The sequence below is a fragment of the candidate division KSB1 bacterium genome (genome assembly GCA_034506255.1).
GTDB lineage: Bacteria > Zhuqueibacterota > Zhuqueibacteria > Zhuqueibacterales > Zhuqueibacteraceae > Coneutiohabitans > Coneutiohabitans thermophilus.
The window spans coordinates 115,343-173,013 of record JAPDPX010000009.1 but is presented as its reverse complement, the minus strand read 5'-3'; the positions used below and the strand labels follow the sequence as shown (position 1 = coordinate 173,013).

Annotated in this window: 42 protein-coding genes (2 of these 42 running past the window's edge); 13 read left to right on the top strand and 29 right to left on the bottom strand. The window is 60.1% G+C overall.

What is annotated here, in order from left to right; genetic code table 11:
- The 3 genes from ONB52_18525 to ONB52_18515 form a co-directional block, all read right to left on the bottom strand.
- Positions 1–2,049, bottom strand: partial view of a DUF2723 domain-containing protein gene (locus ONB52_18525; GenBank protein MDZ7418129.1) — the 5' portion only. Its footprint begins 768 nt before the window's first position; 2,049 of the gene's 2,817 nt are visible here — the first part of the coding sequence; the start codon lies at positions 2,047–2,049; its stop codon lies beyond the left edge, outside the window.
- A gap of 107 nt (positions 2,050–2,156) precedes the next feature.
- Entirely contained in the window at positions 2,157–4,292 is a 2,136-nt protein-coding gene (gene recG, locus ONB52_18520; protein ID MDZ7418128.1) for an ATP-dependent DNA helicase RecG, read from the bottom strand.
- A 152-nt stretch (positions 4,293–4,444) separates the two neighbouring features.
- Positions 4,445–5,806, bottom strand: coding sequence for a DUF4139 domain-containing protein (locus tag ONB52_18515; protein ID MDZ7418127.1), 1,362 nt, complete (start codon positions 5,804–5,806; stop codon positions 4,445–4,447).
- A gap of 422 nt (positions 5,807–6,228) precedes the next feature.
- Here ONB52_18515 and ONB52_18510 point away from each other — a divergent pair, with 422 nt between their 5' ends.
- The gene (locus tag ONB52_18510) at positions 6,229–6,471 is read left to right on the top strand and encodes a GlsB/YeaQ/YmgE family stress response membrane protein (GenBank protein MDZ7418126.1); all 243 of its coding nucleotides are present in this window, start codon (positions 6,229–6,231) and stop codon (positions 6,469–6,471) included.
- Positions 6,472–6,967: 496 nt separating this feature from the next.
- On the opposite strand, the gene ONB52_18505 is transcribed toward ONB52_18510, so the two are convergent.
- The 12 genes from ONB52_18505 to ONB52_18450 all read right to left on the bottom strand — a co-directional run bounded on the left by ONB52_18505 (position 6,968) and on the right by ONB52_18450 (position 22,727).
- The gene (locus tag ONB52_18505) at positions 6,968–8,179 is read right to left on the bottom strand and encodes a molybdopterin molybdotransferase MoeA (protein ID MDZ7418125.1); all 1,212 of its coding nucleotides are present in this window, start codon (positions 8,177–8,179) and stop codon (positions 6,968–6,970) included.
- 315 nt (positions 8,180–8,494) lie between these two features.
- Entirely contained in the window at positions 8,495–9,295 is an 801-nt protein-coding gene (locus ONB52_18500) for an SPOR domain-containing protein (protein MDZ7418124.1), read from the bottom strand.
- 80 nt (positions 9,296–9,375) lie between these two features.
- The gene (gene rpsA, locus ONB52_18495; GenBank protein MDZ7418123.1) at positions 9,376–11,322 is read right to left on the bottom strand and encodes a 30S ribosomal protein S1; all 1,947 of its coding nucleotides are present in this window, start codon (positions 11,320–11,322) and stop codon (positions 9,376–9,378) included.
- 134 nt (positions 11,323–11,456) lie between these two features.
- On the bottom strand, positions 11,457–12,077 hold the full coding sequence (locus tag ONB52_18490) for a 1-acyl-sn-glycerol-3-phosphate acyltransferase (GenBank protein ID MDZ7418122.1): 621 nt from the start codon (positions 12,075–12,077) through the stop codon (positions 11,457–11,459).
- A 1,080-nt stretch (positions 12,078–13,157) separates the two neighbouring features.
- Positions 13,158–13,886, bottom strand: a complete 729-nt coding sequence (gene cmk, locus ONB52_18485) for a (d)CMP kinase (GenBank protein MDZ7418121.1) — start codon at positions 13,884–13,886, stop codon at positions 13,158–13,160.
- A gap of 112 nt (positions 13,887–13,998) precedes the next feature.
- On the bottom strand, positions 13,999–15,720 hold the full coding sequence (locus ONB52_18480; protein MDZ7418120.1) for a short-chain dehydrogenase: 1,722 nt from the start codon (positions 15,718–15,720) through the stop codon (positions 13,999–14,001).
- On the bottom strand, positions 15,704–16,471 hold the full coding sequence (locus ONB52_18475) for an rRNA pseudouridine synthase (GenBank protein ID MDZ7418119.1): 768 nt from the start codon (positions 16,469–16,471) through the stop codon (positions 15,704–15,706). Before ONB52_18475 ends, ONB52_18480 begins: the two co-directional genes overlap by 17 nt.
- Positions 16,472–16,546: 75 nt before the next feature.
- Positions 16,547–18,709 carry an SMC-Scp complex subunit ScpB gene (scpB, locus tag ONB52_18470; GenBank protein ID MDZ7418118.1) on the bottom strand — a complete coding sequence of 721 codons (2,163 nt, stop codon included), beginning with the start codon at positions 18,707–18,709 and terminating at the stop codon, positions 16,547–16,549.
- Positions 18,709–19,425 (bottom strand): segregation/condensation protein A, encoded by a 717-nt coding sequence (locus tag ONB52_18465; GenBank protein MDZ7418117.1) that lies wholly within the window; start codon positions 19,423–19,425, stop codon positions 18,709–18,711. Before ONB52_18465 ends, scpB begins: the two co-directional genes overlap by 1 nt.
- A 36-nt stretch (positions 19,426–19,461) precedes the next feature.
- A complete protein-coding gene (gene trpS, locus ONB52_18460; GenBank protein ID MDZ7418116.1) occupies positions 19,462–20,475 on the bottom strand; it encodes a tryptophan--tRNA ligase in 1,014 nt (337 codons plus the stop codon).
- 313 nt (positions 20,476–20,788) lie between these two features.
- Complete coding sequence (locus ONB52_18455; GenBank protein ID MDZ7418115.1) at positions 20,789–21,301, bottom strand: HNH endonuclease; 513 nt, start codon at positions 21,299–21,301, stop codon at positions 20,789–20,791.
- Positions 21,302–21,491: 190 nt separating this feature from the next.
- Complete coding sequence (locus tag ONB52_18450; protein MDZ7418114.1) at positions 21,492–22,727, bottom strand: PQQ-dependent sugar dehydrogenase; 1,236 nt, start codon at positions 22,725–22,727, stop codon at positions 21,492–21,494.
- 79 nt (positions 22,728–22,806) lie between these two features.
- On the opposite strand from ONB52_18450, the gene ONB52_18445 reads away from it, so the two are divergent.
- Positions 22,807–23,016, top strand: a complete 210-nt coding sequence (locus ONB52_18445; protein ID MDZ7418113.1) for a CPXCG motif-containing cysteine-rich protein — start codon at positions 22,807–22,809, stop codon at positions 23,014–23,016.
- Positions 23,017–23,571: 555 nt separating this feature from the next.
- On the opposite strand, the gene ONB52_18440 is transcribed toward ONB52_18445, so the two are convergent.
- The 6 genes from ONB52_18440 to ONB52_18415 form a co-directional block, all read right to left on the bottom strand.
- Positions 23,572–26,553, bottom strand: coding sequence for a DPP IV N-terminal domain-containing protein (locus tag ONB52_18440; GenBank protein ID MDZ7418112.1), 2,982 nt, complete (start codon positions 26,551–26,553; stop codon positions 23,572–23,574).
- A gap of 309 nt (positions 26,554–26,862) precedes the next feature.
- A complete protein-coding gene (locus ONB52_18435; GenBank protein ID MDZ7418111.1) occupies positions 26,863–27,726 on the bottom strand; it encodes an AgmX/PglI C-terminal domain-containing protein in 864 nt (287 codons plus the stop codon).
- 203 nt (positions 27,727–27,929) lie between these two features.
- Positions 27,930–28,793, bottom strand: coding sequence for a hypothetical protein (locus tag ONB52_18430; GenBank protein MDZ7418110.1), 864 nt, complete (start codon positions 28,791–28,793; stop codon positions 27,930–27,932).
- An 818-nt stretch (positions 28,794–29,611) separates the two neighbouring features.
- Entirely contained in the window at positions 29,612–30,364 is a 753-nt protein-coding gene (locus tag ONB52_18425; protein MDZ7418109.1) for a hypothetical protein, read from the bottom strand.
- Between the two features lie 338 nt (positions 30,365–30,702).
- Positions 30,703–31,407 carry a DUF5683 domain-containing protein gene (locus ONB52_18420; protein ID MDZ7418108.1) on the bottom strand — a complete coding sequence of 235 codons (705 nt, stop codon included), beginning with the start codon at positions 31,405–31,407 and terminating at the stop codon, positions 30,703–30,705.
- A gap of 283 nt (positions 31,408–31,690) precedes the next feature.
- Complete coding sequence (locus tag ONB52_18415) at positions 31,691–33,451, bottom strand: GWxTD domain-containing protein (protein ID MDZ7418107.1); 1,761 nt, start codon at positions 33,449–33,451, stop codon at positions 31,691–31,693.
- A 96-nt stretch (positions 33,452–33,547) separates the two neighbouring features.
- On the opposite strand from ONB52_18415, the gene ONB52_18410 reads away from it, so the two are divergent.
- Positions 33,548–33,697: a hypothetical protein gene (locus ONB52_18410; GenBank protein MDZ7418106.1), complete on the top strand. Its 150-nt coding sequence runs from the start codon at positions 33,548–33,550 to the stop codon at positions 33,695–33,697.
- 1,183 nt (positions 33,698–34,880) lie between these two features.
- Here the strand turns inward: ONB52_18410 and ONB52_18405 are convergent.
- From ONB52_18405 to ONB52_18370, 8 genes are all read right to left on the bottom strand, one after another.
- Positions 34,881–35,717, bottom strand: a complete 837-nt coding sequence (locus ONB52_18405; GenBank protein ID MDZ7418105.1) for a tetratricopeptide repeat protein — start codon at positions 35,715–35,717, stop codon at positions 34,881–34,883.
- A 25-nt stretch (positions 35,718–35,742) separates the two neighbouring features.
- Positions 35,743–36,228 (bottom strand): sigma-70 family RNA polymerase sigma factor, encoded by a 486-nt coding sequence (locus ONB52_18400; protein ID MDZ7418104.1) that lies wholly within the window; start codon positions 36,226–36,228, stop codon positions 35,743–35,745.
- Between the two features lie 1,294 nt (positions 36,229–37,522).
- Positions 37,523–40,741: a CHAT domain-containing protein gene (locus ONB52_18395; protein MDZ7418103.1), complete on the bottom strand. Its 3,219-nt coding sequence runs from the start codon at positions 40,739–40,741 to the stop codon at positions 37,523–37,525.
- 228 nt (positions 40,742–40,969) lie between these two features.
- Entirely contained in the window at positions 40,970–42,022 is a 1,053-nt protein-coding gene (locus ONB52_18390; protein ID MDZ7418102.1) for a 2-oxoacid:ferredoxin oxidoreductase subunit beta, read from the bottom strand.
- 1 nt (position 42,023) lies between these two features.
- The gene (locus ONB52_18385; protein ID MDZ7418101.1) at positions 42,024–43,805 is read right to left on the bottom strand and encodes a 2-oxoacid:acceptor oxidoreductase subunit alpha; all 1,782 of its coding nucleotides are present in this window, start codon (positions 43,803–43,805) and stop codon (positions 42,024–42,026) included.
- Between the two features lie 145 nt (positions 43,806–43,950).
- Complete coding sequence (locus tag ONB52_18380; GenBank protein ID MDZ7418100.1) at positions 43,951–44,829, bottom strand: DUF72 domain-containing protein; 879 nt, start codon at positions 44,827–44,829, stop codon at positions 43,951–43,953.
- A gap of 120 nt (positions 44,830–44,949) precedes the next feature.
- Entirely contained in the window at positions 44,950–45,582 is a 633-nt protein-coding gene (locus ONB52_18375; GenBank protein ID MDZ7418099.1) for a molybdenum cofactor guanylyltransferase, read from the bottom strand.
- A 23-nt stretch (positions 45,583–45,605) separates the two neighbouring features.
- Positions 45,606–46,235, bottom strand: a complete 630-nt coding sequence (locus ONB52_18370; protein ID MDZ7418098.1) for a hypothetical protein — start codon at positions 46,233–46,235, stop codon at positions 45,606–45,608.
- A 1,495-nt stretch (positions 46,236–47,730) separates the two neighbouring features.
- On the opposite strand from ONB52_18370, the gene amrB reads away from it, so the two are divergent.
- The 10 genes from amrB to sufD form a co-directional block, all read left to right on the top strand.
- Positions 47,731–48,609, top strand: a complete 879-nt coding sequence (gene amrB / locus ONB52_18365) for an AmmeMemoRadiSam system protein B (protein ID MDZ7418097.1) — start codon at positions 47,731–47,733, stop codon at positions 48,607–48,609.
- Between the two features lie 35 nt (positions 48,610–48,644).
- Positions 48,645–49,199: an AmmeMemoRadiSam system protein A gene (gene amrA / locus ONB52_18360; protein ID MDZ7418096.1), complete on the top strand. Its 555-nt coding sequence runs from the start codon at positions 48,645–48,647 to the stop codon at positions 49,197–49,199.
- A gap of 69 nt (positions 49,200–49,268) precedes the next feature.
- Entirely contained in the window at positions 49,269–50,558 is a 1,290-nt protein-coding gene (gene dgt / locus ONB52_18355; GenBank protein MDZ7418095.1) for a dNTP triphosphohydrolase, read from the top strand.
- A 15-nt stretch (positions 50,559–50,573) separates the two neighbouring features.
- A complete protein-coding gene (locus ONB52_18350) occupies positions 50,574–51,428 on the top strand; it encodes an ATP-binding cassette domain-containing protein (GenBank protein ID MDZ7418094.1) in 855 nt (284 codons plus the stop codon).
- Positions 51,429–51,695: 267 nt separating this feature from the next.
- Positions 51,696–53,126: an IgA Peptidase M64 gene (locus tag ONB52_18345; protein MDZ7418093.1), complete on the top strand. Its 1,431-nt coding sequence runs from the start codon at positions 51,696–51,698 to the stop codon at positions 53,124–53,126.
- A 323-nt stretch (positions 53,127–53,449) separates the two neighbouring features.
- Positions 53,450–53,902, top strand: a complete 453-nt coding sequence (locus tag ONB52_18340; GenBank protein MDZ7418092.1) for an Rrf2 family transcriptional regulator — start codon at positions 53,450–53,452, stop codon at positions 53,900–53,902.
- Between the two features lie 45 nt (positions 53,903–53,947).
- Positions 53,948–54,280, top strand: coding sequence for an iron-sulfur cluster insertion protein ErpA (erpA, locus tag ONB52_18335; GenBank protein ID MDZ7418091.1), 333 nt, complete (start codon positions 53,948–53,950; stop codon positions 54,278–54,280).
- Between the two features lie 103 nt (positions 54,281–54,383).
- The gene (gene sufB, locus ONB52_18330; protein MDZ7418090.1) at positions 54,384–55,829 is read left to right on the top strand and encodes a Fe-S cluster assembly protein SufB; all 1,446 of its coding nucleotides are present in this window, start codon (positions 54,384–54,386) and stop codon (positions 55,827–55,829) included.
- Between the two features lie 179 nt (positions 55,830–56,008).
- Positions 56,009–56,773, top strand: coding sequence for a Fe-S cluster assembly ATPase SufC (sufC, locus tag ONB52_18325; GenBank protein MDZ7418089.1), 765 nt, complete (start codon positions 56,009–56,011; stop codon positions 56,771–56,773).
- An 85-nt stretch (positions 56,774–56,858) separates the two neighbouring features.
- Positions 56,859–57,671: the 5' portion of a Fe-S cluster assembly protein SufD gene (gene sufD / locus ONB52_18320; GenBank protein ID MDZ7418088.1), read on the top strand. 531 nt of this gene lie beyond the right edge of the window; 813 of the gene's 1,344 nt are visible here — the first part of the coding sequence; it begins with the start codon at positions 56,859–56,861; its stop codon lies off the right edge, out of view.

The following is a 57,671-nucleotide window of genomic DNA, read 5'->3' as shown; positions in this document are numbered from 1 at the left end:
ATTGTCCTCCAGAATCCGCAGAATCATGATGTCCTGCACCCGGATGGCGAGGTTTTCGTAAGTGGGCTTCACTTCCAGGCGCATCACGGGGGTCTCTTCCCGGGTGACGTTGGCATCGAGCCGGAGGGCTTCCTGGTAATACTGTTCGTAGATTTCCCCGGGCACGGAGATCGTCACCGTCTTGGTTTTCCACTCGATTGGACGCAGCGCGGCGATGCTGGCGTCCGACATGTAAATCGGCACCTTGGGCTCATCATCGCGGAGCTGCTTGATGTACCAGTCGGTGTTGAGCAGGCTCAGATTGACCACGCGCACGTCCCTGCGGATGTTGTGGACGTATTGCAGGAACCACAGGGGAAAGGTGTCGTTGTCGCCGTTGGTGAAGATGATGGCATTCGGCGCACAGGAGGCGAGGATGTTGTAGGAGTAATCGAAGGCCACATAGTCGCCCTTGCGATTGTGTTCGCGGAAATTGGAAAACCAATCGACACCGGGCAGGATGGAGAACAGCATATTGCCGGGCACCAGCGTGATCAGCAAACCCGCCACCCCGGCGGCCAGGGGGCTGTGCAGCGCGGGCCGGCCGGCCACCGCGCCGGCCGCCGTTGTCTTTTTGCCCTGCAGCAGGTTGTGGGCGTAATCCACCAGCGCGGCCACGCCGATGCCGATCCACAGCGCAAAGGCGAAGAAAGAACCGGTGTAGGCATAGTCCCGCTCCCGCGGTTGGGGGTCATCCTGGTTCAAATAGATCACGATCGCCAGGCCGGTCATGAGGAACAAAGTCAGGATCGGCAGGGCACGGCGCCAATCCTTGTAGAAGTGATAAACCATGCCGAACAGGCCCACCAAAAACGGGATGCCCCACAGGCCGCGCAGCGAGAAGACCTCCACAATCCGGCCCTGTTGATCGAGCGTCGTGCCTTTGCCGATGAATTGCCAGTTGAAATAGCGGATGTACATCTGCTTGATTTGGTACTCCCAGAAAGGCGCCCGTCGCGGCGTGAGATGCACCTCGCCATACTGCTCACGCCGGAGATAACTGACCAGGCGCTCGGCAGTGTCGGGGTTGTTTTCGTCAATGGCCGGATCCAGCGTCGAGCGGATGAAAATCGCGGAGTAGGTGGAGTAACCGATAATGATGAGCAGCACCGACATTGCCGCCATGCCCAACAGACGCTGACGGTTGACCCCTGCCATCGTCACGGCCACCACCAGGGCCGCCAGCACCAGCACCAGTGCGATGACCCCGCCTTGCTCCATGAGCCAGGGCAGGCCCTGCACCAGGCCGTTGTTGATGCCGTAATACATCGTCAAACCGCCGGCGCCGGCCACCGCCAGCATGCGCAGCAGCTCGCCGAAGGCGTCCGCTTTTCGGCCGGTGCGTTGATAGCGCTGGTTGAAGAAGATCATCGCAATGGTGGGCAGGGCGAGCAAATTAAGCAGGTGAACCCCGATGGCCAGCCCGAGCAGATAGAAGATCAGCAGAATGTAGCGGTCGGAGGGGGCGGTTTCCGCTTCATCCTGCCATTTCAAAATGAGCCAGATGACGATGGCGGTGAAGAACATCGAGCCGGCGTAGACTTCCGCCTCCACGGAATTGAACCACTGGCTGTCGGAGAAGGCAAAGCCGAGTGCGCCCACCACGCCGGCGGCATAGAGCGTGATTTTCTCCGCCAGGCTCTCCGGCTCGCGCTTCCAAAAGAGCAGGATGAGGCGCACGATGATGAGATAGGTGAGCATCGCGGTGAAGGCACTGAAGATCGGCGAGATCATATTCACGCGCAGCGCGATGTTGTCGGTGAGCACGCCCGGAATCTGGGCGGGATCCAGACTGGAGTCAACCCCGAACGGCAGCATCGAAAAAACCCGGCCGAGCAGCACGTAAAGCGGCGCACCCGGCGGGTGGGGAATGCCGAGGATGTAGGAGCACGCGATGAACTCGCCGCAATCCCAAAACGGGGTGGTGGGTGCCACCGTCATGGCATAGACGATGAATGAAATGGCAAACACCAGGCTGGCCATCAGGGCGTTCAATTTGCGATGGGGCATTGCAGACTATCTCCTGTTTCCAAAGGTGTCAGAGGTGAAGCACATGCGCGGTGCGGCAATGGCGGCTTCAATCTATCCGTTGACCTGCTCAATGTCAATGTTTGATTTCAGCCGATGTGCAGCGCGGCCAACTGTTCGCGATAATGGCGGAGCAAATGAGCGCGCAACGCGCCATGTTCCGGCCGTTGCAATTGCGGGTCCTGTTTGGCCAGCGCGAAAGCCTCCTCGCGGGCGGCGACCAGCAGGCGGCCATCGGTGATGGGATTGGCAATTTTCAGCCCGGGCAGGCCGTGCTGCCGGGTGCCGAAAAACTCGCCCGGGCCGCGCATTTCCAGATCGGCCTCGGCAATGCGAAAGCCGTCGGTGGTGTCTACCAGCGTTTGCAGCCGTTTGCGCGTCTCTTCGTTCACCGGCTCGTCGGCAATCAGGATGCAATAAGACTGCCGGGGGCCGCGGCCCACGCGGCCGCGCAATTGATGCAGTTGGCTCAGGCCGAAGCGCTCGGCATGTTCAATCACCATCACCGTGGCATTGGGCACATCGACACCGACCTCGATAACCGTGGTTGCCACCAGCACCTTGTGCACTCCCGTCTTGAAGGCCGCCATCACCGCTTCCTTCTCGGCCGCCTTCATGCGGCCATGCAGCAGGGCGGGATGGAGATCGCGAAAGATGCCCTGCCGCAGGGCCTCGTAGCTCTCCCTGGCCGCGGCGAGATCGCTTTTCTCCGTCTCCTCCACCAGCGGAAAAACCACATAGGCCTGCGAATCGTTCAGCACCTCGCGCCGCACGAATTCATAAATCTGCTGCCGCTTGCGCGAGGAACGCCAGGCCGTGCGCACCGGCCGGCGGCCGGCAGGCAACTGGTCGATGATCGATACCTCGAGATCACCGTAAAGCGTCATCGCCAGCGAGCGCGGAATCGGGGTCGCGGTCATCACCAGCACATCCGGCTGTTCGCCCTTCTCGCGCAACGCGGCGCGTTGCAGCACACCGAAGCGGTGCTGTTCATCCACCACCACCAAACCCAGGCGGTGAAACTGCACCCCGCCCTGAATCAGCGCATGCGTGCCGATCACGATGGCCGCCTCGCCGCCCGCGATCATCTCCAATATCCGTTCGCGCTCGCTTTTTTTCCGGCCGCCCACCAGCAGCACGACGTTTACGCCGAGCTGTTCGAGAAGGTGATGGCTGGTGAGATAATGCTGTTCCGCGAGGATTTCCGTGGGGGCCATCAGCGCGGCTTGATAGCCGTTCTCCACCGCCATCAGCATGGCGAGGAGCGCCACCACGGTTTTGCCGGAGCCGACATCGCCCTGCAGCAGACGGTGCATGGGCCGCGGCGCCTTCATATCAGCACGGATTTCGCGCAGCACCCGGCGCTGCGCCTCCGTCAGCTGGAAGGGCAGTTTCTCCACCAATTGCCGCGTGCGTTCGCCCACGGCCGTGAAACTGATGCCCGGTTGCGCCGTGGTGAGCGCGGCCTTGCGACAGGCGAGATAAAGCTCGAGAAAAAACAGTTCATCGAACTTCAGGCGGTGGCGGCCGGCGGCCAGGGCCTGCTCGCTTTCCGGGAAATGAATCTGCACCACCGCCTCGGCGAGCGGCAGCAGGCGGTGACGGCTGCGCAGCTCGGCGGGCAGCGGGTCAACCAGGGTGTGGGCAAAATCATCGACCGCCACGCGCAGCAACCGGCGAAACCCGCGGCTGTCCAGCCCAACCCTGCCCAACGCTTCCGAGGAACGATAAAGCGGGATGATCTTGCCGGTGTGCAGGAAGCGCGCCTCGCCCTCCTCGCCGAGCTTGTCAAAATCCGGGTGGATCATGGCGTAGCCGTCAAAGAACGTGACCTTGCCGTGAAAGGCGACGTTTTCCCCCCGGCTGAAAATCTTCGGCCAGAGATTGGCACGGTTGAACCACACACACTTCATGAAGCCGGTGCCGTCCGCCAGCGTCAGCTCGAAGCGCGGCCGGCGCCCGCCATAGAGGATTTGGCCGGACATGACCTTGCCGACCACCGTGGCTGCCACACCCTCGCGCAAATCACGGCATTGCAGAATGGTGGAACGGTCGAGATAGCGCCGCGGCAAATAAAACAAAAGATCGGCGATCGTTTTGATGCCGATCTTCTCCAGCTCGCGGCTGCGGGTTTCGCCCAAGCCGCGCAAGTAGCGCACGGGCGTGGTGGTTGCCTCCCGGCCTGCACTGGTCAGGGCCGGGGGTGCAATCGTGCTGCGATTCATGGGATCACTGATCCGCTCATCTCTGCGGCGTGCGGGCATGCCTCACCTGGCCACCGGGGCGTCTGGCGATATTCCGGCACGGCGCGGTCGTTGCCTCACAAGACCCGGCGCAGAGGCCGGACGGGAAGATTCCATCCGGCGGACAGGGGGAACTACCAGGTGCGAAAGCAGGTGTAGGTAACTTCCGCCCGGCCGCGCGCCGGCACCGCCAGCGTCCATTCTGCCGTGGTGGCATCCTTCTTGGTGTGTGCCGCGCTCTCGCGGCGGATGGTCCAGTCGCCATGGAAATGCTCGAGCACATTCACCGTCACGGCTTCATCCTTGTGGTTGCGGATTTCGATCTTGACTTCGCTCTCCTCGGCGCGGTCGCCGACTTTGCGCGTGCTCAGCACGGTGCGCTCACCGACGAGATCGAAGGCATCACCGACCTTCAGCCGCACTTCTTCATCCCGTGGCGTATGATCGATGAAATCCTCCCCCACCAAAACTTGCGCTCCGCCTTCGGGCTTGTACAGGCGAAACTTGCCGGCCGGCAACGCCAGCCCCAGACCGTTTTGCTGGCTGTTCTTGAAACGCAGCGTGACTTTGACCTTCCTGGGATCCCGCGAGCCATCGTAGGTGTACTCCTTCTTCACCGGCGTCTGACAGGCAGGAATCAGCTCGATTTGCTTCACCTGACGGTCTTTGAGCGTGGCCGCGCGTCCCAGGGTGTAGAGATGATATTCGAAAAACTCCTTCTCCTCGAAACCGGCGCCGGCCGCCGCCATCATTTCCATGGTCCGCATTTGCCTGGGCAGCGGCCGCGGCACCTCGGCACGATGAATCGAGCCGGCCACCAGCAGCAACTGCGCCTCCGGAAAGGTTGCACCGCAATTGTTTTCAATCGACACCCAGCCCGTCAGGCTCAGGCGGGCGTCATTTTCATGCAGCACGCCGACATATTCGGCATGCCAGGCCAGGCCGGTGGTAAGATAGGAGACTTCGACGCGCTGCCGGGCCGGGCCGTCGTTGGCAACCAGCCACACCAGCGTCGGCCGCGTGATCAAGCCCTCAGGCAGTTTCGGCAAATCCGTGGCCACGATCTCGCTGCTGTTGAGAATTTTGATCGTGCCGTCTTCCGCCTGCAGCACGAGGTTGCCGGCCGCATTCAGCAGCGTGCCGCTGACCGTGCCGCCCTGCCGGGTGCTGAGTTGCACCTTTTGATCCAGGTAGCGCTGCAGAATGCGATCGGCACTCACCAGATCATATTCGAAATTCTGTTCCAGCACGCGCACCGCGGTGGGATGCGACAGCGATTTGAAATGCACGGAAGTGGGGTCGATTTGTGCGGCGACGTCACGAAACGAGCAGACCCCGGCGGGCTTGGGCAGCTCGATCTCGCGCATCTCATGCACCAGCGCGAGATTCTCATTATAGATCGTGACGCGGACATTGCTCTTTTGGGCTTGCACGGCGGTCACACTCAAAATGAAGGTCAACAGCGCGCCAGCGGCGGTGAGTTTTTCGCGGTTCATGGTATTGTTCCGTTCCCGTGGATTCATGCGCCTCAATCCGAGGCAGTCAGTGACTTTTCCGGCTTGGGCCGGGCTGATAACCGTCCGGATGGAAATGACGCGATTGCCTCTTCCGCGCAACCGGTGTCACCGCCTGCCAGGAATCCGCAGCCGGTGCTGATCCGGACTGTTGAGAGTACGGCGAAACTGCCGCTTTATTCCACCCGGCTCGAAAAATGCGCCTTGTACCTCCGGTGCCCACCAGGCAAGCGCTCACCGCGAATGCCGGGCAATATACGCATCGAGGCGCTGAGAGTCAAGCCAGCGGCCGTCCGGCGGCGGACCGTGTGCCGCAATGCCGGACTTGACTTTGCCGGATCGGCTGTGCAATATGTGCCGTACAATTCCAACATTTCCTCACTCACGCAACCGGAGGCAGAGAGATGAGCACACTCTGGTTTTTGTTGATTGGTCTGGCAGCAGGCTGGCTGGCGGGAAGGATCATGAAAGGCAGAGGGCTCGGTATCGTCGGCAATCTGGTGGTCGGCGTCATCGGCGCGCTGCTGGGCGGTTTCATCTTCGACGTACTCAGCATTGAAGCCTATGGCCTGATCGGCTCGCTGGTGATGGCAGTGGTGGGCGCCATTGTGCTGCTCTGGCTCATCGGCGTGGTCAAAAAGGCCTGATGCGCCCTGCGGCTCGCGGCAAGAAATGGCCACGGCACTGCCGTGGCTTTTTTTTCACGCCCGTGCCTTCCTGCGGGCTTCAACTTCCTGTCACTCATATCCTGAAACCGAACTGGCATCAGATCAGAAGCGGTGTATGTCGTGACGGCACAAAGGGCTTTGAGGCAACGACCAGGCCGCGGCCGGAGCATTCGCGAAAGCGTTCCCAATTGCGGACAGACACACTACCTGAATTTTGCACCCAGATTGGCTTTCTTCACGAGAAACGCCGCTTAGATCGCCACGGCCAACCACCTAAGGGGTGGTGCATAAAAAATTTTGCGGGCGAACGTGCTGTCAGCTCCGGCAGGAGTGAACTGTTTTTAGTAAAGCTGCATATCGCATTTCCCAAAACTTCGTCAGGAGCCCATGGCTACAAACAGTTCACTCCTAACGGAGTTTTGTGAACACGCCATTTCTCCCGGGCAACAGCAAGCCAGCATGCAAAATTCAGGCACTAACAAGAAAAAAACTCCGGGCGCAACATGACTCTCACCGTCTCGCCGGCGTGCAGCTCCACCACCTCCCGCGGGCAGATCAAATAGCAATTGCTCTGCGCATAGGTGACCTGATCGCCGCTGCCTTTTGAAGCGAGCGGGCGCACACGAAACTGCCGGCCATCATACCAGGCCGTGGCCGGCGCATAATACTCCCGCTGCGACCGGTTGATGATCGGCGCTTCCAGTTGCGCCGCGACGATTTGATTCGAGTAGACTGAAAAACCCATGAGCTTGCGGATTGCCGGCCGCACCAGCAACTCGAACGTGGTGGCCGCCGAGACGGGATTGCCGGGCAGTCCAAAAACCAACTTGTCTCCGCAGGTGGCAAACACCACGGGCTTGCCCGGCTTGACCGCGACTTTGTTGAAATGGATTTGCAGCCCCAACTCCTGGAACACGTCCTCCACCAAATCCAGATCGCCCATCGACACACCGCCGGTGAGCACCACCACCTCGCACGCCAGTCCGCGCTGCAGCAACTCCCGAATCTGCTGCTGCTGGTCGCGCGCCATCCCCCACAGCCTGGCAGTGGCGCCCAGCCGGGCAACCTGCGCCGCCAGTGCAAAGCTGTTGGAGTTGCGAATTTGGCCGAGTTTCGGCGTTTGATCGATTTCGACCAGCTCGTCACCCGTGGCAATAATGGCCACCGCAGGCCGCCGATATACCCGCACCCGGCTCTTTCCCACCGCAGCCAGCAGGCCGATAACCGCGGGTGAAACGAAGCTGCCAGCTCTGGCAACAACCTGGCCGGCGGCCGCCTCACTTCCTTGCGGCGAGACATTATGGCCCGGGGGCACCGCCTCCAAAACTTCGACACGATCACCGGCAGCCGGGCGGGTCTTTTCAATCATCTGCACACTGTCCGCGCCTGCTGGCAACGGCGCGCCGGTCATGATCTTGGCAGCCTGGCCTTGCTGAATTTGAAAATCAGGAAAAGTACCGGCGGGGATAAAACCCACGACCTGCAACTGCACCGGTGCCGGCGCGACATCCGCGGCGCGCAGCGCATAACCATCCATGCTGCTGCGGGCAAACGGCGGCTGGTCGCGATCGGAGATAATCTCTTCGGCCAGCACGCGGCCGGCGGCTTGCAGTAAGTCGACCGTCTCGGCCGGCAACCGGCCGGTGTTTTGCATGACCAGCTCAACGGCTTGTTGAAGGGGGATCATGGCGCAGCCTGCAGTCGCAATTAGATTCTCAAGGCGAAGGACGCCGGGATAAAAAGATGAAACGTCGCGTCCTTCGGGTTTTGCCGTGAAATACTTATGGTTTTCCATGCCCGGGCAAAAGCCAAACGGGACATGGCGCCCGCGAGCCGGCAGGGTTTTTCCCTGCGGCCCGGCGGCTTCACGTTTAAAAAATCTTCGTGACGATGCGGTCGCTCAGCGCCGGGGTGATCGTTTCGCGCGCTGTTTTTCGTTACTCGCCATGTTCACCTCGGCTGGTCAGACGCTCGAGGTGTGCGGGCGCGGCCAAGCGGGCCGTCAATTCTCCTTCTGCACCACACTGCCCTTCAGGTTGTGCCTGCGGTGGAGGCGCTCGGCCAACTCGCGTGCCTGCTCGCGCGTGCGAAATTCCCCCACCCGGACAACATAGTACTTGGTGTTGCCCTCCCACTTCTCGCTGACCGAGGCCCTGTATCCCGCCTGGCGCAAACGCTTCTGCTGTGCCACGGCATTGGATTTTTGCACGAAGGCGCCGGTCTGCACGGTGTAGGAGATTTTGGCCGGGGGCTTTGCCTGGCGGACGGGCGGCAGTTCAGCGAGATCCTGGCGCGCCAGGGTCGCCAGTTTGCTCTGCGGATATTGCTGCAGGAAGGCGGTCAACTCCTGCTGCGCCGCGGCATTTTCCCCCAAAATGGCGAGGGCTTTGGCGGCGTGATAGGCGGCCGGTGCCGCCAACTCCGAGGCGGGAAACAATCGCACCACTTCCCAATAGGCCTCGCGCGCCCGGCGGTAATTGCCGCGGGCAAAGTAATATTGTCCGATCTGATAGCGCGCGCGGCCGGCATACTCCGAGGTCGAAAACCTGCGGGCGACTTCCTGAAAAAGGGTGAGCGCGGTTTCGCCGTTCTCTTCGAGCAGCGCGCAATAATAGGCCGCCACCGCGGAGGCGGGATTCTGGCGGCAGGCCGTCTTCACCCTGGCACGGGCGGCGCTCAGCTCGTTGGCGGCCAGCATCGCCTTGATTTCTTCCTCGGAGATTTGGCTGCGCAAGGGGGCGGGAAACAACAGGGCGGCAACAAGAAGGCTGGCACATGAAAGCCCGCAGCGGAATCTTGGCATCTGCCCCTCCTCGAGCAACAGCGGGTACTCCCCAGCGGGGGGAGGGCTGCTCCACCCCGCTGGTTTGCATGACTTGCGACTTAATTGCCGGCAGATGGATTCGGCTGCTCCGCCGCCACGGTCCCGCCCGGGGTCATCGCGGCGTCAAACGCCGCTTTTTCCTCCTCGGAGACGACCTCGACGCGCGGCTTCTCTGCCGGCGTCTCCTGGCTTTCCGCCTTGCGGCCACGTTTGCCTTTGCGCCTGCCGCCTTCGCTCTCCGGCTGGTCCTTGGCGAGACGCTCGGAGAGGATGATCTTCTTGTTGTCCTTGTTGAATTCGATCACCACCAGCTCCAGCGTGTCACCCACGGCATAACCGTCCGCGGGCTTGGTCAGGTTGGGTTTGGCCAGATGCGAGAGCGGCACGAAGCCGTCAACTTCCGCCGGCAGCTCGACGATGACACCCTTGTCGATCATGCGCACGATCTTGCCGGTGGTGCGGGTGTGCACGCCGTAGTCCTTCTCGAACACCTCCCACGGGTTTTCTTTCGTCTGCTTGTAGCCCAGCGAGATGCGGCGGTTGGCCTTGTCCACATTCAACACCACCACCTCGACCTCATCGCCCTTCTTCACCACTTCACCGGGATGGCGGATCTTCTTGGTCCAGGAGAGATCGGAGATGTGCACCAAACCGTCGATGCCTTCCTCCAATTCCACGAAGGCGCCAAAGTTGGTGAGATTGCGCACGACGCCGCGCTGGTGCGAGCCCAGCGGATACTTCTGTTCAATGTCATCCCAGGGATCGGGCTCGAGTTGCTTCAAGCCGAGCGAGATCTTGCGCTCCTCCAGGTCGACATTCAGGACTTTGGCATCCACCATTTCGCCCACTGATACGATCTTGCTGGGATGGCGGATGTGCTGCGTCCAGCTCATCTCGGAGATGTGGATCAAGCCCTCGACGCCGCGCTCCAGTTCCACGAAGGCGCCGTAGTCGGAGATGCTGACGACTTTGCCGCGCACCACCGAGCCGACCGGATATTTCTTGTCGACATCCACCCAGGGATGCGGCTGCAATTGCTTGAGGCCGAGCGAGATGCGGTCCTTGGCCTCGTTGAAGTCCAGCACCTGCACCTTGATCTTTTGATCCAGGGAGACAATTTCGGAGGGATGGCTGACGCGGCCCCACGACAGGTCGTTGATGTGCAACAGGCCATCGACGCCACCGAGGTCGATGAACACTCCGAAGTCGGTGATGTTCTTCACCGTGCCCTCCAACACCTGGCCCTTGGCGAGATTCTCCAGGATGCGGGCGCGCTGTTCCGACATGGCTTCTTCCACCAGCACGCGATGGGAGACCACGATGTTCTTGCGCAGTTCGTTGACCTTGACCACGCGAAAGTCCATCACCTGCCCGATGTAGGCGTCAAAATCGCGGATCGGCTTCAGATCGATCTGCGAGCCGGGCAGGAAGGCGTCGATGCCCATGAGATCGACCACGATGCCGCCCTTGATGCGGCGGGTGCAGCGGCCCTGCAGAATCTCACCCTTTTCATACGCCGCCAGCACGCGCTCCCACACCCGCATGAAATCGGCCTTCTTTTTGGAGAGCACCAGTTGGCCGTCCTGGTCTTCGACATTGTCGAGAAACACTTCGATATCATCGCCGATTTTCAAGCTCTTCGGATCCGCAAACTCTTCGATCGGAATGACCCCCTCACTTTTGAAGCCGATGTCAACGGCGACCTCCCGGTTGTTGATGGCGAGGATTTTGCCGGTGACGAGCTGGCCCTCGACGAATTCCGACAGGGTGTCTTCGTAAAGGCGCTCGAAATTTTTCTTTTCTTCTTCGGAATACTCGACCGTCTCTTGCAAGTCTTTCTTCGCGACAACTTTGGTGGTGGGATCGTAGCTCATGCCGATACCCTTTGCCAGCGACGCAGTTTGGTGAGCAGCAGCAAGCGTGGCCTCGTCAGCGGCCGCACTGCTTTGCGGCGCGCCTTCGGATTTACCCGCCACGCTCCAGTGAATTACAGAGAGTGTGAACATGTCAAGGATGAACCTCCTTTTGGGAATGAGGGCGCTGCGCAGATGTGTCTCACCCGCGCAGAAAAACAGTCTTTCTTTCACATTCGCCCGGCAGCAGGGCCGGTTGCCATTGGCACGAGCCTGATCCCCGCATATCACTCCTGGCAGGAAGCCGCCAGTTGGGCGATGCGGGCATTTACCGCTGCTGTCACGGCGAGGTAAACCTCCTTGTCGGCGCGGCCATTGTCGAGAAAATTGGCCACCGCCAGTCTTTCCCCGAAGACCACCTTCACGCGGGGACGACGCCAGCCGAAGCCGCGGCGTTTTTGCAAGCCATCCAGGTGCACCGGCAGGATGTCGGTGTGATTTCGCACCGCCAACATCCCCACCCCGGCTTTGGGCGCGCCCAGCCGGCCGGAGCGCACACGCGTGCCCTCGGGGAAAACCAGCACAGCTTCCTCCGCCGCCAGCAGCGCCGACACCCGTCGCACCGTTGACAAACTGGTGCCGGTGCGGTCGGTGGGGATGGCGTTGTAAAAACGAATCAACGGCCCCAGCAGCGGGATGCGAAACAATTCCTTCTTGGCCATGAAATGGACCACGCGCGGAATCAAACAGCCGACCAGCGGCGGATCGTAACCCGAGATGTGGTTTGCCGCGATCAGCAGGCGGCCATGCCGCGGAATGTTCGCCCGTCCTCGCACCTCCAGGCGAAAGAGCGCAGAGAAATAGATCCGCAGCAAAAGCTGGGATAATCGGAAAATCAACCGCTGCACGATTCGCTTGCCGTGTGATCGGTTTTGGTCAGCGAGACACAGTTGCCGGGATGGCGGTCTGCCTTTCTCCCCGCTGCAGGCCTCCCGCACGCGGTATCACCTGCCCCTCCTTGTGATCCGCCCTGCCGCTTCCGCATGTCCCGCCGCAGCCATCTTGTGAAAGCCCCGACGACGTGCTCCACCCGGCACTGCCTCGCTGCCGGGTGTTTTGCAAGACTTGTTTGAATGACATGCCGAGGAGACAGGGATACCCTTCAGCTTTCCAGGCACCAGTGTTCTGCTGGCTTGAAATGTCCGGCCACCAACAATGTCCTCCTGGAACAGTCCTGTAAAGCTTTGCGCACGGTCCCGGGTGTTGACCAGGAAAATGCCGTCACGCAGGCTTCCCGCCTGCCGGCAGACAAGATGATGATCTCTGCGCTGAGTCCCCACAGGTAACTTGGCATTGCGCGGTGGAGCACCCGCTTCTGACCCGCTGGCACAGCCGGGGAGGGCGGCGTTGGCAGCAGACCATCAAAACCGTCCCACGAAAATGAAATCCCGCGGAAAAAGCTCTTTCGGGAAAATACTTCGCCCATGAAAGTGAAGTCCCACAAAAAAGCTTTTTCGTGGGAGTGTGCTTTCGCGGGAAAAGGAAGGCGGCGGTTTTTCCGCACTTGCCACGAAAATACCTGCCGGCAGACAAGAGGTCTGCGCGACGGTCTCTACACAAATGCTTTTTTAGTAGCGCCTTCAGGGGCGGTGCCTGAAGGCACGACTATCAAAGTTCATTTTCATCCCGATGGGTGCCCACACGGGCAGGACACCTCAACACGAAAACACTGCAGCACAAACTTGCAGCCGGGGGACAGGAAATCTGGGCTGCATGTTACAATGGGTCTGCCTGCGCAAAGAGGATTCCCCCGGCATGGCAGTCGGGGGCACTTGATACAAATCGTGCAATACCAGAAGACACTAGTGCACTGTTACGTTGATTTTTGTAGCCCCGACCCGTGTGGGTGGCTGCTGAAGGAGAAAAAATTCATCTTTGAACAGCCGCCCACGAGGGGCGGGGACTACAGCATTCACGTTTACAGTGCATCAGGCCAGTTTGCGGTGCAGCGCGTCGATGATGAAATCGACCTGCTGTTCGAGCGTCAGGTTGGTCGTGTCGAGAATGATGGCATCTTCGGCCGGCCTGAGCGGCGCCACCGCGCGCTGCGAGTCTTTTTGGTCACGAATTTCGATCTCGCGCCGCAGCGTTTGAAAATCCTTGTGCAGCCCTTTGGCCGCCAGCTCGCGCTGGCGCCGGCGCGTGCGTTCGTCCAGCGAGGCGCTCATGAAGATTTTGAGATCGGCATCCGGGAAAACCACGGTGCCGATGTCACGGCCTTCCATCACCACCCCGCCCTTGCGGCCGATTTCGCGCTGTCGCTTCACCATCAGCTCGCGCACACCGGGATTGCCGGAGATGGGCGCGATGTTGTTGGTGACATGCGGCTCGCGAATGCGCGTGGTCACGTCCCGGCCATCGAGATAGACGCGATCGCCGTCGGGATCGCTCTTGATCGTGATGTGCGTGCGTTGGGCCACCGCCACCACTGCGTCCTGTTGCTCGGGCGGAATTTTTGCCTCCAAAATTTTCAAGGTCAAGGCGCGGTAAAAAGCGCCGGTGTCCAAATAGGTGAAGCCCAGACGCCGCGCCAGCAGCCGGGCGGTGGTGCTTTTGCCCGAGCCGGCCGGCCCGTCGATGGCAATGATTGGACGCCGCTCACGCGTGGTGAGGTGCACGGCAGGTATCACTTGTTCCTGCGACGTGATTTCGATCATGGTTCGCGCTACCCTGTTGTCAATCCATCCAAAACTTCCGTGTCACGCATCCCAAGTGGCAGAAACAGCGTCCCTGGTTCTCAGCCCGAAAAACTCGAGGCTCTGGCGGTGCTCATTCTTTCATGCGCGCGCCTTTTTCCTCGGTGGAGAAAATCCATCCCACCAGCTTGCCGATGTCGATGCCGTCCTCCTCCTGCCAGTAGCGGCGGTTGCGCATGTAGCGCGAGCTGGTATCGCGCTCGGGAATGGCCCGGATCTCCTCTTCTATCTTTTCCATGCGGCTTTGCCACAAACGCATGTTGGCGGCGCGCAGGTCCACCCAGCCATCGTGGGCCCATTGTTCGAGATGGTCGGGCGTGAGCGCCAGCACGTTGGAGCCGCGAAACGGCGGGATCTTGATTTCGGGTCCCCGCAGCAGGCGGCGGCCGTCGGACAGCAAAATGGGTATGCCGATGGAAATGATCTCGGCACGCAGCCGGGCATTGCGCAGAAGCTCCGCTTCAAGCCGCGCCGCCATTTCCTCCGGCTGCTGTGCCCGCACCGCCGCCATCGTGCGAAAGACCAGCTTGAGCAGATGCGCTTCAAAGAGCAGTTTGGAGAGTCGAGGCGGTCCGAGCAGCTCGAAAGCCACGCTGTCGACCTTGTGCGCCGCCGCCAGCTCCTTCATCTGCTGCAGCACCGCCGCGCGCATCACGCCGGCGCGGTAAGTCGGCCCCATGACGGAATTGTCCAGGGCATTGATGATGTCATGGCCGGTGTTGCCGCCCTTCACCTCATAGAGAATGTTGCGCGCGATTTCCTCGGGCGTGACCAATTCCATCTGTCCGGAATCGGAAATCGCGGTGAATTCTCCCAGCGAAAAAATGCCGTTCTCGCCGGTGTCCACGAAAACCGACTGCAGCACCTCGCCGTCGAGCGCCTGCCAGGGGGCACTGCCGGCGGCCCCGTCCTGCAGCACCAGTTTGTCATCAAGTGTCACCGCCGCCTGCGGCGGGCAATCATAAAGCGGAATCGGCCGGCCCTGCCGCAGCACCGGACCGTAGGCGATGCGTTTCCAGGCGATGGCCGCGGTGGGCTTGATCTCCTTGGTGATCGGCGCATCGGGGGTGCGGGCCATGAGGAAGAGCAGCATGGTGTGTGCACCCGCAATCGACGACTTGCTCAGCAGCACACGCGACGGTTTCTCTTCCGAGTGGGTGTAGGGAATGTTCAAACCCATGCCGCCGGTGCCGCTGGTCCCAACTTTGACGTAGACTTCCGTCCGCGCCCGCCGCATGGCTTCATACAAAATTTGCACGTGCCGGATCAACTGCGGCACGTAAAGCGTGCACAGCAGCTTCTCGACTTCGGCAACCAGCGCCGCCGGAGAGGCCTGCTGCTGTTTGACCTGCGCCAAATGCCCGCGGATGCGGTAATAACTCGCAAACACGTCCTGGTAGGCCACCGCCGTCGCCGAATTCACGCAATCAACAATCAGGTTGGGCCGGTACTGCTGAATGATTTGAAACAACAACGAGTGCTGCAGAATGGCCTCGTTCAATTCATCCAGCACGTCCTCGATCAGCATCGCGCGCAGTGTCTCATCCTGCAGGATTTCCTGGCGGGATTTGCCCTGCAGGGTATCGCGCACGAAAATATTACCCCACGCCGGCGTGATCCGGCAGGGGCCGGCATACTCCTCACGCAGTTGCAGCACTGCGTCCCGCGCCTCAGCTTCGGTCAGCGAGGCCACAATCAGCTCTTTCGGATGTTCACTCAGCGCCTGGCGGCAGACCGCCATCCCCACCAGACCCCATCCCCCGAGTACCAAAACCGTCTTATTTTGAATTTCCATCGCGCACACCCATCGCCTGGTTCAGCAGCCGCACTTCCCTGGATTCAAGATACCGCCAAGCCCCCTCCCGTAGATTGCCCAGCCGCAAGGGTCCGATTTGAATGCGCTGCAGCCGCTGCACGCTGCAGCCGACCGCCGCGAACATCTTCCGCACCTGGCGATTACGGCCTTCCAGGATGGTGATCTCGCACAAGCGACGGTCATGCGGCCTGGGGAAGCGCAGCTCACCTGCCACCGGCCGGCGGGAGTCATCGATGCGCACGCCGCGCGCCAGCATTTTGGCAGCGCGTTCCGACAGTTCTTCCCGCAACGCGACACGGTAGACCTTGGGCACTTTGAAGCGCGGATGGGTGAGACGGTAAGAAAGATCGCCGTCATTGGTCAACAGCAGCAACCCTTCACTGTCACGATCCAACCGCCCCACCGGAAACACGCGCACCGGTGTCTTCACGAGATGAAAGACTGTCGGCCGGCCCTGCTCGTCCCGCGCGGTGGTGAGATAGCCCGCCGGTTTGTTGAGCATAATGTAGGTCGATGCCCGGCTGGGTCGCAGGGTTTCCCCGCGCGCCTGCACCAGGTCGCGGCTGGCATCCACCTGACGGCCCAGCTCCGTCACCGTTTTGCCGTTGACCTTGACCCAACCCGCTGCAATCCAGCGGTCCGCTTCGCGGCGGGAACACAACCCGCTCTGCGCCAGATAACGGTTCAGGCGAATAAGGCTGGACGATTCAGAAGCGACGGAGGGTTTCATGCTCAAACGTCACGGGGCGCAGCGATTCCCAGCAAGCATGCGACGATAAGACACTGGCGAAGCAGATGCTGTCAGTTAAACTTGCGGCCGCCTGCGCCAGCCGAAGCGGGTCAACGTGGTTTTCAGCCAATCCACGGCTTTGCGCCAAAGGCGAAGCAAGCCGTGGTTGGCCTCATTCGCTGCCGCTGTCACGAGTGCTGTGCCTGCCCCGAGCTGCGCCGGGGCTGGCACGAAAAAAGCGGGCGCCACCGTCGCTGCTTGTGCTTCGCCCGCGATGCCGGCCGGCGCGTTGCGTTCGGGTTCTGTTTGCGGCGCACTGGCATCGCTGCCGGGCGCGGCGGCATTCGCTGCGCCCTGGTCGGGCGACGGCATTTTTTCATGTCCTGCTTCCCCGGCAAAACTCGCATGCGCGGCGGCCGGGGGCTGCGGGTCCGGCGGTAGGGTGCCCGCCGCTGTCATGTCATCAGCAAAAATTTCCTCGAAAAGGGTATCGGGCAAAGCGGACTGCGGCGCCGCCTCATCGTTTTTCGGATCAGGCGGCAGCAGTGGGGACTGCAACAATTCAAGCTCGGCACGATCGGTGGCATTCTCCGGCAGGCGGCGTTCCCTCTCTTCTTCCATCGCACGCCACGCGGCAACGGCATCATCTGCGGCGGGCTTCAACTCTGCCGTCCTGCCCTCGCTCAACGATTCTTCCCCCCACCAGCCATCAATCTCGGCAGCCGGCTCTGCGGCCTGTGCGTGCTGCTCTGCCTCCGTCGCCAGGGAAAGCAAATTGAAGTCGCCGGCAGAGGCGGTGGACTCAGGTTCGTCCTTGTCCATGCCGGCGAGCGCCGCCAGCATGATTTCGCCGGTGCTTTGCAGATCCGCGTTCCCCTCCGGCGCCGGCGATTCCCCCGTGCTGTTCTCCTGGTCGATCAGCCTGCCGTCGAGCAACGCAAACTCGCGGGTGGTGCCCAAATCCTGTTCACTCGCGAAGCGCGAAAGCAGCGTCTCCGCGGCCCGGTTGAGCGGGTCGGTGGCCGTAAAGTCCGGCTCGCGAATGTTGAATTCCATCGCGGCCAGCTCGGTGGTGTCGGTTCCCACTTCGTTCTCAGGCGCCGGCTGCGACAATTCCGGCAACAACGTAGCCGGTTCTTGTTCAGTAAGATGCGCCAGGGCTTCAAACTCATCTTCATTGGAGGCGGCCTCGAGGCCGGGCGTGGATGCCGTGGCCCCGGTTTGGGCGGTGATTTCCGGCGCATCGGCAAACAGGCCATAAAAGCCGACACCTTCCTCCGATTCGGTGGTGCCGGCAATAACGGGCTCGGGCAGAGTGTCGATGAGATCACGGGGCTTCGCCGCTGCCGGTTCCTCCAACAATTCACTCACGGCCACGGCTGCCACGGCCGGCGCTGCCCAGGCCATCGTGTTCGCGCTCGTCGCGCCAGCGTGGGGTGCCGTGGTTTCATCACTCGGGCCCGCAACCGGTGGCACGGCCTCCACGATATTGGTTTTGGTGGGATGGGCGGGAGCCGGCACATTTTCCGGGGTCACCCTTTCCTGCGAGTCGGCCGTATGCGCCGGGGGCAGCGCTTCGGCAGCGGAAAGGGACTGGCCGGCCGCAGGCTCGCCCTCGCGACCGCCCTCGCCCTCAAAACTGATCGGCAGGCTCAGTTGCTTGTCGGTTTCCGCGAGCAACTGTGCCACTTCATCGGGCAGCCCCTCCTTGCTGAACAGCTCTTCGATTTCGCGCGGCTTGGGCAATTCCGAGAGGTCATTGATGCCGAAATACTTGAGAAATTCCGGCGTCGTGCCATAGAGCAGAGGTCGGCCCACGCCTTCGGAGCGGCCGACGATGGTGACGAGTTTGCGCTCCATCAGCGAGCCGACCACGGCATCGGAATTGACGCCGCGGATCTGGGCAATGTCCACCCGGCTGATCGGCTGCTTGAAGGCGATGATGGCGAGCGTTTCCATGCTCGCCTGTGACAGGCGATACTTTTGCCGGCCGAAGAACAGTTTCTTGATCCAGGGGTTGAATTCCGGCTTGGTGGAAATGTGATAGCCGCCGCCCACTTTGCGGATGAAGAAGGCGCGCCCGCTGGCGGCATAGTCTTGATTCAGCGCGGTAACGACCTCCGCGAGGGTGGCGGCATCCACGTCTTCCAGTGTTTCCTGCAGGCGCTCGACGGTCACCGGCGAGTCCGCCGCGAACACCAGGGCTTCGACGATGGGCTTGAGTTCGTTGAGAGTCATCAAATCCTTTTGAGCCAGATTTCTCCGAACGGCGTTGATTGCGTGGCGGTCACCAGGCCGCGCTGGATCATCTCGAGCAGGGCGATGAAAGTGATGATCATGTAGATTTTGCTGGGCAGTTTTTCCAGCAGGCTCATGAAGAGCAACTGTTGATGCACCGCCAGCTCCTGCAAGACATAATCGATTTGCTCCTCGATGGTCACGGGAATGTGCTCGACAGTGTGCGGGGTTTCGCGCGGCACGCGCAGCAGCACGTTCTTGAAGGCCGCGATCAGATCGAAGAGCGAGACCTCGACGGCATGTTCGAGAAAATCGGACTGATCCCTGGTAAATTCATAATCGAAATAGCCGCGAGGAAAAAAGTCGCGCTCGCGCACTTCCAGCTCCGCCATGCGCGCGGCCAGGTCCTTGTATTGTTGATATTCCAGCAGCCGCCGCACCAGCTCCTGGCGCGGGTCTTCCTCCTCTTCCTCGGCGGCTTCAGGGTCTTTCGGGAGCAGCATCTGCGCCTTGATGCGGATCAGGGTGGCCGCCAGCAAAATAAAATCGCCGGCCCCTTCGAGATCGAGCATCTGCAAAATCTCGACATATTCCAAATATTGCCGCGTGATGTCGGCGATCGGAATGTCGTAGATGTCGACTTCTTCCTTGCGAATCAGGAAGAGCAGCAAATCCAGCGGCCCTTCGAAGGTGTTGAGCTTGACACGATAAGCCATAAGCCTGCCCGTGCCCCGGCCGGGGCACGCCTGATCTCACAGATGAACGCCGGTGGATGCCGTTTCAATTTCCCCCAAATGCATGGCCTGGCGCACTTCCGCCATGGTTTGCCGGGCGACGACTTGCGCGCGTTTTTCCCCCTCGGCGAGAATGTCCTTCACCTCCCCGGGATGGCGCTCATAGTAGCTGCGCTTCTCCCGCAAGGGCGCGAGAAAGTCCGCAATGCGCGCGGCACAGCGGTTTTTGCACTCGACGCAGCCCAGGCGGCCGCTTTCGCAGCCGGCACGAATCTCGCTGACCTCGCCGGGGTTGAACTTGTGGTGATAGGTGAAAACCAGGCAGATGTCCGGCCGGCCGGGATCGCCGCGGCGAATCTTCTGCGGGTCGGTCACGGCCTTGCGCATCTGCGCCTGAATTTGCTCGGGAGCGTCCGACAGGGCAATGGTGTTGCCCAGAGACTTGCTCATCTTGGCCTGGCCGTCCAGCCCCGGCAGCCGCGCAAATTTCGTAAGCTTGACCTCGGGCTCCGGGAACACCGGGCCATACTGGCTGTTGAATTTGCGTGCAATCTCGCGGGTGATCTCCACATGCGGCGCCTGATCTTCGCCCACCGGCACCGCCTCGCCCTTGTACAGCAGGATGTCTGCGGCCTGCAACACGGGATAGCCGAGATGCCCGTAAATCAGGGTGTCGAGGTTGAGATCACGAGCCTGTTCCTTGACCGTGGGGTTGCGTTCCAGCCGTTCCTTGGTGATCAGCATGCTGAAGATCAAATACAACTCGGCATGCTCTTTGACTTGCGACTGGCGGAAAATCGGACTCAGCACCGGATCGATGCCGGCGGCCAGCCAGTCGATGACCATCTCAATGGTGTTGCTGTAAAGCTGCGACGTGTCCAGGCTGGTGGTAAGTGAGTGATAGTCGGCGATCAGGTGGAAATTTTGATGGGTTGTTTGCAGCGCAACCCAGTTTTCGAGCGCGCCGACGTAGTGGCCGAGGTGCAGCCGGCCGGTCGGCCGCATGCCGCTGAGGAGGCGTTTCTTGGTCATCTAGTTGAAATGGATCCGAGAATTTGCAGACTTATGGTTTCAGGCTGCAGGGAGCAGGGCAACTGGTTGAGCGGTAGAGCGGGCGTCCGCCTGGTATTTTTGGCCATCTCTGGGAACCCTTCTCACCCGTGCTGTTCCGGTTAACACCCAAGATTGGTTGAATGTTATCATGCCGGCGAACCCGCCGGGCTTTTTTACCCAAAATAAAAAACGCCTCGCGCTTGCCAAAACCCTGCACCCAAGCCGAGGACGCCTGCACAAAAACGCAACCGCCGCATGCTTCTGCGGGCATGGTGACGACAAAGAAAAAGCCCTAATTCATGAAGAGGTAGGGCTTCCAACGCTCATCGCCGATACCGATGAAATGCTGGATAAAATAAAGCTGGTTCGGCCGCTGCGGTTTGCGCAGCATGGGCATGCGCGCCTCCTCCGGCGTGCGGTTCCCCTTGCGGTTGTTGCAAGCCACGCAGGCGCAAACCAGATTCTCCCAGGAATCCTCGCCGCCGCGGTTTTTCGGCACCACATGATCGACGGTCAGAGGACGCTGCGTCGTGCCGCAATATTGGCAGCGGCCGTTGTCGCGCTTGATGATGTTCTTGCGTGAGAGAATCACCCGCTTGCGGGGAATGTGAATGTAGGTGATCAGTCGCACGATGCTGGGAAACGGCAACGACGACCGTACCGACCGGACTTCCCACAGCGGATGGCGTTCGATGATCTCCGCCTTGCCCAATACGATCAGCACAATCGCCTTCTTTGCAGTGATGACGCTCATCGGCTCGTAGTTTTGATTGAGGATGAGCACGTGTCGATTCAAACTACCCATACGGTTGGCAGGCGAATTTTTCCTGATCTGGGTTTTGAAAGTGCGGCCAATTTAAAAGAAACGGCGGCAAGAGTCAAGATTTTTCTCGGCGGGTGCCGGGCGCAACTCCAGCAGCTTTAGGCAGTTGGGGCAAGCACACCCAAGGCCGCCGGCGGACGTCTGCAAAAAGCAGGGTTTTGTTGCGCTTGCCTTAGCCGGCGGGTTTCAAAACCAGGCGGAAGATTTGCGGCGCAAACAACGCCGAACCATAGATGTAACCCTGCGGCCCCACAGTCATGCTGGTCACCCCGACGTGATGGCAAATGTGCTTGTTGTCCGAAAGCTCCCCCGTGCGCGCGATTTTCACCGCCCGTATATACCCGAGAAAGACATCATTGAACAGCAGCCGGCCATCAAGCAAATCCTTGTACGGGTCTTCTCCCGCACCCTCATACACCACGCCCAACGACAGGGAGTGACGCAGCTCGCCGATTGCTTCAGGATCTTCGTTTTGGTAGGTTGGGTCGCGGTGGCTGATGGCGAGAATCGGATTGCGAAACCCCGGCTGGCTGCACACGCCCTCACATTCCGGCCAGCCGAAATTCACCGCGCCGCCGGTGTAGAGATTGATTTCTTCAAACTGGTTCGAGCCGACATCGGCAAGCAGCAGTCCGCCCTGCCAGGCCAGCAGCCGAAAAGGACTGCGCAGGCCCAGCGCCACAATCTCGCCGCGCGTGTTGGGAGCGGTGCGCAACGGGTTGTCGGCGGGAATGTCATAGCCGCCGCTTTCCCGCGGTGCAATGCGGATCAACTTGCCCAGCAACGAAGCGGGATCCTGGGCGTACTGGGATTGCGTCGCGTCACCCAGGGCCGCGTAAAGGTGACCATCGCCGCCGAAAGCGAGCGAGTAGATGCCGTGCCAGGCACGACCGGGCGCCTGACGATCGACGTTCAAAATAACCGCCAGGGAATTGGCCGTGGCCTGATAATTGTTGGACCACTGCACGCGCACGATGCGATTCCAGCGGTTGTCGCCGGTGCTGAAACAAAAGTAAACGAAGCCATTGCGGGCGAATTGCGGGTCAAACGCCACATCGGTCAAACCAATCTCCGCGGGAGCCGGTGCCACCTCGGGCAGCACAAACGAGCCGAGCCGGGCCGCCGAATCCGCGGTAAGCACGAAGTGACAGACCTCGCCCGCCTTCCCCAAAACCAGGAATTCCGGGGAGGCGGGAAAAAATTCCACGCTGGTCGGCTGGGGCGGCAAACTCGCGGCGGAGAGCACGCGTTGCGTGGTGAAGCGGTTGAAAATGTCCTCCGTCACGCCGTTGCTGCCGGTCGGGAAATTGCCTGCCTGCGGGCAGGCCCGGCAAAACAGGCTGAGCAGGGCGGGGAAAAGGGGGAAAAGAGGGAAAGCCGTTTTCAATGACGTTCGTGATTCAAACATGCAAAACCCATTCACCGGAGTGTCCATGATCGACCATCATGACGAGCCCTTTGAAGACTTTTTCAACGACGAGGAGGGCATGCCGGCAACGCCCGGCCAGTTGCATCCCGTGACCTGGTATTGCACCCGCTGCGGTGAGGCCAATGAAACGCTGGTGGATCCCTCCGCCGGCCTCAAACAAGAGTATGTCGAAGATTGCGCAGTGTGCTGCCGGCCGAATGTGATTTTCATCAACATTGACGCAGAAAGCCTGCGCCTCACCCTGCGCAATGAATTGGAATATGAGTGAAGGGGCTCATCTCAGTTCCGGCCGGCCCGTGCCTGGCTGCTTGACGCACGAGTCTGCCGCAACCCGCCGGCAGAAACAAGGCCTCGAACCCAACCCGCTTGCACCCTCGCCACTTCGCCAATGAAGATCATCAATGAAGCTTTGATTATCGCCATCACACCCAATTTCTTCAAGCGACTGCCAGGCTGGCACGCCTCCCCCCTGCTCCCGCCGGCGTCCACACGTTTACCGCCATCCCATGAGCCTGGAATTCCATCGGCTGCCGGCCAAACTAAACTTCCTCTTGACGATAATCAATCAAAAATTTCCTGCCCTCCTGCCGGCTGCTGCCGGCCCGGGAGGTTGATGCCGGGTGGCATGCGATCCCATGCGTGTTTTTCGCGGGGCAAATGCGCCGGCCACTCCGCCGTTTCACCGTGCGGGCGGATATTTCGGCTTTCAGCTTGCGCAAACCGGCTGCGGGAAAACACACACATGATTGTGTTGGCCGGCATGCAACACAAAAGCCGGGCGATCATTCCTGATCGCCCGGCTTTCATCTAAGGAGGGCAAGACTCAAAAGTCGGTGCCGAGCGAGAACAGATACCTGGGCTGGCTGATGGTGCGCAAGTCGGTGGGCCACGCCACTTCATACTTCACCATGAAATAGCCGAGCTGCAGGCGCGCGCCCACGCCGAGGGCGCCGCGCAAATCCTGCAAATGAAACCCGCCTTGCGTGGAAAACGGCTGAAACGTTTGCTTTACCAGGCCCGGTATGTCCAATCCCCACGCGCCGGCGAAATCTGCAAAAGCAGCCGCACTCAAGAAATCCGCGGAGGGTGGCAGGAAGGGAAACAACGGGAAGCGGTATTCCACATTCGCCGCCACGAACTTCGTTCCCACCAAATGGCCGTAATCCGCTCCGCGAAACGTGTACGGCCCGCCAATCTGAAAGACCTGGGCCTCGCGGTCGAAGCTGGCGCCGGCCAGCAGGCGGGCGGCGAGCACCGAGCGTTGCTTCACGCTGCAGTAGCGACGATAGTCGCCAACCAGGGTGGTGAACTGCAAATCGTTCGTGGTGCGCTGTATTTCGAGGCGGCTGCGCGAGCCGCTGAACGGGCCGAGCGGACCATAAATGGTGTTGTCGAAAACATACGCCGCACCCACCTGGCCGAAGGTGGCGCGGCCCAGACGCGATTCCTCCCGGCGAATCTCCCCACGAGTGAAATCGATTTGATCGACAACCAGATTCGCCTGCACGAGGGTGGCACCCGCGCTCAGCTCCAGCCGCGCAAAGCGGCTGAACGGAAAGAAAGTGAAGGCATTGCCGCCGCGATGGGTCTGCTTCACAAAACCCGCCGCCGTGGGCGCATAAAACGCGCCATAGGCATCATTGAGCTGAAACACTTCAACACCCCAATGCAACCGGCGCGCTTGATTGAAGTAGGTCACGCCCACGTCCGTCATGCTGAGATCGCGGCGCAGATTGGCCGCGAGAATCACGTTGTGATGATTCATCACATCGCTGAAAAGAAACTGCGCCCCGCCCACCGTGCCGAAGAAGCCGCCAAAAACCGCGCCGATCGCGGCGGTGGTGAATTTCGGCAGGCCGCGGTAGCTGCGTTTTTCAATGGAATCTGCCGCGGCAAGCGCGTAATTCATGAACAGGGTATTGACCTCAGCGATCGCCGGCACCCATGCTGCTTCCGGGGCGGCCACCATCGTCGCGGATGAATCAGCGCGGCCGGCCGGTGCCGCATCCACGGTCGTTCCGTTGGCATTTGCTTCGCCTCCGGCCAGGGTGGGCGCCTGCGGCATTGCCATGCGATACAAATGCCAGCCGCCTTTTTCGAAGGCCGAAAATACCAGCACGCGGCCGTCCGCGGACCAACTCATTGCCGGCGTCACTTCCGTGATGCCGGCCACCCCGTTGCGCAACCGTGTCACCGCAACAATCTCTTTGCTCCCCAGATCGAGGCGATAAACATTGGCAATGCCCTGATGATCGGACACGAACGCGAGGGCACGGCCGTCCGGCGACCACTGCGGATTGATGGCGTTGCCGGCGAGATCCGTGATCACGCTGATCTCCCCGTCGGCCAGCGAATACAGCGCCAGCTCATATTCTCCGAAGAGCAGATGTTCGGGCTGCGTATCCCTGCCGCGATCGGTGGCAAACACGATGCGCGTGCCGTCCGGCGACCATTGCGGGTGCTTCTCCGCATAAAGGTCCTTGGTCAGGCGCCGCAGCCTGCCGTTGCCGAGATTGACGATGTACAAATCCGAGCGTCCGCCGCGCATGCCGACAAACACGAGATGATCGCCCTCAGGCGAAAAGCTCGGCGAGAGCAGGCCGTTCAATTCCGCAAAAACCAGGCAATGGCTGATCTCGTTCGTGTGCGGATTCATCACATAAATTGCGTCGTCCTTGTCAGATTTCGCAACGAAGGCAATGCGCCCGCCGTCACGCGACCAACTGATCGAGGTGTCGAAAAAGCGCAGCGTCTCAAAATCGCGGCTCCGGCCGGCCTTGATCAAACGCCGCTCGGAAAAGCCACCTGCGGCATTTTCGCTGAGCAGATACAACTCGTCAACGAAATGCTTGTCCGCGACATAAACGACGTGCCGTCCATCCGGGCTCACCGCCGGCACGAGATTCGCGCGGTGATCATAACCCTCACGCCCGGTGAGCTGCTGCGCGATCTGCGCCGGTGCGGCCAGCGTGCTGTCGGCCGGCAGCACCTGTTTGCGCGCGTGCTCATGCCAGGTGAAGGTCAGGGCTTTGAAATCGAGCCCGATCTGCTCCTTGAAAGCCTTTTCGACATCGTTCAGGCGCACCGCCGCTTTGAAAAGCGCGCCGACTTTTTGTTTGCCGTGTGTCTCGCCGACATAATGCCACAACGACTCGCCCAGACGATAGACACGAATGTCAAACGTGTTGTTGAGCTGCTCGACTTTGAGCAAGTGGTCGTAGAGCAGGCCGTCGCGCACCCACATGCGGGTCATGTTGTCCATGCCCACGGCGAGATATTCCGCCATGCCTTCCACGAACCAGAGCGGCGGACTGAAACTGCCCAGGCCGCTATTGTCGCTGCTCTTGATGAGGTCGAATTGAAAGGCATGCACCAGCTCGTGCACCAGCACATGGTTGAACTCGCGATAGGAACCGGTGAGCGGCAGCACCACACGATTTTTCAAACTCTCGGTCACACCCCGAGTGCCGTCGCCCAGCAGGCCGTCCACCACATTGGTTTGCTGAAAATCATTGAGCGAAGCATACAGCACCAGCGGGATGCGGCTTGTGATCTGATGATCGAGCACGTCGCTCAAGTAGGCATAGCCGCGTTCAGCCATGCGCGCGGCATCCTGTGCGGCCTCCGTTTCCTCGGGATAGTAATGCACGTCGAAATGCGCGGTGCGCAACACCTGCCACTTGAAATTTTTGTATTGCACTTTGTTTTGGCCGAACTGATAGCCGGGTTGCGGATGCCCGACGCTTTGCCAGAGCGTCAGGCTCAGAGTGATCATCGCAAAAATGCAGGCCGGTTTGGTTGTCATCGGAATCTCCTTGTATGGTGGGAATCGCTTTGCTGATCGCAACCCTGTGCCAACGCAAAGCACATGCCTTGCGCGGCAAAACAACTTGTCGAAAAGGCGGGACCGCACAACTCGCGGCAAGACAAATGGCAGACTCGGTTTTACGGCCTTGCAGGCGAGCGTCTCTTTCTCAGCTTGGCTGGATACGGAGCGACCACGGCAAGGGAAACAAGCACCGGGCAATGTCCATGTGGTAAGTTGCTTTGCAACGCTGACAAGCAAATGATGAACGCCGCATGGGCACGGCAGGAAGGGCTGCTGGTGGGGAGTTCACTCAACGGCATAAATCGCAAAGCTCGCAGCCTGCAGCGAGTCGCCGAAGACATAAGTCAGTTGATAACGGGCCACACCGGCGTCATCGCGTGATTCGCCAAAATCCCGCCAGTGCCGCATCTTGTCCAGGATCTTTTGTTCGAGGCCCGGCGCCCGTAGTGTGCTGTTTATGATTTCGGAGTTGTTGAGCTGTCCCAATGGATCGACTTCAAAGCGCAGCGTCAGGCTGCCATAAAGCGCGGGATTGTTCCGCAGCTCCCGTTGATAGAGATCGGTAATGGCCGGAACATGGCGTTGGATCACGGTTCTGATGGCCTGCGGATCTCGGCCACCAACACGCCGGCTCTTGAGCCCTGCGAGGGCGGGAGGAACACCGGTGCGAAGCTGCGGCGCAGTCGTGGCAGCCGGTGCAAGCGGCATGAGGCCGGCAGGGCAAGCACGGGACGCGCTTCCTGCCGCCGCGCCGGCATTGCGCGGGATGGAACCACGAAGCTCAAGGGCAGCGGTTTGTGGCAATACTGTTGGTTCGAGTCGGGAGGCGGCGGCGAGCGAATCCAACGTTTTGAAGGCGAGGGCAAGAACACTCTTCAGCGTGTCAATTTGCCCAGCCTGCTGCGCGATGGTGGCTTTGAGACTCGCATTCGTGGCGCGCAGTGTGGCAATTTCCCGCTCGAGCGCGCGACTTCTCCTTCTGATTTCGAGAATCTGTTGCAGGGTTTCCTGCAACGTGTCGGCAGGTGCGAGCAGGAGACCGGTGCTCAGCAAAAGACCAAGCGTCAGCCCGAGCGGCCCCCATCGGCGGCGGGGCGGCGTGTCATGCGCGTTGTTGTCGCACGCAGGATTGAGGGATGAGGGTTTCATGGCAGCTTGTGCCGGCCTGGTTTGTGGTCGTTTGCCGTTTTGCCGTGCATTGTCCCCGGGCACCTGCCCGGCGGGGGAACAAATCTCACAATCTTTGAGATACATGAGAGCTTTGCTTCCTTATCAAAAGGTCCGATGCGATGTCGGCTGCAGCCACAGGTTTAAGATTGCACCACACAAGCAGCGATACCACGGGTGCATGGTCACCGCTCGCTGCCAAAGACGTAGGTTACGAGATAGGAAGTCTTCGCGTGTTCAGCAGTCGCCGGGAAATCCCGCCACAAGGCCATTTTTTGCTGGATTTCTTCGAGAAGGCGCGCCGCAGCAACCTCTGGTCTCAAGCCATTCTCGACAACCTGGGGCATCCTCAAGCAGCCTCTGGCATCTATTGCGAAGCGAATTTTGACATGCCCTTTCAGCCCGGAGGTCATCTTGAGGTGTCTGGCGAACAAATCCGCCAGGGCAGCATTGTGCTTGACCAGTTCCTGCCGAATGAGCTCGACATGTTGTTCATCGCCGGCAAAGTCGCTGTTTGCCATGATGAGGTCAACCAGATCGGTGTGCCGCTGCTGCAACGGGCGATCGAACCCCGAGTGCGCGGCAAGCGGTTCGGGCGCAAAGGATTCGATGGTGACTTCCGGTGCGCGATTCTGCTTTGCCGGTACCAATTCAACCGCGCTGGAATCCAGGGAGCGTGGCTCTTGCGTGTGCTCGTCACGCAGAATATCCAGCCTGCCCAGGAAAATTTCTCTCTGCACTTGCAGTCGGTCAACAGCCTCAGAGAGATGCTGCAGTTGCCGGTCGAGCTGGGCAGTCTCCTCGTTGAGATTTTCGATTTGTTGTTGGATCTGAACTTGTCTCTTCCCAGTCTCACTGAGGAGGTTTCGAAACACCCTTATGCCCGCATTGATCACCTTCATCGACAGAAGGACGATGAGCAGAAGAAGGATGATCGCAATGTATTGCTTTCTGGCCCTCCGCGAAGTCAGCTTCTTGAAGAGCCGTTTCGCCGGTTTTGATTTCATTATGCTGAGCACCAGCGCGAGTATTTCCTTCCACAGCATCATGCACCCCCGGATTTCCTGTCTTGCCAGCGATTCCCGCCGCAAGCCGTTCCGGCGCCCAAACTCGAGGCGTGCGACGGAACGTTCGCCCCGAGCAGGACATGGCGCCCGGTTCTTTCACCGGTTGTTGGGCTTTGCGAGGGCCAGGCAAGTCTGCCGGCAAAGTGAAAGCGCCTGCCCTCGGCATCGATTTCAACTGACATAATGCCCCAGCTCTCTCAAAACGGTAATGATTGAAAGAGATTCGATGAGCTAATGTGAAAGAATGAATATTGCCGTGCGCTCCCCGGTTTTTGTGGATCCGGTGCATAAAGTCCAAGTTGATGAGGTGAGACAATTGAGACGTGAAACGGGAGGTGGGAGTCTTCCTACAGCCCCAAAACGGAGTTCGACAGCTCAGGATTTATTCGCGCAAAAATCTCGCCAGCAAGCAGTTTCTTGAGAAATGGGAAGGTTCCCAGACAATGACGGTTGCAGCAAGTGAAAAAGTGGACGGATTTGTAATTCGCATTTCATTCTTGTCACGACGAGTCGCCGCCGAAAATAGATAAACAAAAGCCCCGGGCTTTCACTTGTCGTCCGGGGCTTTTGCCATTGCAATCAGAATGCCGACACTGCATTGTCCGGGCGCGACAGAACTGCGCGGGAGCCATCCGTGGCCGACGCGCCGATCTTGGCGACCATTGTCCGCATTCCACCCATAGTCTGAACTGCGCCGCTCTTGCATTGGCAGGCACGCTGGTGAGATGAGAAATCTCAACACTGACCGGGGAGGATTTTCCCACTGTCACCAGCAGGGGCTCACATCACAAGCCGTGAATTCAACTGAAAGCCGGGCTTTCCTCCATCTCCTCTTCATCCTCCTCCTGCCCGTCGAGTTTTTCCGAGCGGCTCCAGCGTGCCCGCGCCACCGAAGCCAGACGCAGCAGCAGCAAGCCGCCAACTCCGACCCCCACCCACACGTAACCAGCCCGTGCCACACTGGTGTCGCTGTCGAGCAGGCTGGCCTTGCCGTCGCTATCAAACTTGAAGCGCACGCCATTGGCCGCGGCATGCGTTTCACCGCCTGCCGGCGGAAACGTGAAACTCAAAACGGTTTCCTGATTGATCAGCGAACCTTGATGCACGCACGCCTCCGCCACGTCTTCAAACAGATGATTCGTGATCTGCACTTCGCTGGGCGGACGCAGCATGGCGTACCAATGATAAATGAAAAAACGGTCCGGCACAGCATTGGGAGAGACGGGCGAACGAAATGCAAAATAGGTGCTGTCGGTCCGGAGTGTGCGCGTCCCGGTTTTGAGTGCGACATGACTGGCGTAATAGGCCAGAATCAAATCGTGCCCGCGGGAGAGCTCGAACTCATCCAGGCGGCCATCGCCGTTCTGATCGATCTCCGGCAATGCCACCAGCAAGGCTTGCGGCGAAATCTCCGATTCAACCCAAATGCCGCGTTTTTCCAGTCGGATCTTGGTTTTGGTGTCAAAGGGATGGAACGCAGGCTCGGCTTGGCCGGGCAGATTCAAACAGAGCAAGGCTATTCCGACTGCTGTGAACCACTTTCGATTTTTCATGTCCATTTCCCAGTCTCATCTTCTTCCTGAATGATATGGTGAATGCCTATCCTCGTCGTGCAGGGCATGCGGGCCGGCACGACCCTGAGGGAAGCAAGGCACGAGCAACAGGGATAACTTGCAAGCAACAGGCGATGCTACAACACGCGGTGTGAAGTATCCACACGCCCTTTCAAGGCAAAGGCGGTGCCAAACAAGCCGGCGGCGGCGGGGCAAAACGGCATCGGACAGGCCGTCTGAATCGCCTTGAGTTATGGGGAAGTTGTCGCAAACGGCGGGTTGGAGCGTCGAACGCGGTGAGAAAATTTTTCCCAGTTATTGTAATGAGATTTCTCACTTCAAAAGCTTACCTGCCAACTCAAGCCGGCCACAATCTTCCCTGTTGTGGGCAAGGGCAGCAGACTCACCGCGGGCGGCGGTTGTGCTGCAGGTGAGGCCAAGGCGTCAAAAAACGAATACACCCAGATGCCGCTGGTCAGCAGCGCCGAAAGGTTGCGCGCCCGATTGAGAGTGTTGTAGCGGCGGTAAGTCGTTTCCGCCTTGGCAATCGTCGCCGCGGAAAGATAATTTTCCCGCGCTTTCTCGCGGCGCAGATGCAGGGCAGCGGTGAGCACCACACCCGCGCCGGCGCCGGCCATCAACAACCGCCCTTTGGAAGTTTGGTTTTTGTGCAACTGGCCCAAACCCGGCAACACCAGCGAGCGCAGGGCGGCCTGCGGCCGGACATCAGGAATTACCAGATAGCGTATCGTTCCGCTGCTGTGGCCATTTCCCAGAGCCAGATTGGCTTTAAGTTGATCCAGAAACTGGTGAATCTTGGGCGAAACATACAGCGAATCCAGTTTGAGATCCGGCGCCAGCGACAGCGCCTGTTCGAATTGTGACTTGGCCTCGAAAAAATCACCCTCACTGTAGGCAATCACCGCCAGCACCTGATGCACTTCAATCACCTGCTGCGGTGTCAGACGTTGCCAGTGTTGCAACGCTCGTTCACCCGCCTTTTTGGCGGCGGCATAATTCAACTGTTGAAACGCATTTCGCATTTCACTCACCGCCTGAGTGTTGGTCTGAGCAAACATCGCTGAATCAGCGGTCAGGCTCAACCACAGGGAAAGCGGTGCGAGAAAAATCTGATGGGGCCCGAGTTTCATGCCTGTGCGGGTATGGATCGCCAACACGTGCTTTGTACACCGTTCCTGTTCGGCAGTAGAATAGTGACCAAAGCGGTTGGATGCGGATTTTTGTGAGGTGGCGGTTACACTCGGTTGGAAGAGGAGCAAAGGCCGGCAAGGGGCGGCGGAGACCGGAGCAGGAGCAAGAGTCCGCTCACTCTTCGATCACGATCTCGCGTTGCATGCTGGCCAGGATGCGGTGTGTGCCGGTCTCGCGCACCGCAATCTCGATACGATGCGGGCCTTTGTCCAAATCTTGCAGTGCAAGCGCGATCAGTTCTGCCGCGGTGTCGCCGGTGAGGGGTCGCTCGTGTGACACACGCAGCGCCGGGGCGCGCGTGGCGGTGCGGGAGCGACCGGCGGTAATTTCATAGCTCAGCTCATAGCTTCCCGCCAAACCCGCCGCCTGCAGGTTGTAGATTTCGAAATAGCAAAACACCGGGTGGCGCCGGCGCAGCACCGGCCACGGGTAGGGCGCGAGCACAAGCTCCTGCCGGACGACCCGCGGCAGCATGCGGGCTTGCCTGTCATTGTCGATCTTCCAATAAAATTGGATCTCGCTGAGCTGCAGACTGTCCGTCGTGAAGGCGCGAACCTGCAGGGGCCGGGTGGCAATGCCAAAAGCTGCGGTTGCGGGATTCTGCACTTGCAACAAGAGGGTCACGTGTTGCGGCGGCGAGATGATGGCGAGCAGGCCCGCGGCATTGGACAGATTTTCCTGCGGCAGCCAGGACAGCGGAAAGCAAACGCGTTGCTGCTGCGTGGCGAGCGTCTCGCGGTTGGGATCGCGCAGCAAACAGGCAAAGTCAACCGCGACGCTGTCGCCGGCACGGTCTTGCTGGTGATCGACAAATTGTTTGGCGAACGGTGCGAGCAGGGTGATTTCCACGCGTGTTTGGCCATCAGGCGCACGGAACTGGACGATGCTGTGGGAAAACTGCAGTCGTTTGCCGGGCGCCGGCTCGTGTGCACTTGTCGGCGCGACCCGGCGGGCGGCGGCACATTCCGCTTCATGTTGCCAGGCAATTTCCAACAGGCGTTCATTGGGCGAAGCCGGTGCGCCGGGTGAAAGCTCGCCACGGCGGCTGAACATGGCAGCCTGCAGCAGTTCCATTTCGAGGCGACCCACTTCCTCCGCGGTGCGCACCATCACCGGCGCCACACCGGCGCGCTGCTTGATCAAATCCCCCCATTGCCACGCCAGATTGCGACGCAGACGGGTTGCCACCAGTTCGGTGAGACTGCGCACCTCCCGAAACCCGGCGCCCTCGCGCTTGAAATGCACCACGAAATCATGCGTCACGTTTTCATAGCTCCAGGTTTCGTTGGCAACCACGAGGTAGTGCTCGTCGGGAACTTGTTTGAAGGGATACAGCCGCCTCACCTGGGCGTGAGTGATGAGATTGAAGAAAGCGATGCGGCGGTACCCGCCGGGATCCTGAAAACGCCGGTGGGGCTTGCCATACTTGAGATAATACCTGCCGCGGTCATCGCAATAGGGCGGCCCGGCAGCGGGAAAGTACTGTCGCACATACTCGCGCCGGCGCAAATGCTCGAGCAGGCGCTCATTGTGCGGGCGAAAGGGATTGGGGTTGTTCGCTTTCCAGTACGAAATGATGCAGGCCTTGCGTGCCGGCAGTGTGGGCAGACTGTCATAGTCCCGCTGTTCGCTGTCTGCCAGCAGCAGCCGCCACTCGGCTTCGAACTCCCGCACAAAAGTGAGCGAGTCCGCCTGCTGCAGAGCAGTGAGATATTGCTGCTCCGCGCGCAATGAGTCGTCGGCGAAATCCGGACGCTGCCCGGGCTGGGCCCGCAGACCGGCAACCAGAATCGCACAGGCGGCCAATCCCGCACCGAGGTGGCAGCGCAGCAGGGGCCGGCGCTTGGCAGCGGATGCGTGTTTAACATTCCACATGAGAATCACCGGCAACGGGCATGAGTGATTGCAACTCTGCCTACACAAATGCCATGCGACTTTCAAATCGCAGGCAAAATTTGTGGAAAGAGGGGAATGCTGAGCGACAGTGATTTTTATCTGCGTTCAGTAATAAGAATCTGTGCTCAAAAAATCTTCGCGGTCGTGATTGCTTTCCCCGTTATGAAGATCGCGAGGTGGCAGCGCACGCCGACGGCGGCGGCAAGGCTTTGGGCGGCAGAATGATTCTGGCTGCGGGCAGGCGAAAGACGGTCAGAGAATCAGCGCGAGAAGTGCACTGTCACAGAAACGGCAACGGGCTGGCACAGTATTTTGTCATGGCCGTGCGGGCATTGCGAGCAGGCGGGGCATGACACCACAGACCGGAGCAGCAGGTGCAAATGTTCAGCCACTTGGAGAAATCCACCGCCCGGGCGTTCTCGATTCGCAGCAACTTTTGATTGGTGCATGCCTTCGTTGATCGGGCTTCCAAAGGTTCCCAGTGCCCGGGCGGTTTTGGGCGTGACTAAATTCTTTCGACAGGCGAAACAGGCGCTTGAGTGGTGACGTTCTTCGCCGTGTCATGCGCGCTGCCTGCGATGGCCGCAACAAACCTGCTGCAGCTCAAGCGGCGGCGGCGGCGGCGGCTTGCTGGGCTTTTTTCCGGCGTTTAATCCGGGCCTTCAGCTTTTGCCGGCGCTCCATTCGCTTGCGGCGCTGTTTGCTCTTGCTTCTCGCCATATAACTCCATAGCCAGTTTGATAAAGGTGAAAAACCGGGGAAAGTCAGTCAAAACGTGACCCAAAATCTAGTCGCGCCGGACACTTTTGCAAGTTTTTTTTGGCCATTCCCTGCCGGCAAAACGCGTTGAATCGGCTGTGGCTGATGCGAGACCCGGGGCATAAAAACTCTGTGTCCTTCAGACAGCCCCACAATTTACCGAAAGAATAGCTTTTGTACCTGAATTTCAAATCCAGATTGATCGCCTCCGCGAGAGACGCTGCTTGGATCGCGACAGCCAACCACCCAAGGGGTGGTACATAAAAAAATTTTGCGGGCAACGTTGCTGTCAACTCCGGCAGCAGTGAACTGTTTTTATAGTGAGGCGGCATCTCGCATTCCCAAAACTCCGTTAGGAGTGACCTGCTTGGCCCTCCTTGAAAAAAACGCGCCAGATCATGGGAAATTTGACAGGCCACTCCTGACGGAGTTTAAAGACACGCAAGATGCCCATATCTACAAACTCCTGACGGGGTTTTGTGAATACACCATTGCTTCCGGGCAACCGCAAGCCAGCATGCAAAATTCAGGTTGTAGCAGGCCCTTCAGGGTCGCTGTCTGCAGGCACGACTCCCAGAGTTCATTTTCATCATGAGGGCTGCTGCGCACGGCGTGACAGATTATGCGGGAATGAATGCAAGCGTGCGGTCTATTGACGGAGAATTTTCCCGCGGGCCGCGGGGCTGTAGAGCGAATCGCCGCGGGCCGCGAGTTTTTCATAGAGAAGTTGTGCTTGCTTGGGATCGTCTTTCAGGCAGGCTTCGGCGAGGAACCACTGCGCGGCGGGATCATCCGGCTGGCGTGCAACGAGTGCTTGCAAAACTGCACGCGCGGCTTGCGGCTGTCCACTTCGCAACAGGCTGACGCCCTGGATCAGTCGCAACTGTGGCTGATCGGGCAGCACCTGTATGAGTTGGGCGAGCAATGACAGGGCTTGCGGGTATTGCTGCTGCGTATAAGCGGCCCGGGCTTTTTCCCAAGTTGCTGCCAGAGCGGAGTCCAGCACACCGGCGGCACGGCTGCTGGTGGACCATTCCGGCTGGCGCAGAAAGGCCGGTGTTTGTCCGGCAAATATCGAAGGACCCGCTGTGCCGGCTTCATCGAAATGGCCGGCGGATTGGTTGGCAGCCCTGTACTGATACCGGTCCAACCAGAAATAGCCGGCCCCCAGAAGAAGCACAAGCACGGCATAGCCGGCCAGGGCGGGGCCGTGAGCGCGCAGCCAGCGCAGCGCGAAAGGCCCGGGGGAAGCATGCATTTTTTTGTGGAGAAAATTCCCGAGCAAGGCGGGGGAGTGACGGGGTGCGAAAATCAAATCACCGTGACGTTTCATCACCAGGGCTGTTTTTTCCATGAGCAGCAGGTCGCGACTGCACTCGTCACAGCCCAGATAGTGTTCCTCGAAATCACCGCGTGCCGGCTCAGGCAGCTCGTGACGAACATAGGCGGCAATGATTTCGAGACGGTCTTCATAGGTGCATGACATGGGAACCTCGGCAGGCTTCTCTCCCTCACGAGTAAAACAAGGATTGCATGGCCGGATCTTTCAAGCAGAGTTTGCGCAGGCGTTTGAGCGCATCGGACTTCAGGCTGTAAACCTTGTCAGCAGGCAGACCCATGATCTCGGCCACTTCGCCTTCTTTCAGCCCTTTGTAGAACACCAGCTTCAGAACCTGGACGTAATTATCCTTGAGACGGGAGATTTTATCGCGCAAGCGGCGGGCCAGATCGCTGGCTTCTGCCTCGTCACGAAAAATAACACCGATACTCTCGGCCAATTCGAGAGGTGCGTTGCGGCGCCGTTGTATACCCTTTTTGCGAAAGTGGGTTTGCGCCACGTGGTTGGCGATCCCGAGGAGAAAAGTGCCGGGCTTGGCGTTGTTGAGACCCCTGTAGTTTTGACAACTCTGCAAGGCCGCCAGCATCGTCTCTTGGACCACCTCCTCCAGATCGGCATCGTCAAGATGCCAGTTCTTCATCAGATAATACTTCACCATCAACTGGCGCGAGGCAATCCATTGGGGATCAAGCGATTTGGGATCGTCAGCGATGTTTCACTCCTCCCTGCGCTTGAATGCAATCATCTCTACAGCATATTTTCCTCACCATTTCCCAAAGTTGCAACATCCTGAAACTCGCAGTGAGTCCGCACAGCCAGTTGGGGTCTTATATGACTGAACGGGGGAGAACTCACCCCAGGGCCCTTCTGAGTTTGCTGAGCAGGGAAGCGCCGTAAAATAACGTTCTGCCCTCTCAAAAGCAAACGCAGTGATGGTGAAATCTCCCGGCCCGGCCATGTACGCCTGCCGGCGACAGGGCCGAGCCACAGTTGGCCGACTGTGCCGCATGTCTTGTGCTTTCTTTCACTCCAACCTGAAAGGACCAAAGACCATGCGTGCAGTCATTGCGTTGCTCGCGGTGTTGGCATTACTGGCATTGCAGGCCTGTTCCGCCAACCTGCCGACCGCGCCAGAAAGTCAAGAAGTTCCCTCCCTGCAGAGCAACATTGGAAACACGTGCCAGGGTATCGAAGATCCTCCGCCGCCTCCGCCCGGCAATCCCGGCGGTTGATCCCCTGCTTATGCTGTAAGCTGCATCATGCGCCGGTGCCCACAGCCGGCGCATGAAATTTTCTGGTTTTCCCCTGCCATTTTTGTCGGGCCATGCAGGGTTGTGCGGTCAGGCTCAATCTGCTGCCGCCTTCCCACGAACCGGCTGGCAAAGTTCATGAGGCCAAGGGTGGGGGGGATTCCCCTGTGTCCCACTTCGATGCGGCCAACCGGACAGCGCAGGATGAGAGCGGATGGCAAATGCGCCCTCCTCGGCAAAGCAGGTGTGGCGGGCGAAAGTTCACCGGGCAAGGCTCCATCAGATCAGCAGGATGCCGCAGCCATACTCACCTGTTGTCTGGATTCCCGCTGTCACCAATTTCTCCAGAAATTCATGCCAGACGAGTGCAGGACAGCAGTGCGCCCTTCAATAACGTGTGGAATAGCCCGGGCATCCCTGCCTGCAGACAAAATGTCTGCGCTGCGTCCCCACTCGTAACTGAGGCATTGCGGATGGCAAGACTTTCAGCTTTCTGGTCAGGCGCGTAACCTGCCCCCTGGAGAAACGTTCGCCGTTGGGAGGATTTTGCGGCGCGCATGATGCCTGCCTGCCTTGCAAAGGGAAATTCCGGGCCGCCGGTGGGTCTGCTGAAAAACACGGACGGCATCATGAAGTGTTGGCTGACCCGAACCCGCAGGGGTTTTGCCTTGACCCAACCTCTGTAATTGTGCACACGGTGAGCTAATGGCGAGCGCCGGAGGCTCTACGCCTTGGGCGTAGTCGCGCCCAAAGGGCGCTCGCCAGAATAATCAAGACAATGGCCGCTGCATACCAGACATTGAAGGAGCGTGGCGGCGGCAGGGCGACCTGCCAATCTGCGCCGTAATAACAGAAGCCGGCCCAGTTCAGCAGACTGGCATGGCTATCGTGCAACATCTCGAGCTTGGCCGTCTGCAGCGCGCGCACAGTGGATTGGCCGCGCCGCAACGCCGCGTAGTATGACGCAAAGAAACGCGCCGTGGCCTGGTCTCTGACCGTCCAGAGGCTGGCGATCACGCTCGGGGTCCCCGCGGCGCGAAAAGCCTGCACAAATCCTGCAAACCCCTCACCATTCAAAAAAATCCCACGCGCGGTTTCACACCCGCTCAAAATGGCAATCCTGGCGGCGAGTGTCTGTTCGAAAATTTCAAAGGCATAGATGCGATCGAGCGAACTGTCGGCGTTGTTCGCCAGCAGAATCTCCGCATGCAGCGGCTCGCCGGCCTCGCTGAGAGCATGGCTGGCGATGTGCAGCCAGTCACATTGCGGCAGTGCCGCCAAGACGTTGGCGCGGGTGGCGTTGCTGCCGGTCAGCAGGTGATCCACCCTGGTGTTGGCCCGGATTGCTTCCAGCTCATCCCGGCTGCCCGGCAAATCCTCGCGCCGGCGGCGCATGCCGGAGGACAATGCCGCCGGGGATTCACTGTAGCGCAGGGGATCGGCCACCAACAAAAAGGATTTGATGACGAGCGGCTGCGGCGCCGGCGGCTGCAACGATTGCAACGACAGGCCATAACGAATAGGATGGCGTTCGAGCAAAAACGCAGCACGCCCGCCGGCCGCCGGTTCGGTCACCAGAATCTCAAAAGGCAGGGCGTGCAAAACGCCATCGGGAACCACGGCCAGGTTTCGTTCCTGACGCATGGACAACGGAGCGGCAACCAAAAGCCGGTAGGCGGTGTATGCCGTTGTGGTGTCAAAACCGGCAACTTCACGCGCCAGCCTGTCAGCATGATGCAGTGCCAGCATCGGATGCATGCGCGCAAGCAGCGGCTCCAGTTGCTGCCGGCCGGCGGCGATCTCCCAGCCCTGCAGCGTATCGCCGGCCACTAAAAAAACCAGACTGAGCGAATCGTCGACAAAAAAACTGAGGGCCACTTCCTGCCGGCGAGCCAGCATTTGGCGCAAGTTGTTCAAGGCCGCCTGGTCAAAAACAACGGACGGTTCACCGGCACTGCCGGGCAGACTCTTTATCAGCTCCTGGCGCTGCAATTCGGCGGCAAGCAGCAGCGCTTCAAACCCGGGCTCTTGGGAAGCTTGCTTTAAACGCTGCCGCAGGATCAAAGAATCGAGTTGCGCCAGCCGGGCGTGCAGGGATTGCAAGGAATCGGAGCCCTGCAGCAGGTGGGCCTGCCAGCGGCGTCGTTGCACCACCAGATCGCGACTGCGCTCCGCCAGGCAAATTGCCTCGGCGGTTTGCCCGGTACGCCACAGCATGCGGCTGAGGCCAAAGAAGATGGCGCGTTCTTCGCCGGCCAGAGAGGCGGACTGCTCCAGCGAGGCGGTGCGTACGTTGGAGATCACCACCTGCAAGGCAGCGCGATAGATTGCGAGCGCACGCGTCAGATCGCCGGCGCGGGCAAGGGTTTCTGCCAGGCCGGCAGAGGCCTTCAAAAAGCTGAGATAGTCCGGTGCCTGTTGCAAACGGGTGAGTGCGCTGGTGAGGAGGTGTTGAGCGGGCTGGAGCTCGCCGGCCCGCAAGTAAATTTCACCCAACGCAATTTTGGCTTCCACCTCCAGATCAACGAAACCCGCTTGTCGTGCTGCGGCGGCAACTTCGCGCACAACGGGCAGCGCCTGGGTATGCCGCCCCAACATGCTCAGCAAACGCCCGCGATCGAGCACGATCGTCAAGTACAACCTGCGGTTCTCCCCCGCCTGGGTCAATGCCAGTGCGCTGTCACAATAGGCCAGCGCTTCGCGATGACGTCCGAGCTGTTCATAGGCCTTGCTGAAGTGATGCAAAAAATAGCGCCGGTGCAACAGCGAGCCGAACTGTTGCATGCGCCTCTCGTTTTCCTGGAAGCGTGCCAGCGCCTGCTGCACCCGCCCGGCCTTGAGATCGGTGAGGGCAATGCTGTAAAGCAATTGAATGGCATATTCGCGCCTGCCGAGCGAGTCCGCGATGGCGGAAGCCCGCAGGAAATTGCGGGCGGAGGCCTGCCAGTGCCCGCGCGCGCGTTCCAGGCGGCCCTGATAATAAATTGCCGTGAGCAGGCTGTTGCCATCCGCAAAAAACTGCGCCTGCTCCTGCACGAATCTCAAATACTTCTCCGCCTCCGCCCAGCGGCATTGATTGAGCAGCTCCTGGCTCAAACTCAGCCGCAGGAGGTACTCCAGCTTCACGTTGCCGATCAGCCGCGCCAGCGCGAGGCTCTCGCTGCGCAGGCGCTGCGCCTCTGCGAGGTTGCCGCGCCCCATCTCCGTCTGGGATAAAACGTGCAGCAATTGCGCCAGCCCCTCTGGATCATTCGTTTTGCGGCAGACGGCAATTTTCCGTTCGAGAAGCCGCGCCGCTTCCTGGAAGCGGGACTGATAATTCAAGTTGTTGCCGGCCGTCATGCACACCTCCCAGGAGTCATGCCCCTGCTCCAGCAGGGCGAGAAAGAGGGCAGCGGCGTCGGCCGCCTGATTTTGGGATTGCAGCAAATAGGCGCGGGCATATTGCAGCCGCCAATTGGCCGGCTGTAATTGCTGCTGCCGCTGCAGAAACTCCAGGGCCTGACTGCGGTCAGAATTGTCGATGAACAGCTCATAGGGCTGCAGGTTGCGGCAGCCGAGTTCCAGTGCTTTCCTGGCTTGCACACGGGTTTGCGCCGTGTCGCGGAGAAAGTGATGCAACACGGCGAGTGCGCCCGCGATTTCTCCGCGATACTCTTTGACCGCTGAATCGGCGAGCAGCGTGGTGAGAAAAGCCAGGCCTGCCTGCGGCCGGCCCTCATAAATGAACAAATAGGCTGCGGTTGGGAAAACGCGCGGAAAGATTGGCGGTTGTGACAAACACTCCAGAATCAAACTTTGCACCTGGCGGTATTGCCTTTTGCCCATGGCAAGGCGGATCTGCAAATATTCGGCGGGAATGCCCTGCTCCGCTTCACTGTCGAGCGCAAACGCCGCCACCGGCAGCAGCGCGCCGAGCATCACCTCGCGGCGGATTCGCCTCAGCAGTTTTGCCCACCAGATGTCATCGTGCTTGCATTCTTTTAGTGGCCCGGGCTGGCACTGCCTGACAGGCGGCTGGCCTTGCGGCGGCAAGGCGGAAGATCGACGTGTGCGGCGCATGGCGGCCAATGCCTCTGGCTATGAGCAATGCAAAAGCCCGCGACCCGGGCATGATCGCGGGCTTTGTTTTTCACGTGAGGCGGCGGACTATTTGTACTCTTCCATGATTTGCTGCAGGACTTCGCGGCCCGGGCGCACGCGGCTTTCCGGCAGGGTGGCGAGCGGTTCGTCAACCAAATTCATTAGACTGATGAAATCGTCCAGCGTGGGATCAACGAAGAGGATGCCGGTCAAGACTTCCCCGCGTGCCCGCGCCTTGGCGAGCACGCGCAGGGCATCGGCCTTGCGCGCCGGGCTGTAATCTTCCGGCAGCTTGCTCAGCAGCAACCGCGAGCCATCGTGCAGTGTGACTTCCCGGGTGGTGCCGGGCGCATAATCCACCACGATGTCCTCGAAATAGGGCACAAAGCCGAGATCGCCGAGCTTCTCCTCATGCTCCTTGACGTAGTCATAGCTCTTGGTGGAGCCCTCATGATCGTTGAAAGTCACACACGGCGAAATGATGTCGAGCAGCACCGTGCCACGATGGGACACCGCGGCCTTGAGGATGGTGGTGAGCTGGCTCTTGTCGCCGGAGAAGGCGCGCGCCACGAAGCTGGCGCCCAATTCGATGGCCATGGCACACATGTCGATGGCGGGCAGCTCGTTGACCACACCGTTTTTGAGCCGGCTGCCCTTGTCGGCGGTGGCGGAGAACTGGCCCTTGGTCAGGCCGTACACGCCGTTGTCTTCGATGATGTAAATCATGGGAAGATTGCGGCGCATGAGATGGACAAACTGGCCCATGCCAATCGAGGCGGTGTCGCCGTCGCCGCTCACGCCCACGATCATGAGCTGGTGATTGGCCAGTGCGGCGCCGGTGGCCACCGCCGGCATGCGGCCGTGCACCGCATTGAAACCGTGTGACAAGCCCAGGAAATAGGCCGGCGATTTGCTCGAACAGCCGATGCCGGAAAATTTCGCGACACGATAGGGATCCACGCCCATCTCGTAAAAGGCGTCGATGATGCGTTCGGAGATGGCGTTGTGGCCACAGCCGGCACACAACGTGGTCTTGCCGCCGCGGTAGGCGTCACGGGCCAGGCCGAGACGATTGACTTTTGCCGCCGGCCGGCCGGGTGTTGCAGGGGTCTGTGCCATGTCAGCTCTTCTCCTGATTCAGAATCTCTTCCACGACGATGCGTGCCGGAATCGGCAGGCCGTTGTAGTAACGCACGCTGCGCAGTTTCGCTTTCACCGCCGCGTCGTGCTCCAGGCCCAGCAGACTGTACATCTGGCCGTCGCGGTTTTGATCCACCACGTAAATCCGCTGGTGTCTGCTGATGAATTCGTTCACCTCCCCGCCGAAGGGATAGGCGCGCAACCGCAGATAATCTGCCGGCATTTGATGTTGTTCGCGCAAAATATCGAGCGCCTCCACCACCGCCCAGTGGCTGGTGCCGTAGGCGATGATGCCAATGGCCGAGCCGCTCTCCTGCTCGCACACGGCACCGGGCACGCGCTGCCGCGCCGTCTCAAATTTGCGCGCCAGCCGGTCCATGTTGCGGCGGTAATCGCCCGGCCGCTCGCTGTACTGCGCCCGCTCATTGTGGCCGCTGCCACGCGTGAAATAAGGGGCTTTGGGATGTTTGGTGCCGGGCAGAGTGCGGTAGGGAATCCCGTCGCCGTCCACGTCTTTGTAACGGGCAAATTCCGCCACCTTGTCCAGGTCTTCGGCCGTGAGAACCTTGCCGCGGCGCAGCGGCTCCGCAGGATAGACAAAGGGATCCGACATCCACAAGTTCATGCCAAGATCGAGATCACTCATCACGAACACCGGGGTCTGCAGCTCCTCAGCCAGATTGAAAGCCTGCACGGCCATCGTGAAGCACTCCGCCACGGAACAAGGCAACAGCATCGGGTGTTTGGTATCCCCGTGTGAAAGCACCGCGGTCGGGAGAATATCCCCCTGCATCGTGCGTGTCGGCAGGCCGGTGGAGGGGCCGACGCGCTGGATGTCGAAAATCACCACGGGAATTTCCGCATAATATCCCAGCCCCACGAACTCGGCCATCAACGAAATCCCGGGACCGGAGGTGGAGGTCATTGCCCGCGCACCAGCCCAGCCCGCCCCGATCGCCATGCCCAGCGCGGCCAGTTCGTCTTCCGCCTGCACGATGGCAAAGGTGGCTTTCCCGGTTTGCGGGTCGAGGCGATATTTGTTCATGTATTCGATCAGCGTTTCACACAGGGAGGAGGAGGGCGTTATGGGATACCAGGTGACCACCGTGACTCCGGCAAACAGGCAGCCAAGCGCGGCGGCAGAATTGCCGTCGATCACGATCTTGCCGGCAGTGGCGTTCATGCGCTCGACGCGATAGGGCGGCTTTTCCGCAAAATTGTTCCGGGCAAACTCATAGCCGGCCTTGGCAGCCTCCCAGTTCATCGCGGCCGCCTTGGCCTTGCCCTTGAATTGCTTCAACAGTGCGCGCTCCACTTCCGCCATCTCGATGCCGAGCAGGTAGGCCAGCACCCCGTCATAAATCATGTTGCGCACCAGTTTGCGCAGTTTGGCCACCGGACAGACCGGCACCACCAGCTCGTCAAAAGGCACCGGATAAAAGATCACATCCTGGCGCAGTTTGTCGAGCTGCAGTGGCGCGTCATAGACCGCCACCGTCCCGGGCGTCAGCCGCATCACATCTTCATTGGCAGTTTCAGGATTCATCGCCACCAGAATGTCGATCGTCTCACGGCGCGCAATGTAACCGTGCTTGCTCACCCGCACGGTGAACCAGGTGGGCAAGCCTTGAATGTTCGAGGGGAAGAGATTTTTTCCGGAGACCGGTATCCCCATTTGAAAAATGGCGCGCATCAGCACCAGGTTCGAGCTTTGACTGCCGGTGCCATTGGCGGTCGCAACATGAATATTGAAATCATTCACGCAAACTTCGCCATTTTGCGCAGGGGTGGGGGGTTGGGATTGAACCGCAGTCACCACATTACACCTCTTGACTCAGTTTGAGATTGAAAGGTTTGGGCAATTCTGGCACAATGGCGGCCAATATAAAGCGCACCGGCGATAAAAATCAATTGCTTTCTCCCCGGTGCAGGAAGGGGAATTGTTGCCGCAGCGTGCCGGCGGCAGGCACAGGCGCGCCACCCAGCAGGGCCTGCAATTGCAGTGCGTTGATCAGGCCCTGGCCACGCGGATAGTTGTTGAAGACGATGCAGCCCAGGGAGGTGCGGGCGAGTGCCGTTTTTACGCGGCTGACAAGCGCGGCCAGTTCGGCTTCTGAATACAAATAATCATGGCGGTCATCACGGCTGGCTGCCGGCGCCAACCAGGCGGTTAGATTGCGGCCGTCAAAACGCGCATAGGCCACCCGGCCGGGCGTTTCCAGCGGAAAGACAAAGGCCCGGCCCGGGCGCGGCTGATCAACATGCGCCAGGCACAAGCCCGCCGCCAGCAGACTCCTGCAGACGGTTGTCTCGGACCACGAATGGTGATGCAGCTCGATCACCAGCGTGTGGCCGGCAAAAGCGTCCGCGAGCCAGTGCAACCAGTCCTGATTGGCGGAGGAATTGGGAAAGGTGTAAGAGAACGAGGCGACCACCGCGGCCAGCCGTTTCGCACGCACGAGCGGTTCCAGGCCGGCAAGAAACCGTTGCACTTCCGTCAGCGATTGCGCGGAGCGTTCCCGCAACAGTTTCTGCCACAGCCGGGCGGTAAAGCGCAACCGGCGGTGCGCCTGCACCTGTTCGAGCCAGCGCCGGGTGGTTGCGGGTGCCAGGGGCTGGTAATAGCTCGCAGTGATTTCGATGAGATCAAAGGCGTGCGCCAGCCGGGCAAGGATCTCGTCACGGTTGCCGTTGGCCAAACCGGCAAAGCGTGCGGAATCCTCCCAGCCGGCAACACCGAGATGGAGATTCTGCGGCAGGGCCGAGGTGGGCGACAACGGCTTCATGCTCGGATCACAGCTTTGCAATAGATTCAACCACCGCGTGGTCCCGTCCTGTTGGCAAGCCTGTTGGTGGCCACGGCCACCGCGCCATGCTGGCACGGCCCGTCCGTTGCCGGCGACAACTCATTTTCCGGCAGGACCTGCCGCAGGCACGGTGCCGGGTTGCCCGGAAAACTTCGCCAGCAGGTTCTGATAATCTGTTTCCGTATTCACGTTGTAAAACGACTGCAGTGTGGCATCCACCTGCCGCACTTCGGCCTCACTCACCACGCGCACGCGCACCTGCGAAAGCCAGCCGGTCATGCGCAATTGGTCGGCCGCGAGCGCCCGCGCGATGACGGGCAGACAAGTCTTGTCATAAATCGCGCACAACGGCTGCAGGCGGTCATGCACATGGGGGATGACAACATCGAAGCCGCTGCTCCTGGCCATCAAGTCCCGGGCCAGCTCCGGCAACAACCGCGGCATGTCGCAGGCGCACACAAAATTCTTCGGCAGCGGAGAATGCAGCAGTCCGGCATGCAAGCCGCCCAGGCTGTTTTTACCGGTAATGAGATCGTAAACAATGCGGCCAACAGGTGAGGCGAGTTGGTGATCCGGCGTGGTGACGATCAGCACGTGCGCAAAGACCTGCTGCAGGCGCGTGGCAAGCGAAGCCAGAAGTGTCGTGCCCTGCCACGGCAACAGCGCCTTGTCGCGGCCAAAACGGCTGCTCTTCCCGCCAGCCAGAATGATCGCAGCGCCCGTGGAGGTCATGCCGTCCCTTTCACTGCCAGCCTTTATTGGTTGGATTGCGCTTCCACTCTTGCGAAAGTCACCGCCGGGTCATCGATGATGAAGCAGTAGGCCCGGGCTTGCTCGCCGGGAGTTTGGGAGAAAGCGGGATCGCTGGCAGCTTCGCCGATATACCAGGACACGGTGCGGGAGGGCAGGGCACTGGCGGTGTCCGAGGCTTCGGTGAGATAGCGTTTGCCATCGCCAAACTCCAGCACGATGAACACACGCGGCTCCGGCGTCCGTTTGCGCTCCGCGGCCATCACCGCCGCCAGCCGACCGCGGCGTTCCGCCTCCGGCACGGACAACGGAAAATCGAAGGGATTGACGCTCAGCGTCTGCCAGGGCAGCGCGACACTGCCGGCGGCAGTCACTTGATTGGCGCCCGGCGAGCGGTGATACGTAACCGTCACCGGGTTGATCACCAGCAAATATTTGCTGTGATCCTGCAGAAAGTCCAGCGACTGGATTTGGACGGCGGGGTGGCGGCTGACTTCCATGGTGTCGGCCACAGCCACGGCCGCCGAGTCACTCCCGGCCGGTGCGGAAGCCTGCCGGTTTTTCAAAATTCCCCCGCCTGCAAAGAGCAGCCAAAAGATGGCGCCTCCGGCAACGAGTTTGAGCAGGGTTTCCATGATCCCCTCCCGTGAGGCCCGGATCGGTCACAAACTTGACCGGGCGGAATTGCCTTTCACGCACCCGGGATCATCATGCGGGGAACAGCTCTTCTCAACAAGCAGCACGGTCATGGCGGTTGTTGATCCCATCCGGCCGGGAATTGCTGAAAAGGCGCATCCCGCGTCGCAGGTTCAACGGGTGCACACACCGAGTTCACCCTGTCCAACCAGTTTCTGTTCGCAAAGGTTTCAAGCCCGGCTGAGCCGGGGTGTCTCACAGGCCGAATCTTGCAAAACCCTGAAGATTTTTATGCCCCGGCCAGGCCATTGCTGGAACATTTTAGTAGTCACCGTTGCGGACGGATAATAACCACTGGTGGTTCACATTGAAAGAAAATGTCGCGCGGACAGCTTGTTTGCATGCCGGCTGGAAATCCGCGCTACAGCATTTGACTGCACATCGGCGGGCGACCTCATTCTAACTCCCACCTGGGAGAGAAGCAAGGACAAATTCCGCCATCGCGTAATGTCTCAGTTGCGTGTGGGAACAGTCGCGCAGACCTGTTGTCTGCAGGCAGGAGTGCCCATTGCTGCCAACTTTTGGGAAAGGCAAGCCAATTGCGGGCAAAACAATTCACAAGCAAGGACAGAAAGATGAAGCAAAATTCAGCGGGCGGGTTTTCATCAAAAACATTCCAGCTCTCTGAATTTTGCACCCAGATGGATCCCCTCCGCGAGCAACGCCGATGGGATCGCGACGCCCCCCAGGGGGTGGTGCAGAAAAAATTTTTCCGGCCAACGTGCGGTCAACTCCGTCAGGAGAGAGCGACTGGGTTGTTCTCAAGAAACCGTGCCCGATCATGAGAAATTCGACAGGCCACTCCTGAGGGAGTTTTGTGAATACGTCATTTCTTCCGGGCAACAACAAGCCGGCAGGCAAAATTCAGGTGGTTGCCTGGCAAGAGCGCTGAATATCTTTCTGCCATAAATCTTTTTGTCATGACTTGCTTGAAAAAGTTGGTGACATTGCGCAGGGATGCCTGCACTGCTCCACAAGTTACCGGGGGATTACCCGGCCCGCAAAAAGCGGTTGACATTCCTGATTTTTATGCTACATTGCTGCCGGCAAATGCGCGCTGTGAGCGGCACACGGTGCGAATTTCATGCGGTAATCGCATCGGAAAAATTTGTTGCCGTGTGCGCAAAAGGATTTCCGCGAAGCGGACGGACGCAAGCCGGGCGAAGACCACGGAAGAAAGTGAATGATTTTTTGGTCTCCTGCCGGTGGCCGGGATAATTGCCCCGGCATCTGTGCAAAGATGTTTCAGCCCCGGCGGAGGGTGCTTTCCCCACCCGTGTCGTGCCAACGTTGATGTTCTTCCGCGGACAAGGCGTTGCAAGAAGATGTCGGAAGTTGGCGATTTCGGAGGAACAGAAACCACTCCTCACGCGACGAGAGCCAAGCCAGGCATGACTTTTCAGTTGTGCCTTTTTGTTTTTGGGAGATGACGCCATGGCAAATCCACACAAGCAATACGAGCCGGTGGCGGGCGAGGCCGTCAGAGCGGCGGCAGTGGCGGGCATGTTCTATCCGGAAAATCCGCAAGTGCTCAGCCGGGTCGTAAACGACTTGCTGGCGCAAACGCAGATTGAATCATCCCCCGGCCGTTTTGTCGCCGGCATCGCCCCGCACGCCGGCTATCGTTACTCCGGGCCGGTTGCCGCCCACACCTATGCACTCCTGCGCCACCAGCCGCCGGCAACCATTGTCCTGATTGCGCCCAGCCATTGGGAATATTTTCCGTTCGTCTCCGTTTTTTCCGGCCGCGGCTACTGCACGCCGCTTGGCGAGGTGCCGGTGGCGGCTGCACTCGCCGGGCAGCTCATCCAAAAGCATGAGAACTTCCTGGCCACCTGGCACGGCCATCGCGTCCAGGCGGAGGGCGGCGAACATGCCATCGAGGTGCAACTGCCGTTTGTGCAGCGCGTGGCCCCGGACGCGACGATCCTGCCGATTGTGATGGGCGAGCAAAGCTGGGACTTGTGCGAGGCCCTGGGGCAGGCCCTGGCTGAGCTGGCAACGGAGACGCCACTGGCCATCATCGCCAGCTCGGATCTTTCCCACTATCACAACGATGCCGAGGCGCGCCGCCGCGACGGGTATTTCATCGAGCTGTTGCAGGCCGGCGAGCCGGAACCGCTGTACGAGGCGCTGCAACAGCGGGTCTGCGAGGCCTGCGGCGGCGGCCCGATTGTGGCCGCGCTGCTCGCCGCCCGCCGGCTGGGTGCAGCTCACGTGCGCGTGTTGCGCTATCAGAACTCCGGCGACACCAGCGGCGACTACAGCCGCGTCGTCGGTTATGTCGCCGCCGCCTTTGAACGCATGCCGTAACGGCCGACGGCGCCACCGCAGGCCAGCGAGGTCGCATGATGCTCTCCGACCGGCAAAAGGCCGCTTTGCTGCAGCTCGCGCGTGACGCGATCCAGGCCAGCCTGCGCGGTGAGCCGGAAGTCACCCCGCCCGCCACACCCGAGCCCGGCTTGGCCGGGATGCAAGCCGGCGTGTTCATCAGTCTGCATGTCGGCGGGGAGCTGCGCGGCTGCATTGGCAGTATCGAACACACCCGGCCCTTGCTGGACTCGGTATGTGCCATGGCGGTTGCTGCCGCCTGCAACGACCCGCGCTTTGAGCCGCTGCGCCTGGAGGAACTGCCCGACACCCGCATTGAAATTTCCGTGCTCACCCCGCTGCAAGCGCTGCGCAATCTGCAGGATTTGCAGATCGGCAAACATGGTGTGATGATCCGCCTCGGCAAACGTCACGGCCTGTTGCTGCCGCAAGTGGCCGCGCAACGCGGTTGGGATGCCGGCACTTTCGTGCGCCACGTTTGCCGCAAAGCCGGCCTGCCGGAAGACGCCTGGCAGGATCCCAAGGCCGAGCTGCTCTATTTCAGCGCCGAAGTTTTCTCGGATCAGCCGTGAACCGCGCGCCCATCGCACAACCGGTGGCCGCAGACCCGCCGCACTTGCGCTGCTGATATGACCTACCGCATGCGTACACGGATGGACTGGCTGGCATGCGAAGACCACTGGCTGGCACCCTATGCCTGCCGCAGTCGCGACGCGCACGCCACCCGCCGCCATCCCGAACCCGAGCATGCCTACCGCGCCGCCTTTCAGCGCGACCGCGACCGTCTGGTGCATGCCCGCGCCTTTCGCCGGCTGAAACACAAACGCCAGGTCTTCCTCATCACCGAAGGCGATCACTTTCGCACACGCATGACGCACACGCTGGAGGTGGCGCAGATTTCCCGCACCCTGGCGCGCGCCCTCGCCCTCAATGAGGATCTGGTGGAGGCCATCGCGCTTGGCCATGATCTCGGCCACACCCCCTTCGGCCATCTCGGCGAACACGTGCTGGACGACATCCTGCAGGGCCGGGATACTTTGGAGGGCAGCCTTTCCCCGCAGGCCACCGGCGGCTTCAAACACAACTATCAATCCCTGCGGGTGGTGGATTGGCTCGAGCAAAAGTACACATTCCCCGGCCTCAATCTCACCGCCGCCGTGCGCGAAGGCATCCTCAAGCACACCCGCTTGAAACGCGGCCAGTATCACTATCCCGACCTCGACACCAGCGGCCTGGCGTTCGAGCAGGAAGTGGCCTCCACGCTGGAAGGTCAGGTGGTGGCGGTTGCCGACGAGGTGGCACAACGGACGCATGATTTCGAAGACGGCTTGCGCGCCGGCCTGGTCGCGCTCGAAGACATCGCGGCGCTCGAACTGGTGCAGCTCGTGCAGCAGCAAAGCGGGCTGGCAAAGCTGCGCCACGATCATTACCTCTATTGCAACCGCCTGATCCACGGCCTGGTCAATCTGCTGGTGAGTGATCTGATCGAGGAAACACTGCGGCGGGTACAGGCTTTCGAACAGCGCGAGCACCGCTGCCAGCACTTTACCGGGGAGATCGTCGCTTTCAGCGCGACGGTCGATGCCATGCAGCGCGAGCTCAACAAGTTCATCTATCAACAGATCATCTTCCGGCCGGAGGTGCGCCATGCCGACGAGGATGCACGCCAGGTCTTGCGTACGCTCTTTCGTCTGTATCTTGAAGATGCGCGCCTGCTGCCGCCCTCGGCACAACGGGCTGCTGTGGCAGCGGGACCCGGAACCGCGGGACGCCTGCGCCAGATTGCGGATTTCATCGCCGGCATGACCGATCATTTTGCCCTCGCCGAATTTCAACGGCTGCGCAGCCTCGGCCTGGCGGTGCCGGATATCGCACTGCAGGACCGGAGTCACCGCCGGCACCTTTCACCGCCTGCCAGCCCGCAGCCCTGACCTGCCAGGAGCCCGATGGAAGTTGTCTTTCACGAAGTCTCGTTTGCCTATGAGCGTTTTGGCGAGCCTGCCGCGCCGCCGCATGTTGTCCTGCGACGTTTGAACTTCCGAATCGGTGCCGCCGAGGCGGTGGCCATCGTGGGCCGCTCCGGCTCGGGCAAGACCACGCTCATGCAACTGTTCAACGGTTTGCTCACCCCCACCGCCGGCCGGATTCTGGTGGATGGCGCGGACATCCATGGCCGCGGTTATGATCTGGCGGCGTTGCGCGGACGCATGGGGCTGGCTTTCCAATTTCCCGAGGCACAGCTTTTTGGCATGACGGTCGCCGAAGACGTCAGCTTTGGGCCGCGGCAGCAAAAGCGGACACCCGCAGAAGCCCTGGCAGCCGCCCGCACCGGCCTAGCGCAAGTGGGGCTGTCGCCGGATTTCCTGCCGCGCCATCCCATGACGTTGAGCCAGGGCGAGAAGCGCCGCGTCGCGCTCGCCGGCATTCTGGCAATGAATCCCGAGATGCTCATTCTCGATGAACCCACCGCCAGCCTGGATGCCGCGGGCGTGCGTGAAGTGACACGCCTGCTGCGGCGGTGGCATCAACGCGGTCAAACCGTGGTGATCGTCAGCCATGACATGGACCTGGTGGCGGCGCTGGCGCAGCGCGTGCTGGTGTTGCATGCCGGCGAGATCATCTTCGATGGCCGGCCGGCGGAGCTGTGGCAGCGCAATGGCGGCACGCCGCCGCGCGATTCTCACTCCCTGCCCGATCTGCTGGCGCAGGCAGGCCTGCCATTGCCGCGCGCCGAGCGCGTGCGCCGGCTGCTCACCCGTAAAGGCCTTGAGCTGCCGGGGAGATTTTGGGCGGACGAATGAAGTGAAGGTTGACTCTTCCCCAATAAGCAGCATACAGCGCCAGGCCGGTTCCCGATCGCACCGGCTTTCCGGCCCAGGGCTGTTAAAACTTTTTCGCAGCAACAAAATCCCAAAGCCGAAGCACGCAAGCCGGCGAAGCCGCGGGGGCTTCGCCCAGAGTGACCCTGCCGTCGCGCTGCGACGGTGGCTTTGTTCTGCGCGGGGCAGACGATTCCCGCCGTGACCGCGTTGTCGTTCACGGCATCGCAGCAAACCGAAAGGATTCCCATGACCCCCCCGACCACGATTGGACTTTTTCTCCTGCTCACCGCCACTGCCGGTGCGCAGACGTTTGACCGTCTGTTTCACAACCGCACCCTGCGGGTGGACTACTATCACAGCGGCACCAAGGGCCAGGAGTTTTTTGCGCTCGAGCAATGCCATGAAGAAGGTGAATGGGCGGGCAGCCGGCACAACTTGATCGATCATCTCAACCGCGGCGAGTATCAGGCACGAGTATATGACATTGCCAGCGCCACGCTCATCTTCTCCTGCGGCTATTCCACCCTGTTCAATGAATGGCAAACCACGGACGAAGCCGCGCACGGCCAGTGGCGCACCTTTCATGAAAGTGTGTTGCTGCCCATGCCGAAAGGCAAAATTCAATTCACAATTTGCCGCCGCGACCGGCAGATGAACTTCCGGGAAATCTTCTCGTGCGTGATCGATCCCAATGCGCCGACGCAGGTCAACCGCAGCCGGCGCGTGCCGCAAAGCAGGATCACCGCCCTGCAACAGCACGGGCCGGCGGACAGCAAGGTCGATCTCGTTCTGCTCGGCGACGGCTACAGCGCCGCGGAGCAGGAAAAATTTCGCCGGGATGCCCGGCATTTCAATGACGTGCTGTTTGCCACCTCGCCCTTCAAAGAGCGCCGCCAGGATTTCAACGTGTGGCTGATCGAAGTGATCTCGGAGGAGTCCGGCATTTCCAAGCCGGGGGCCAACGTTTGGAAAAATAACGCGCTCGGCACCGCCTACGACACCTTTGGTTCGGCGCGCTATGTGCTCACCACGGCCAACAAGACGCTGCGCGACCTCGCCGGCCAGGTGCCTTATGATTTCATCAACATCCTGGTGAATGACAATCGCTACGGTGGCGGCGGCATCTATCGCCTCTACACCACCACCTACACGATTTCCGATCAACCCGGCCAGGAGTGGCAGCGCGATTACGTGTATGTGCATGAATTCGGCCATTCCTTCGCCGGCCTGGGCGATGAATATTACAGCTCGCAGGTTTCCTACAACGAGTTCTACGCCAAGAACGTCGAGCCCTGGGAACCGAATATTACCGCCCTGCTCGACAAGGCCAATTTGAAGTGGAAGGCATTTGTCCTGCCCAACACGCCGCTGCCCACACCCTGGGAGAAAGCTGAATACGACAGCCTGGCGCTCGCGCGTGCCAGGCTCGACCGCCTCGCGCCGGATTATTATGCCAAGCGGGAGCCAATATTCAAGCGTCAGGAAGAAATTTTGAAAAAAACGCAGTATGCCGGCAAAGTCGGTGCGTTCGAGGGTGCGGGCTACGAAGCGCGCGGTCTCTATCGCCCCAGCGCGGATTGCCGCATGTTCTCACTCAGTCTGGTGGATTTTGACCCCGTCTGCCGGGCCGCGATTGAACAGGTGATCGATTTTTACACCAAGCCTGCAGCGCCATAGTGCCGCTTTGCCGCACGCCCCCGGGCCGGCCGGCACACACCCCGCGAGCAAGATTGGCAGTCACTCAGGGCGAATCACGCAGTATTTGTTCAAGCACAAACTGCCCGGCCAAGCGCCGACTGAAATCATTCCGCCGCCGCACAAGAACAAAAAGAGCCGCCGCACCCTCTCAAAAGCAGAGTGATTCGGCGCGGCACGCGCGCATGACCATGCCCGCCTCCGCCCTTCCCTGCCAAACTTTGCTCCCAAATTTCTCCTTGACATGTGGAGGCTTTTTTCGTATCATATCCCCGACCAAAAAAGTCGGATTTTATACAGAGACTATGCTGAAACTGTCCCGCAAAGCCGAGTACGCGATCATCGCATTGAAGCACATGCTCAATCGCGAGGCGGATCATCTTTGCACGGCCAAGGAGATTGCGGAGCGTTATCACATCTCCGACGAGTTGATGGCCAAGATCCTGCAAAAGATGAGCAAGTCCGGCATTCTGTCAAGCACGCAGGGCGTGCGTGGCGGCTACGTGCTCGGCCGGCCGGCACACCAAATCACGGTGGCGGACATCGTGGAATGCATCGACGGGCCGCTGAGCATCGTGGAGTGTGCCACGGAAGGCGGGGATTGTCAATGTGTGCAATACAGCGAGGGCGTTTGCAACATCAGCGATCCCTTCATGAGGATTCAAAACGAGTTCAAAAACTTTCTCAACGGCATTTCGCTGGCGGACTTGAACCAGCCGGCCAAACCCGCCAATCGTTTGTATCGTATTCGAGTTTGAGAGTTACCAACACTTTTGTTCACTCGTACCCGAAGGAGGTTTATCGTGGTTACCCTGACCCCCAAAGCAGCAGCGGAAGTCAAGAAGATCATCGCGCAAGAAACACAGGAGCACGACGGGGAGCTGGCCCTGCGCGTGGGCGTGCAAGGCGGCGGCTGTTCCGGCCTCTCCTATTTTCTCACGCTCGACAAGGAAGTGCGTGAAGATGATGAAGTCATCGAGTCCAATGGCGTGCGCATTCTGCTGGATTCGAAGAGTGCTTTGTATCTGGAAGGCACCACGGTGGACTACACCGACGGCCTGCAGGGGTCGGGCTTCACTTTCCACAACCCCAACGCAGTGCGCACCTGCGGCTGCGGCCATTCCTTCCAGGCCTGAGATCATGGACACTGGCGGGCAGTAGCCGCGGCCCTGCCGACAGTTCCTTTTGTGGGATTGCCGGCCGGCGCACTGTTTTTTCACCAATCCGGGAATTCATCTCATGAGCACCGAGATTTCCACCATAGAGAAGCTGACGAAGAGCGAGTACAAGTACGGATTTTATACCGATATCGAAACCGACCTCGCTCCCAAAGGCTTGAACGAGGACATCATCCGCCTGATCTCCCGCAAGAAAAAGGAGCCCGAGTTCCTGCTGGAGTGGCGGCTGAAAGCGTTTCGCCATTGGCAGAAGCTCAAGGAGCCGCGCTGGGCGAACGTGCAGTATCCGCCCATCAATTATCAAGACATCATCTACTACGCCGCGCCCAAAACGCGCAAGCCGCTCAGCAGCATGGACGAAGTCGACCCCAAGCTGCGCGAAACCTTCGAAAAGCTCGGCATTTCGCTGGAGGAGCAGAAGCTGCTGGCCGGCGTGGCCGTGGATGCGGTGATGGACAGCGTGTCGGTGGCCACCACCTTCAAAAAGGAGCTGGCGAAACTCGGCATCATTTTCTGCTCGTTTTCGGAGGCGGTGCAAAATCACCCCGAGCTGGTGCAAAAATACCTGGGGTCGGTGGTGCCCTACACCGACAACTTTTTCGCCGCCTTGAATTCGGCGGTGTTCAGCGATGGTTCCTTTTGCTATGTGCCCAAGGGCGTGCGCTGTCCCATGGAGCTGTCCACTTATTTTCGCATCAACACCGCCAACACCGGCCAATTCGAGCGCACCCTGATCATCGCGGATGAGGGGGCGTATGTCAGCTATCTCGAGGGCTGCACCGCGCCGATGCGCGATGAGAATCAACTGCATGCTGCGGTGGTGGAGCTGGTGGCGCACAAAAACGCGACCATCAAGTATTCCACCGTGCAGAACTGGTATCCCGGCGATGCCGAGGGCCGGGGTGGCATCTACAACTTCGTCACCAAGCGCGGCATTTGTTTGGAGGAGCACGCCAAAATCTCCTGGACGCAGGTGGAAACCGGCTCGGCGATCACCTGGAAGTATCCCAGCGTGATTTTGAAGGGCGACTATTCGGTGGGCGAGTTTTATTCCGTGGCGGTGACCAACAACCGCCAGCAGGCGGACACCGGCACGAAGATGATTCATCTCGGCAAAAACACACGCAGCACCATCGTGTCCAAGGGCATCTCCGCCGGCCGCAGCAACAACTCCTATCGCGGCCTGGTCAAGGTCGGCCCCCGGGCGGAAAACGCACGCAATTTCTCGCAGTGTGACTCTCTGCTGATCGGCGACCAGTGCGGCGCGCACACCTTCCCCTATCTCGAAGTGGCCAACAAAACCGCGAAAATCGAGCATGAAGCCACCACTTCCAAGATCGGCGAAGACCAGTTGTTCTACTGCCACCAGCGCGGCATATCGATGGAAAACGCGGTGGCGCTGATCGTCAACGGATATTGCAAGGAAGTGTTCAAGGAGCTGCCGATGGAGTTTGCGGTGGAGGCGCAGAAGCTGCTCGCCATCAGCCTGGAAGGCAGTGTGGGATGAGGTTGCCGCCGCGGCAGTTGGCCACCGCGGTTGCGCCCGGGCTGTCCCCAAACAGCGATTGGAACTATAATGCAGCCACGCGGCTGCACGGCAAAGGCCGCCTGTCACATCGCACAGGCGCCGCCGTTCGATCAGGCAAAGGATCTCATCACAACAATAGTGTTCAGGGAAAGTGAAGCATGTTGAGTATCAAGGGTCTGGAAGTTTCCGTCAATGGCAGCAAGATTTTGCGCGGGCTGGATCTTGAGGTGAAGGCCGGTGAGGTGCATGCGATCATGGGCCCGAACGGCTCCGGCAAGAGCACGCTGGCCAATGTGCTGGCCGGGCGCGAGGGCTACGAGGTGGAGGCCGGCGAGGTGCTGTTCCAGGGCAAAAATCTGCTTGACATGGCACCGGAGGATCGCGCGCGCGAGGGCCTGTTCATGGCGTTTCAATATCCCGTGGAAATTCCCGGGGTGAGCATGGCGAATTTTCTCAAAACCGCCATCAATGACATCCGGGAACATCGCGGCCTGCCGCCGGTGGACGCGATGGAATTTCTCAACACCATGAAAGCGAAGATGCGGCTGGTCAACATGGATGAGAAACTGCTCAGCCGCGCCGTGAATGAGGGCTTTTCCGGCGGGGAGAAGAAGCGCAACGAAATTTTCCAGATGGCGATGCTGGAGCCCGCGCTTGCCATTCTCGATGAAACCGACTCGGGGCTGGATATCGACGCCCTGCGGGTGGTGGCCAACGGCGTCAACAAGCTGCGCAGCAAGGACAATGCGATCGTGGTGGTGACGCACTATCAGCGCCTGTTGAACTACATTATCCCGGATTTCGTGCACGTGCTGGTGCAGGGCCGGATTGTCGAGTCCGGGGGCAAGGACCTGGCGCTCAAGCTTGAAGAACACGGCTACGACTGGGTGCGCGACGAGAAGCTGGAGGCCGCGGCGGCCTGAGGCCACCAGCGGCTGTGTCCGCAACCCTGGCGGCAGACGCTGCCCATTCCGCCATTTGAAGATCTCTTCACAGGTTGATAAAAAAATGGAATCCCAAACCCTGCAACATACCGATGCCAAGGCGTGGTATCTCGCCTATTTCGATTTTTTCGAGAACAAGCTGAACGGCGGCGCAGCGCTTCCGTTTCATCAAATCCGGCGCGAGGCCATGGCGCATTTCGCCGAATTGGGCTTCCCCACGATGCGCCAGGAGGAATGGAAGTACACGAACATTGCGCCGCTGTTCGAGCACACTTTTCATCTCATCACGGAGCCGGTCAGCCTGACGCCGGCGCAGGTCGCGGCCTTCGAAATTCCGCACGCCGCGCAAAATCTGCTGGTGTTCGTAAACGGCCGCTTAGTGCCGGAATGTTCCCGCATCGTTTCCCGGGCCAGGGGACTGGTGCTCGACGGGCTCGCGAACGTTTTGCAGCGTGATGCCGCGCTGACCGAAGGACATCTCGCGCAATACGCCAACTACGAGCAGGAGCCTTTCATCGCCCTGAACACCGCCTTCGCCCACGACGGCGCGTTCGTGAAGGTGCCGCGCGGGCTGGCACTGGCCGAGCCGATTCATTTGCTGTATCTCGCCGTGACAGAGGGCGGCAACTCGTTTGTGGCACACCCGCGCAATCTGATTCTGATCGGCGAAGACAGCCAGGTGCAACTGATCGAAAGCTACGGCTGCCTGGGCAACGGCGTGTCCTTCAACAACATCGTCACCGAAATCGTGATCGACAGGAGGGCGCTGGTCGAACACGTGCGTCTGCAGGACGAAAGCCGCCAGGCCTTTCATATCGCTGCGCGCGAAGTGGAGGTGGCACGCGACAGCCGCTACACCTCGATCAGCATCGATCTC

Bases quoted from the DNA above. Each gene is read 5' to 3' on its own strand.
- ONB52_18505 (MDZ7418125.1), bottom strand. From the start codon at position 8,179: ATGATCCCCCTTCAACAAGCCGTTGAGCTGGTCATGCAAAACACCGGC.
- scpB (MDZ7418118.1), bottom strand. From the start codon at position 18,709: ATGACTCTCAACGAACTCAAGCCCATCGTCGAAGCCCTGGTGTTCGCG.
- ONB52_18340 (MDZ7418092.1), top strand. From the start codon at position 53,450: ATGCTGAAACTGTCCCGCAAAGCCGAGTACGCGATCATCGCATTGAAG.
- ONB52_18420 (MDZ7418108.1), bottom strand. From the start codon at position 31,407: ATGCGAAATGCGTTTCAACAGTTGAATTATGCCGCCGCCAAAAAGGCG.
- ONB52_18500 (MDZ7418124.1), bottom strand. From the start codon at position 9,295: ATGCCAAGATTCCGCTGCGGGCTTTCATGTGCCAGCCTTCTTGTTGCC.
- ONB52_18440 (MDZ7418112.1), bottom strand. From the start codon at position 26,553: ATGACAACCAAACCGGCCTGCATTTTTGCGATGATCACTCTGAGCCTG.
- ONB52_18410 (MDZ7418106.1), top strand. From the start codon at position 33,548: ATGCTGAGCGACAGTGATTTTTATCTGCGTTCAGTAATAAGAATCTGT.
- recG (MDZ7418128.1), bottom strand. From the start codon at position 4,292: ATGAATCGCAGCACGATTGCACCCCCGGCCCTGACCAGTGCAGGCCGG.
- rpsA (MDZ7418123.1), bottom strand. From the start codon at position 11,322: ATGTTCACACTCTCTGTAATTCACTGGAGCGTGGCGGGTAAATCCGAA.
- ONB52_18430 (MDZ7418110.1), bottom strand. From the start codon at position 28,793: ATGATGCTGTGGAAGGAAATACTCGCGCTGGTGCTCAGCATAATGAAA.
- sufC (MDZ7418089.1), top strand. From the start codon at position 56,009: ATGTTGAGTATCAAGGGTCTGGAAGTTTCCGTCAATGGCAGCAAGATT.
- ONB52_18465 (MDZ7418117.1), bottom strand. From the start codon at position 19,425: ATGGCTTATCGTGTCAAGCTCAACACCTTCGAAGGGCCGCTGGATTTG.
- ONB52_18395 (MDZ7418103.1), bottom strand. From the start codon at position 40,741: ATGCTCGGCGCGCTGCTGCCGGTGGCGGCGTTTGCGCTCGACAGTGAA.
- ONB52_18480 (MDZ7418120.1), bottom strand. From the start codon at position 15,720: ATGGAAATTCAAAATAAGACGGTTTTGGTACTCGGGGGATGGGGTCTG.
- ONB52_18455 (MDZ7418115.1), bottom strand. From the start codon at position 21,301: ATGGGTAGTTTGAATCGACACGTGCTCATCCTCAATCAAAACTACGAG.
- ONB52_18345 (MDZ7418093.1), top strand. From the start codon at position 51,696: ATGACCCCCCCGACCACGATTGGACTTTTTCTCCTGCTCACCGCCACT.
- ONB52_18435 (MDZ7418111.1), bottom strand. From the start codon at position 27,726: ATGAAACCCTCATCCCTCAATCCTGCGTGCGACAACAACGCGCATGAC.
- ONB52_18425 (MDZ7418109.1), bottom strand. From the start codon at position 30,364: ATGAAAAATCGAAAGTGGTTCACAGCAGTCGGAATAGCCTTGCTCTGT.
- ONB52_18350 (MDZ7418094.1), top strand. From the start codon at position 50,574: ATGGAAGTTGTCTTTCACGAAGTCTCGTTTGCCTATGAGCGTTTTGGC.
- dgt (MDZ7418095.1), top strand. From the start codon at position 49,269: ATGCGTACACGGATGGACTGGCTGGCATGCGAAGACCACTGGCTGGCA.
- ONB52_18515 (MDZ7418127.1), bottom strand. From the start codon at position 5,806: ATGAACCGCGAAAAACTCACCGCCGCTGGCGCGCTGTTGACCTTCATT.
- ONB52_18510 (MDZ7418126.1), top strand. From the start codon at position 6,229: ATGAGCACACTCTGGTTTTTGTTGATTGGTCTGGCAGCAGGCTGGCTG.
- cmk (MDZ7418121.1), bottom strand. From the start codon at position 13,886: ATGATCGAAATCACGTCGCAGGAACAAGTGATACCTGCCGTGCACCTC.
- ONB52_18390 (MDZ7418102.1), bottom strand. From the start codon at position 42,022: ATGGCACAGACCCCTGCAACACCCGGCCGGCCGGCGGCAAAAGTCAAT.
- amrA (MDZ7418096.1), top strand. From the start codon at position 48,645: ATGATGCTCTCCGACCGGCAAAAGGCCGCTTTGCTGCAGCTCGCGCGT.
- ONB52_18380 (MDZ7418100.1), bottom strand. From the start codon at position 44,829: ATGAAGCCGTTGTCGCCCACCTCGGCCCTGCCGCAGAATCTCCATCTC.
- sufB (MDZ7418090.1), top strand. From the start codon at position 54,384: ATGAGCACCGAGATTTCCACCATAGAGAAGCTGACGAAGAGCGAGTAC.
- ONB52_18370 (MDZ7418098.1), bottom strand. From the start codon at position 46,235: ATGGAAACCCTGCTCAAACTCGTTGCCGGAGGCGCCATCTTTTGGCTG.
- ONB52_18450 (MDZ7418114.1), bottom strand. From the start codon at position 22,727: ATGTTTGAATCACGAACGTCATTGAAAACGGCTTTCCCTCTTTTCCCC.
- ONB52_18375 (MDZ7418099.1), bottom strand. From the start codon at position 45,582: ATGACCTCCACGGGCGCTGCGATCATTCTGGCTGGCGGGAAGAGCAGC.
- trpS (MDZ7418116.1), bottom strand. From the start codon at position 20,475: ATGACCAAGAAACGCCTCCTCAGCGGCATGCGGCCGACCGGCCGGCTG.
- ONB52_18445 (MDZ7418113.1), top strand. From the start codon at position 22,807: ATGCCGGCAACGCCCGGCCAGTTGCATCCCGTGACCTGGTATTGCACC.
- ONB52_18400 (MDZ7418104.1), bottom strand. From the start codon at position 36,228: ATGGTGAAGTATTATCTGATGAAGAACTGGCATCTTGACGATGCCGAT.
- ONB52_18415 (MDZ7418107.1), bottom strand. From the start codon at position 33,451: ATGTGGAATGTTAAACACGCATCCGCTGCCAAGCGCCGGCCCCTGCTG.
- ONB52_18475 (MDZ7418119.1), bottom strand. From the start codon at position 16,471: ATGAAACCCTCCGTCGCTTCTGAATCGTCCAGCCTTATTCGCCTGAAC.
- ONB52_18405 (MDZ7418105.1), bottom strand. From the start codon at position 35,717: ATGTCATGCACCTATGAAGACCGTCTCGAAATCATTGCCGCCTATGTT.
- amrB (MDZ7418097.1), top strand. From the start codon at position 47,731: ATGGCAAATCCACACAAGCAATACGAGCCGGTGGCGGGCGAGGCCGTC.